This window comes from Streptococcus shenyangsis (genome assembly GCF_006385785.1).
GTDB lineage: Bacteria > Bacillota > Bacilli > Lactobacillales > Streptococcaceae > Streptococcus > Streptococcus shenyangsis.
The window spans coordinates 57,672-115,342 of record NZ_VFSH01000005.1; the positions used below are offsets into that span (position 1 = coordinate 57,672).

A 57,671-nucleotide genomic window follows, 5' to 3' on the forward strand; every position below is an offset into this window, starting at 1 on the left:
CCTGCGTAGAGAGTCTTGTCAGCTGGGAAGCCACCTTTAACAAGTTCAAGAGTTTTCTTACCTTCAACGAAGTCAAGACCAATCGCATCTACTGGCAAGTTTACAAGGTCAGAGTAAACGTCACGAACGTCACCAAAGTAAGTTTGAAGCAAGACTTCAAGACCTTTTTTGTCAGCCAAAAGTTTGTTGTAGAGGTTCAAGAAGAGAGCTTTTTCTTCGGCTGTCAAATCTTTTACAAGAGCAGCTTCGTCGAGTTGGATACGAGTCGCACCAAGTTCAGCTAATTTAGCAAAAACTTCTTGGTAAGCAGCAACTAAGCTGTTTACGAAGTCTTCTGCTTTCACGCCTTCTTCAAAATCTGACAATTGAAGGAAAGTGAATGGACCTACAAGAACTGGGCGAGTGTTCAATCCAAGTTCTTTGGCTTCTCGGAACTCATCGAAGATTTTGTGACCAGCCAATTTTACTTGAGTGTCTTTTTCAAACTTAGGAACGATGTAGTGGTAGTTGGTGTTGAACCATTTCTTCATTGGAAGGGCGCGAACGTCCCCTTTTTCTCCTTGGTAACCACGTCCCAAAGCGAAGTAACGCTCAAGATCAGACAAGTCCAAATTTTGAACTGAAGCAGGTACCACGTTGAAAAGGAAGGCTGCATCTAGGAAGTTGTCATAGTGAGAAAAGTCATTTGATGGGATTTCAGTGATGCCTTTTTCTTTTACAATGTTCCAGTGTTTAGCACGCAAGTCTTTTGCTGCTGCCAAGAGTTCTTCTTCTGAGATTTCTTTTCTAAAGTATTTTTCAGTTGTAAATTTTAATTCGCGGAATTCGCCCAAACGAGGGAAACCGATGATTGTAGTTGACATGATGTGTCCTCCAAAATTTGTTGTTGAAACTATCTTAACAGAAAAGAAATCATCTGTATAATTGTAAAAAATTAGGATTTGATATAGTTTGAAACTATATCTCCGTTTTAGACAAAAGAAAAAGACTTGAGACAAATGCCTCAAATCCTTTGTGTAGCTTGTTTTTTAACTATATTTCAGTTAGACTGGTCAAACACGTTATTAGTAATTCTTATAAGTGACTATGGCTTGTTATTAGAAAAGACTATATGTTGATTCCCTTCTCTCGGAGATTAGCTAAACACTCCTCATAGTAGGCAACGTCATGTTCGCTGTATATAGGACTAGTCAACTTTTCCTCTGCTAAGTCTTGATAAGAAGGGCAAGTCTTACCGCGGTAGTTCTTGTCCAGCCACTCTGAACTGACATTATAGCCACGGTCAGCCATTTCCTTCATGATCAAGCGATGATAGGCATAGAGACGATAGGGCGAGTGAGTAAAGACATAGTCCACCGTTGCATGCTTTCTGCCCCAGCCATTGCCACGCAGGGCACAACACTCTCGATGCTGTCCCAAAAGTTGAGGACGAGGAAGCTGTGAAATCAAAGCCTCATGCCAAAGTCTCATGGGAGTCTCCTTTCAATAATGTCGAATGTTGTAAGTAGGTATTGGGGTAGCGATCAAGCAACTCTCTCGTCTTAGCAATCACATCTTCCTTAGAAGCCTGACCAAATCGGTAGCGATCCAGCAAGATCATATAGTCCTCACGCTCAGCATCTGTCGCTTTCTTTTTAAAATAGCCCCAAATATGCTGAAAGGCATTGCAAACCTGACCCCTGTGTTCTGGGATTTGACAGGCACGGTCAATCATCTCTTGAACCATACTCACCTCCACCACTTCTTGCTTGAGATACTGGCGGATCTCATTGTAAATGTTGCTAGAATGACTCAAAACAAGGTATTTGTTTCTAGCCCAGAGTTGCTGGCAAAGGGCACGTTGGTTGTTATTTTCCATATTTCTCCTTACTTTCTACTAGTTCCCCGGAAATATGGAAACAAAGTTGTATCTTAAAAATGAGCGAATAAAGAGGGGGGGTTGTAGAGCCTGATTTTTCTAATAAATCTTAGTCAAGAATCCTTAGATACCTGAATAAGTCTCTACTAACAACTGAATCTTACGCAAAACTTCTTGCTTTTTCCGTTCACGTGCTCCCTGTCTACGAGAAGTGGGTGGAATAATAGAATCTAAATCAGTCCCACTGTTTTCAGCATAGCCTCGTTGAATTGATTTATCAATGAATAATTGGTAATCAGCTACAAGTTTCTCAGACTCAGCTAGATCATGGATTGCGATTTTCTTGCGCTCCTTGCCATATTCATAGAAAGCATTGATAATCCCATCATGGTCTTTCAATTTTTGCAAATCAGTGTCATTGATAAAGCCGATAACCAACTCTTCTTTAGCACGAATATCGATACTAGAACGAATCACACGACTAACTTCTGCTTTCATTGCTTCTTTGGACTCAGAATTCTTCGATTTTTCAACAATCAATGCAAGAATGTAGTCCAGATTAATCTCATCTGTTTTTAAGAGTTCAATTTCAAATTCAACATCTGAAAGATCAACATCCAAGTCCTTGGTCTTTTCATAATTTTTAAGGTTCAAAAATTCATCTCGAATTTCCACATAAGTGCTTCTTAAATCCTGAAGATAACCTTCTGAAATAGGTTTGTTGATTTCTTGAAATTCGTCATAATTTCGAAGAACATTATCAAGCTTCAACAACTCACCAAATAACTTAACAAACTCCTTCTTATCATGCTCTGTTTCAATTTCTTGCGGATTCGGGAATCTTTCCAGAATTTCCTGACAAACCGCAGTATAGCCTTTGACCTCTATACCCGTTACTTGATCCACGAAACCATCCATATATTCACTAAAACTTTTTTCTAAGATGATTTCAAGCTTATTGGTATCTCCAAAAGTCTTAATAGCTTCTTGCGTAGCCTTTTCTAAATCACGGAAACAAACAATATTCCCAAAAGGTTTAACCTTGTTAAAAATCCGATTGGTTCTCGAGAAGGCTTGAATCAAACCATGATAACGTAGATTTTTATCGACAAAGAGTGTATTCATAGTCGGCGCATCAAATCCCGTTAAGAACATACCGACCACAATCAGCAAATCCACTTCCTTAGATTTAACGCGTTTGGAAAGGTCACGATAGTAATTTTGAAACTCCTTCCCATCAGCTGAGAAGTTGGTCTTAAACATGTGATTATAATCATCAATCGCTCTAGAAAGAAACTCTTTAGAAGTTAGAGGCATGGCTGTATCTTGAGGTTCTAGCTCTTCATCTTGAATTTCTCCATAAGCTGACTGTTCTTCGTTAGGTGCAAAGCTAAAGATAGTCGCAACTTTCAAACGCTTAGCCTCTGGTAAAGCTGCTTGCTGTCGTTGGAGTTCTTCATAGTATAATTTTGCTGCTTCAATACTTTGTACAGCCAGCATAGCATTAAATCCAGACAATTGTTTTTGTTTATGAGTATAGTGTTGATTTCGGTGTGTTTTTGTATTATACACACGAAGTAAGTATTCTGTGATGGTTGCTATCCGTTCTGGATGTAAAAGTAGCTCCTTCTCCATCTTTTTGAATTTCTTCTCTTCAATCTCTCGGCCAACTGCTTTTTCAGCTTCTCTATACTTATTGATTTCAGGCTTGATATAGTTGTAATCAACCTTGAACTTCAAGACTTTTTTATCTCGAATAGCATCCGTGATAACGTAGTTATGAAGTTGCTCCCCAAAAACTTCTTGAGTTGTTTCTCCCGTTAAACTATTTTCTGGGAAAATTGGTGTCCCTGTAAATCCAAATAGGGCGTACTGTTTAAAAGCCTTCTTAATGCGCTTTTGAGCCTTTCCAAACTGAGAACGATGACACTCATCAAAAATCAAGACACATTTCTTAGCATAGACTTCATGATTAGGATTTGCAGTGATAAACTTATTTAACTTTTGAATAGTTGTGACAACGATTCGATCATCATTTTCTTCGATACTGCGTTGTAGTTCTTTTGTATTGTTACTACCATTGACTGAATTTGGTTGGAATTTTTGATATTCCTTCATAGTTTGATAGTCTAAGTCTTTTCTATCTACAACGAATATCACTTTGTCAATATAGTCCAACTCTGTCGCTAAGCGTGCAGTCTTAAAGCTGGTCAAGGTTTTCCCTGACCCTGTCGTATGCCAGATATAGCCACAAGCATTGATTGTTCCAAAATTCTTCATCTCATTAGAGGAATGAATTTTTCTCAAAATACTCTCGGTAGCTGCTATCTGATAAGGGCGCATGATGAGCAAGGTATTATCCACATCAAAAACACAATACTTGGTCAAAACTTCCAAGAGGACACGCTTGCTTAAGAAAGTAACAGTAAAATCTTCCAATTCGTGAATAGTCTTATTTTTACGGTCTGCCCACTCACAGGTAAACTCATAGTGATTTTTATTCTGAGCTGTTGTATTTGCAAAGTAGCGTGTATAAGTGCCATTCGAAATCACAAAAATCTGAACATACTTATACAAAGAATTTTCGCTGTTAAAGCTTTCCTTACTATAACGGTGAACCTGATTAAAGGCTTCTTGTAGACTAACTCCCCGCTTCTTCAATTCAATCTGAACTAGCGGAAGACCATTGACTAAAATGGTCACATCATAACGGTTGGTATGGCTCCCCACTTGTGTCACTTGGTTGATGACCTGCATGCTGTTGTTGTGAATATTTTTCTTGTCGAGTATGAAAATATTTTTAATCCGTCCGTCATCAAAGACAAAATCATAGATATGATTTTCTTGGATTTTTCGTGTCTTTTCAACCGAACCTTCATTGGAACAGTCTAAATACTCGACTACAAAACGTTGCCATTCAGCATCCGTAAACGTAACCTTATTAAGCTTTTCAATTTGGACCTTTGCATTCGCTAAAAGCTCCGCAGGTGTATGGATATCCAATCGTTCATAATTGAGACCATTGACTAAATCCATAAGCAATTGTCTTTCCAAATCTGCCTCAGACTTAAATTCTCTATCTGTGCGATACTCTGGTTGATACTCAGCCAAGAGAATCCCTTCATTTGTTTCCACAATTACTTCATGTACTTTTGAATAATCAACCATAGTATGCTTCCTTTTATTGTATTAATTGAGATTCTTTCTCAAAATGATTCAAAAATTTATCTAGTGAAGTTTAATAATTGTTCTCTCCAGTATTCATACTGTTTTTGTCTTAGTTCGATTTCTTTTGGAAGACCTTCAGAAAGAGAGTTGGTTAGGGTGTTAAAATTGTCAAGAATGGAGACGATTCTTTTTTGTTCTGTAATGGATGGCAATATAAACTTATATTGCATAATAGCTTTCTTATCTCCTCGGGGCATCTTAGAACCTTTTGAATATTGCACATTATAATAAAAGAATCGATCATCTGACAAAATATAATATAAATATTTATTTTCCATACAAGGGGTAATAGAATTTTGAATTGTCAAGACATCTCCACTTGTCCCACCAACTTGATTAGAAAACCAAATTTTTTTGAGATAAGGTCTGATATTACCAATCAATATATCACCCTGATTATAGGTTGTAACACTTCCTTGATCAGGTAAAAATGTAGCAACTGCTTTCCCTTTTCTATCTTGCAACAAATTATCAACTCCAACATAAGTTTCAGGAGTTAAATCTGTCACACTAATCCTCTTTTGACTATATTCTGCAACTGCTCCCACCTTCACTCGAATTGGTCCAAATACCCACTGTAAAAGTTTGATAATAGCGGAGTTGTCCCACTCCTCTACTCTACTCTACTCTACTCTACTCTACTCTCAGTGTACTCGCCTTCGGCGACGAATGTCAAGAGTTTTTCTCTAAAATATTCATACTGTTTTTGACGAAGTTCAATCTCCTTAGGTAGTCCGATGTTGAGGTCATTACAAACCGTATCAAAGTTGTCTAAAACTTGAACAATACGGGACTGTATTTCAAGAGATGGAACTGGGATTTTCAATGATTTAATCATACTCATATTTATATCCCCACGTGCACCTTGTTTCAAACTCAATATCTGCCTATTTTGATTAACCAACCAATAATACAAATACTTATAATTTACTATTCTTTCATCAACACTAATACTACAACAATGTTGATTAGTTGTTAAAGGAATACTATTCATCGCAACTCTACCAGCAGTTGCTCCTGAAATTGCAATAATTATGCTATTTGGCAGTATCCATTTTAAACCTGTTTCTTCAACAGCTTTCTCAGTAACATATTTTTCTGTAGTTGTTATTGTATTAAATTTTACTTCATTTGTTCTAAGCCAAGGAATAGTACCTTTAAGATAATAATCTTCGCATGATTTTTTAGGCGTTACTCCAGTAACAATCTTAACAGAAATATCTTGAATAGTCTTCCACTCAACCTGATAAACCTCATCCTCAAAAGATAAGAGTTTATCTCGATAATAAGAATATTGCTTTTTACGTGAGGTCAATTCTGTAACATAATCAGTAAATTTGTCAAGTGTTTGCACGATTTTCTCTTGAATTTTTAGAGGAGGGATGGGGATTTTAACTTTATCAAGAATAGCTTGAGTCAAACTAGGTCTTGTTGGATTAGTTGCCATTTCTTCCAATTTGACAGTTGTTAAATAATAATAAAAATACTTTGGAATAATCTGATTTTCATCAATCTCAGTATAGTAAATGGTATCAACATTCCAGAAAGCTTTTTCTATATAGAACAAGTTAGAAATAGAACCTTTCCTAGGAATTAAAACTGTTGGTTTGTCATAAGAATAATCTGAGACAAATTCTCCCATTTCTCCACCACTTCCATATACTGGTACTTCCCCACTTGGAAGAGTTTTCCAATCCTTTCCATTCTTCAATATAGCAACATCTTTAAGTACTTTCCACTCAACGGGACAGTTCTGGATTTCTTCTAGGATGTTCATCACTTACCTCCTTCCTTGGCTAGATTTTCAATACTTTTGATTTCTTTGAGGTAATCTTTTTCAACTTGACTAAGGGTCTTGGCTTGGTAGCTCTTATATTCCTTATCCACCTTATGCTTCATCTGTTCACGAGAGATAGAACCACTGTTAGCTAGCAAGTCTTCCCCAGTAGCCTGAAGGATACGATCTACGTGAGCCACCCAGTCAGCCATGGTCATGATTTCTTCTCGCTCTGCCTGTCTTTCAGCAAAGTCTAGATATCCTGATACAAGCTGATTAAGTCCACGGAGTTCTTTTTCTGTCAGGTAGTTCTTGGCAACTTTTGCTTCGGATAAAGTAGGAAGGTCTCCCTTAAAAGTAGTCAAGCCCATAAACTCCTTTTCACTATCAACACGATTGTAGATGAGTTCGCTCGCAGTATTGTGGTGAATAGCATAATGCATCTTGTTTTGAACTGTCGCAAAGAATTTCTTTGCCTCTGGTGAATTTGCATTGTAGTCGCTTGATGTAGCAAAGAGATCCAAGACCTGACGGTAAAAGACTTTTTCACTTGAGCGGATATCTCGGATTCTTTCAAGAAGTTCTTTAAAGTAAGAGCCTCCACCCAAGTTTTTCAAGAGCTCATCATCCATGGCAAAGCCCTTAATCAGATACTCTTTCAAGACTGTCGAAGCATAGAGTCTGAACTGAATGCCACGAGGAGATCGAACTCGATAACCAATCGCCAAAATCATATCGAGATTATAGTAGGCGACATTTCGCTGAACACTTCTATTCCCCTCATTTTGAACTGTCAACTTATAGTTGACAGTTGCCTCTTCCGATAATTCTCCATCTTCAAAAATAGCCTTGATATGTTTACTAATATTTTGCTTGGAAGTTTGAAAGAGCTCAGCTAGTTCTTGTTGGGTCAGCCAGACCGTTCCATTATTCAAGTGAAGTTCAATAGCGGACTCGCCGTCATCTGTCCTATAGAGAATCACATCATTTACCATAGCTCAATTCCTCTACAATCTTGTCTATCTCTGTACGCAAGTGGTCAATCTTGGCTACAGTTTCTGAAATTTCTTGATTGAGCACATCAATATCAATCTTCTCACGTGTATCTTCTTGTTCGACATAGGTTGAAACAGATAAGTTATAATCCTGCTCTGAACCAATCACATCATTATCAACGAGAGCCGCTTTATAGTCTACGCTTTGACAATTAGTAAACAATTCAATAATGTGCTCAATATTGTCATCCGTCAAGACATTGTTATTGGTCTCTTTTTTGAATTCTTTACTTGCATCAATAAAGAGTGTTTTATTTTCAACTTTATTCTTCGCTAGAACTAAAATCGTGGTCGCAATAGAAGTTCCAAAGAAGAGATTGTCTGGAAGGGAAATAACCGCTTCAACAAAGTTGTTATCTACTAGATACTGACGAATAGTCTTTTCAGCTCCTCCACGATAGAAAATTCCTGGAAAACATACAATAGCTGCTCGACCTTTATTGGACAAGTGATTGAGACTATGCATGATAAATGCAAAGTCAGCTTTTGACTTAGGAGCTAGCTTACCAGCTGGCGCAAAGCGGTCATCATTTATTAGAGTTGGATCTCCATCTCCCACCCATTTGACAGAATACGGAGGGTTAGAAACGATAGCATCAAATGGCTTTTCTTCTAAATGCTGAGGATTTAAAAGGGTATCTCCTCGCTTAATATCAAAGTTATTGTAGTTGATATTGTGCAAGAACATATTCATACGAGCCAAGTTGTAGTTGGTCATATTGATTTCCTGACCAAAGAAACCATCCTCTAAGATATGGTCTTCATATTGTTTTTTCATTTGAAGAAGGAGAGAGCCTGAACCACATGTTGGGTCATAGACCTTGTTAATCTTGTCCTTGCCGACCATCACTAGACGAGCTAATAGTTTAGAGACTGTCTGAGGTGTGAAAAATTCACCCCCACTTTTTCCTGCATTACTTGCATAGTTGGAAATCAAGAACTCATAAGCATCCCCAAAGGCATCGATGTCATTTTTCTCAAAGTTACCAAAGTTAATGCTATTGATACCATTTAGAATGTCAGAAAGTCGTTTATTTTTTTCTGGAACAGTTCCACCAAGGATATTGCTTCGTGTATCCAAGTTATCAAACAAACCTTTGATATCATCCTCTGATTTGAAGCCAATCGCTGATTTCTCAATAGCTTGGAAAATATTGGCCAAGTCTTCGTTTAAATTTTCATTTTTCGAGGCATTCTTGACTACATTTTCAAATAGTTGACTCGGAAGGATAAAGAATCCCTTATCCTCAACTGTCCCTGGTTTAAAATCTTGCTCAGCTTCTTGGTCACTCAATTCAGCATAACGGAATTCTAAATCCCCAGCCTCATGCTCAGCGCGGTCAAAATAATCAGCCATATGCTCTGAAATAAAGCGATAGAATAGGATTCCTAAAATGTATTGTTTAAAATCCCAACCATCTACAGCTCCACGAACATCGTCCGCAATCGCCCAAATCTTACGATGCAGTTCCTTGCGTTCTGCATTTTCTTTACTTGCCATTTTCACTTCCCTTATTAAATAAATGTATTATCTCTTTTATTTTATCATATTTTAAGAAAACCCACTCGAAGCGAGAAGAGCGAGTGGGATAGAAATGTTTTTAGATTAAGATTTTACAATTTTATTCTATAAATTCAACTATTTTTTGATTTTATTAAGATAGTAGAACATTTTTCATACCATCCTTATCATCACTCTTTATAAATACAAGATTTCGTTTTCCTGTTAACTCTACCAATTTTGCTTTACCAAGAATGATTGCAAGATTCTTAATAATCGAACGTTTAGCAGGCTCATCAAAATAAGTAAAAACAAATCGATAAATATATTTTCCATTCTCTGCTAATTCAAAACATTTTTGAAATATTTCCTTATCCAAAGGATCAACCGAGTGACCAAAAACAATAATATTCTTTGAATTTGGAAGTTGACCACCGAATGCATCACCTATATCATAGAAAGTTCGTTTAAAAAATTCTTCAAATTTATTTCCAGTTTCCTTAACAACTCTTTGGTAATATTTCTGATAAGGAATTAAATCACTGTTGACATCATTTTCTTTGTCCTCAATTCCAAAGACCATAGTATTGATTCGACTGAAGGGTCTATCTAAATCAATTCGGCCATGTATGAAATGAGTTCTCTCCTCATAAGTCCCAAATAAATATCCTGATGTATTAGTATAATTAAAGTTTAAAACAGAGGAATTTGACAAATCAGATATTGCATCTAGAGCTGTTGAACTTGCTTCAATCCTTCGAATATCAAAATCTAAATACGACAGATAAATTTCTAATAGTTCTGTTAATAAATTTAACTGTTCGATAAAAATGTAATTTAATTTATTCAATACCAAATCTCTATCCAAAAACTTCCATTCATAGTGACTGTAGAGTGGAGCGAATACCTCTGCAATAAAGTATTTTGCGCTGAAATTAGTTTCATTTTTCAAACTATCTCTACTTTTTCTAACTGGATGTATATCTGATAAATCATATAGTAATTTCATATTCTCTTTAAAATACATTATTGCATCCGCTAGTTGGGAGATCATGATTTCAAGATTAGACCAATTATCTCCAAGAGTATCTTTGTTTTCGTTGATAAATTTCAAATATAAATTATCTTTGTATTTCTCAATACTAATATTTTTAGCTTTTAGAAACTCCAGTAACTCATCATCTGGATTAGAAAATAATTGTTTTTCAAACTCAATAAAATCGGTATACCTTGTATCTCGGTTCATCGCACGATCAAACCCGTTGCCCAATATTAAAATTGTATCTGCCATAAAATTTCCTCTTATCTATTATAATTGGATTATCTTTTACACTTTTTTATCACTTCCACTATAACAGAAACATATATTTTTTCAGTCTTTTTCTCTAACATTATACCACGAAACCACAAAAATCCCCTTAGAATTCCGCTTCTAAGGGGTTGTCTTTATCCTGCTGCTTGGCCTGGTTCTTATGGTTTGGTCTTTTTATCTTTCTTGCTACTAGTGATGAGACGGCGCTTGCTATCTCTGATGCTATTGAGTTCCTTGAGGAGTTGAGTCAAGTGCTCCTTTTCAGGATAGGCTTCTGCACTGGCTACAGTATAGCACATAAAGAGGTCGTAGATGCTGGTTAGTTCGGTGCGGACTTGTCTAGTCTTGCCGACTTCCTTGGTAAACTTATGCGCACGCACCTGACTTTCCACTTGGTCATATTCCTCTTGAGCATTGACCACCACCGTCAGCAGTAGAATACTTTTAAATTCATGGAATGACGATTGTTCTAAACCTAGAATAAATTTAAACTTTAGGAAAGAGACATGTTCTAAGTCTCGAAGGTCTATTCACTATCCATTCCTCATCAAAAACAATCATTCCCCCTTTCTACTCCAAAATATGGTATAGTAGAGTTATACTATCTATGAGGAGTTTACATGTCACAGGATAAACAAATGAAAGCTGTTTCTCCCCTTCTGCAGCAAGTTATCAATATCTCATCGATTGTCGGTGGGGTTGGGAGTTTGATTTTCTGTATTTGGGCTTATCAGGCTGGGATTTTACAGTCCAAGGAAACCCTCTCTGCCTTTATCCAGCAGGCAGGTATCTGGGGGCCACCTCTCTTTATCTTTTTACAGATTTTACAGACAGTCGTCCCTATCATTCCTGGAGCCTTGACCTCAGTGGCAGGGGTCTTTATCTACGGCCACATCATCGGGACTATCTACAACTATATCGGCATCGTGATTGGCTGTGCCATTATCTTTTATCTGGTGCGACTCTATGGGGCCGCCTTTGTCCAGTCTGTCGTCAGCAAGCGCACCTATGACAAGTATATCGGCTGGCTTGATAAGGGTAATCGTTTTGACCGTTTCTTTATCTTTATGATGATTTGGCCGATTAGCCCCGCTGACTTTCTCTGTATGCTGGCTGCCTTAACCAAGATGAGTTTCAAGCGCTATATGACCATCATCATTCTGACCAAACCCTTTACCCTCGTGGTTTATACCTACGGTCTGACCTATATTATCGACTTCTTCTGGCAAATGCTTTGATACATAAAAAATCCGTTTGGTTGCCCAAGCGGATTTTGTACTTTATTTTGAAACTTCTTTTGCAAGGACAAAGTTCCCAAGAGTAGCAGAACCATTTCCTGCGACTGCTGGCGTTACGATGTAGTCACGCACATCTGGTACTGGTAGGTAGCCATTAAGGAGAGCTGTAAATTTCTCACGGACACGATCCAGCATGTGTTGTTGAGCCATGACCCCTCCACCAAAGACAATCACGTCTGGGCGGAAAGTCACTGTCGCATTAACCGCAGCTTGAGCGATATAGTAGGCTTGAACATCCCAAACAGGGTTATTGAGTTCAATATTTTCCCCACGTACACCTGTACGAGCTTCCAAACTTGGACCAGCTGCATAGCCTTCCAGACATCCCTTATGGAAAGGACAAACACCCTTAAACTCTTTTTCAATATCCATTGGGTGTCTAGCCACATAGTAGTGACCCATTTCAGGGTGACCAACACCACCGATAAACTCACCACGTTGGATGACACCTGCACCGATACCTGTACCGATTGTGTAGTAAACCAAGTTTTCGATACGACCACCAGCGTTGTTACGGGCAACCACTTCACCATAAGCAGAGCTGTTTACGTCTGTAGTGAAGTACATTGGCACGTTTAGGGCGCGACGAAGGGCACCAAGCAAGTCCACATTTGCCCAGTTTGGTTTTGGAGTTGTTGTGATAAAGCCATAAGTTTTTGAGTTTTTATCAATATCAATCGGACCAAATGAACCAACTGCAAGACCAGCAAGGTTATCGAATTTTGAGAAGAACTCAATGGTTTTATCGATTGTTTCGATTGGAGTTGTTGTTGGAAATTGTGTTTTTTCTACAACGTTAAAATTTTCATCACCGACAGCACAGACAAATTTTGTACCGCCTGCTTCCAAACTTCCGTATAGTTTTGTCATGATTAACCTCTTGTATTTATTTTCTTTATTATAGCATATTTCCAGACTGAAAATTGCTCAATATTTTAGATTTTCCTCTGTAAATTTTACCATTCAATCAAAAACGAACAAACATGACATTTGTTCGTTTTTATGAATCTATTAAGCTTTAACTTCAATGACTGCGTCACCCTTAGCAACTGATCCAGAAGCAACTGGATTTACTGAAGCAAAGTCTGCAGTGTTTGTCACGATAACCATAGTTGTGTTGTCAAGTCCTGCAGCGGCAATCTTAGCTGAGTCAAATGTTCCAAGAACATCTCCTGCTTTCACCTTGTCACCTTGGGCAACTTTTGCTTCAAAACCGTCACCGTTCATTGTTACAGTGTCGATACCAACGTGGATCAAAACTTCAGCACCATCGGTTGTTTTCAAACCGAAGGCATGTCCTGTTGGAAAGGCGATTGAAACTTCAGCATCAGCTGGTGCATAAACCACACCTTGGCTAGGTTTCACAGCAATACCTTGTCCCATAGCTCCACTTGAGAAGACTGGGTCATTGACATCAGCAAGAGCGACAACATCACCAACGATAGGAGTTTGGATTGTTTCGTCTGTTAGCTTAGATGCAGTTTCTACTACTTCTTCGCTAATTTCAGGCTTTTTTACAGTTGATTCTCCATCAGTTTCATCTTCATAACCAAACATATAAGTAAGGGCAAAACCAAGGGCAAATGATACAGCTACCATAAGAAGGTATAGTGGAAGTTGTCCATTACCAAGATAAAGCATTGTACCAGGGATGATGGTGATACCATTACCAGTACCAGCAAGACCAAGGATAGATGCCAATCCACCACCGATTGCACCAGCGATCAATGAAAGGAAGAATGGTTTACGGTAACGCAAGTTAACCCCGAAGATAGCAGGCTCAGTAATACCTAGGAAGGCAGAAAGGGCTGCTGGGAAAGCAAGAGTTTTAAGTTTTGGATTTTTAGTTTTCACACCAACTGCTACAGTTGCAGCACCTTGTGCAGTCATAGCAGCTGTGATGATAGCGTTGAATGGGTTAGCATGGTCAGCAGCAAGCAATTGAACTTCAAGCAAGTTGAAGATGTGGTGAACACCTGATACGACGATAACTTGGTGAACTCCACCAATCAAGAAACCACCAAGACCAAATGGCAAGTTAAGAATAGCTTTTGTTCCAAGAAGGATGTAGTTTTCAACAACATGGAAGACTGGTCCGATGACAAAGAGTCCAAGGATAGACATGACCAAAAGTGTCACGAATGGTGTTACCAAGAGGTCAATCACATCTGGAACAACCTTGCGGACAGCTTTTTCAAATTTAGCTCCGACAACCCCGATGATGAAGGCTGGAAGAACAGATCCTTGCAAACCAACAACTGGGATAAATCCGAAGAAGTTCATAGCAGTCACTTCACCACCAGAAGCAACGGCCCAAGCATTTGGAAGTGAACCGGAAACCAGCATCATACCAAGAACGATACCAACAGCTGGATTTCCACCGAATACACGGAAAGTTGACCACACAACCAAACCTGGCAAGATGATAAAGGCTGTATCTGTCAAGATTTGTGTGTAAGTTGCAAAGTCACCTGGAAGCGGCATTTCAAGAGCGTTGAAAAGACCACGCACACCCATGAAGAGACCTGTCGCTACGATAACAGGGATGATTGGAACGAAAACATCACCGAAAGTACGGATCGCACGTTGGAACCAATTTCCTTGTTTAGCAGCTTCTGCCTTCATTTCATCCTTAGATGATGTTGGCAAACCAAGAGCTACAACTTCGTCGTACATCTTGTTAACTGTACCAGTACCAAAGATGATTTGGTATTGACCTGAGTTAAAGAAAGCACCTTGAACTTTTTCCAAGCTCTCGATAGCATCCTTGTTGATCTTCGCTTCATCTTTTACCATAACACGGAGGCGAGTTGCACAGTGAGCTACACTGTTAACATTCTCACGTCCGCCCAAGGCATCGATGACTTTTTTTGCAATTTCCTGATTGTTCATTTGCAAAAATCTCCTTATAAAAAATTTATTCTTGTATGAAAGCGATTTTACTCGCCCTACGAGTATTATTTTATCATCTTTCAAAAATATGTCAAGCGTTTTGCAGAAAAAAATTGCTATTTTTTATTTTTTGATTGTTTTTGCTATTTTTTTCATCAACACAGCCATAACACCCTCTAAAATCAAGGTTTTTACTTTAAAGTTTTCAAAAGCTTTCATATTTTCATCATTTTTCATAAAATTACGTTCCTAGATTCTGTCAATCGTTTGACATTTTTTTCTTTAATTTAGTGTAAAAGACTTGCTTTTTTATAAGGAAACGTTTACTATTAAGATAGTAGAATTTATGGAGGAAATAGAAATGGAATGGACTACTGAACGTCGTTACAGACGTTATGAAGATTGGACACAAGAAGAAATTAAACAAATCAAAGAAAATATGGCTCAGTCTCCATGGCATACAAGCTATCACATCGAACCCAAGCAGGGTCTTTTAAATGATCCAAATGGTTTTTCATATTTCGATGGCAAGTGGGTTGTCTTTTACCAAAACTTTCCCTTTGGTGCAGCTCATGGTTTAAAATCTTGGGTACAACTTGAAAGTGATGATTTAGTTCATTTTTCAGAAACTGGAGTTAAGGTTCTACCTGATACTCCTTTAGATAGCCACGGTGCTTACTCAGGATCTGCTATGCAGTTTGGAGAACAATTATTCCTCTTTTATACTGGAAATGTTCGTGATGAAAATTGGATTCGCCATCCTTACCAGATTGGTGCCTTAGTGGACAAGGATGGAAAGATTAAAAAGATTGATAAAATCTTGATTGATCAGCCTGCTGATGCTACTGACCACTTCCGCGATCCACAGATTTTTAACTTTAAAGGACAATACTACGCTATCGTTGGTGGTCAAGATTTGGACAAAAAAGGATTTGTCCGTCTCTATAAGGCTATCGAAAATGATTATACAAACTGGCAAGAAGTTGGTGATTTGGACTTCAACAATGACCGTACTGCTTATATGATGGAGTGCCCAAATCTAGTCTTTGTCGGAGAACAACCTGTCCTTCTTTACTGCCCACAAGGTTTGGATAAAAAGGTTCTTGACTATGACAATATCTATCCAAACATGTATAAAATCGGCACTTCCTTTGATCCAGAAAATGCTCGTATGGTAGATGTGTCTGAACTACACAACCTCGATTATGGTTTTGAAGCCTATGCCACTCAAGCCTTCAATGCCCCTGATGGACGTGCCCTTGCTGTTAGTTGGCTTGGTTTACCGGATGTGTCTTATCCATCTGATCGTTTTGATCACCAAGGAACCTTCTCATTGGTAAAAGAACTTACCATTAAAGACGGCAAACTCTATCAATACCCTGTAGCAGCTATCAAGGATCTTCGTGCTTCAGAAGAGGAATTTTCAAATCGTTCTGAAACCAAAAATACCTACGAACTTGAGCTTAATATAGAAGCTAATAGCCAAAGTGAAATTGTCCTTCTTGCTGATAAAGACGGCAAGGGGCTATCTATCAATTTTGACCTTGTCAATGGCCAAGTAACCGTTGATCGTAGTCAAGCTGGAGAACAATATGCTCAAGAATTTGGAACTACTCGCTCTTGCTCAGTTACTAATCAAGCAACTACTGTCAATATCTTCATCGACAACTCAGTCTTTGAAATCTTTATCAATAAAGGAGAAAAAGTATTTTCTGGTCGTGTCTTCCCTCACGAAGATCAAAATGGAATCCTCATTAAATCTGGAAACCCAACTGGAACATACTACGAATTAGAATATGGTCGCAAAACTAACTGATGTCGCAGAACTAGCAGGCGTCAGCCCAACTACTGTCTCACGTGTTATTAATAAAAAAGGCTACCTGTCAGAAAAAACTATTCAAAAGGTTAAAGATGCTATGCGTGAGCTGGGCTATAAACCCAACAACCTAGCTCGCAGTCTTCAAGGTAAATCCGCCAAGTTAATCGGTTTGATTTTCCCAAAAATCAGCCATGTTTTCTATGCTGAATTGATTGATAAATTGGAACACGAACTCTTCAAAAAAGGTTACAAGACCATCATCTGTAATAGTGAGCATGATTCAGAAAAAGAACGCGAGTACATCGAAATGCTAGAAGCCAACCAGGTGGACGGCATCATTTCGGGAAGTCACAACCTTGGGATTGAGGATTACAATCGCGTGACGGCTCCAATCATTTCATTTGACCGTAACCTATCACCAGACATACCTGTCGTTTCTTCTGACAACTATGCTGGTGGAGTTCTAGCCGCTCAGACCTTGGCTAAAACTGGAGCCAAATCTATTATCATGATTACAGGAAATGACAATTCCAATTCACCAACTGGACTTCGTCATGCTGGTTTTGCTTCAATCTTGCCAAAGGCTCCTATTATCAATGTTTCCAGTGACTTTTCACCCCTACGCAAGGAAATGGAAATTAAAAATATCCTGACCAAACAAAAACCAGATGCGATTTTCGCCTCTGATGATTTGACTGCTATTTTGGTTATTAAAATTGCTCAGGAGCTTGGTATCTCTGTTCCTGAACAACTAAAAGTTATCGGATATGACGGGACTTATTTTATTGAGAATTTCTACCCTCACCTCACTACCATTAAACAACCCTTGGAAGAGATTGCTCGCCTAACAGTTGATTTGCTCTTACAAAAAATTGAAGGCAAAGAGGTTGCTACTACTGGTTATTTCTTACCAGTTACATTATTGCCAGGAAAAAGTATTTAAGTACAAGAAAACTCAGACCAATTCGTCTGAGTTTTTTATGATCTTAAGTTTTCGAGATAGCGCCGGGCTGTCTCTAGGTTAAAGGTTTTATCCGCGATGAGGCGCTCGACTAGAGGAGCTACCTCGGATTCACTGGCACCTGCGAGGAGTGCCAAGGATTTGGCCTGCAATTTCATGTGTCCTTGCTGGATTCCTGTGCTCACCAAGGCTTTGAGGGCCGCAAAATTTTGGGCAAGCCCGATAGACACGATAATCTGGGCTAATTCTTTGGCAGAAGGATTTCCCAGTAGCTCATGACTGAGGGCTACACGAGGGTTGAGGCCGATAGAACCACCCTTGGTCGCTACAGGCATGGGTAAAGTCATCTCACCGACCAATTCTTCTGTCTCCAAGTCTAGACGCCAAGAGCTGAGACCTTGATAGCGTCCGTCTTGACTGGCAAAAGCATGAGCCCCTGCCTCAATAGCACGCCAGTCATTACCAGTTGCAATCAAAACGGCATCAATACCATTAAAAATCCCTTTATTGTGGGTAGCTGCTCGATAAGGATCAGCTTGCGCAAATTGGCACGCCAAAGCAATTTTCTCTGCAATTTCTCGTCCTTGATCCTTTTGACGGCTCAAATAGCGAAAGGCGATGCGACAACTTGCAGTAACCAAAGAATCGGTCGCGTAGTTAGACAGAATACCCATGAGACTCTGTCCCTGACTGAGTTCTTCTACGACTGGCTTCAAGGCTTCCAGCATGGTATTGAGCATATTTGCTCCCATGGCTTCCTGCGTATCGACATGGAGATAAACAACGAGGAAGTCTGTTTCGCCTTTAATCTGCTCTACATGCAGATCACGCGCCCCACCTCCACGTTTAACGATAGAAGGATAGGCTTGATTGGCAAGTTCTAAGAGCTCCGCTTTCTTGTTAGTAATCTTCTCTTGCGCTTGTTCAGGATCAGCAACTTGATAAAGGGCTACCTGACCGATCATCTGGCGCTGATGTACTTGAGCGGTAAAGCCACCTGCTCGCTTGATGATTTTGCTGGCATAGCTGGCTGCAGCAACTACTGAGGGTTCTTCTGTCACATAGGGAACTGTATAGTCCTGCCCATTCACCAAAAGTTCTGGAATGATAGAATAAGGCAGAGAAAAAGTTCCTACCACATTCTCACTCAGCTGGTCTGCGACAGTCACACTAATTTGTTCATCCTGCTCCAGACTCGCTTGCTTCTCAGGACTAAGGAGCGCCTGAGCTTGCAACAGCTCGAGGCGCTCTTGGTATGATTTTTTAGAAAATCCATTCCAACTTATCTTCATTATTTTTCAACCTTGCTATAACGACGTTGGTGGTCGACAATTTCAACCAAGGCAAACTCTTGATTTTCATAGCCAGCAAACTGGGCTGAGTTTGTTTCATCTAAGTCTACTTCCTCAAAGAAGACTTTTTCATAGTCAGCAACAGACAGGGCAGTTCGTTGGTTGAGCTTGTTCAAGCGGTCTTTATCCAGATAAGCTTCATAACCTTCAACCAATTCACCACTGAAAAACTCAGCCACAGCCCCACTTCCGTAACTATAAAGGGCAATTTTGTCCCCAGCTTTCAAGCTATCTGTATTTTCCAAGAGAGACAAGAGTCCAAGGAAGAGGGATCCTGTGTAGATATTCCCTACCTTCTGACTGTAGAGAATAGACTGGTCAAAATGCTTTTGCAAGAGGTCTTTTTTCTCTTGAGGCAAGTTCTTATCCATGATTTTTTTCAAGCCTTTTAGCGCTAATTTAGGATAAGGCAAGTGGAAGCAAACAGCTGCAAAATCATCCAAAGTAAGCTGGTAGCGTTTTTGGTATTCAAGCCAAGTTGTTTTCAAACTATCCAAATATTGTTGAGTAGAATAGACACCATTTACATAAGGAGTTGTTGAGTAATTTGGACGCCAAAAATCCATGATGTCACGAGTCTGAGCTACATTGTCATTATTAAAGGCCATAATGCGTGGATTTTGTGTAATCAACATTGCCACACTTCCGGCACCCTGAGTTGGTTCTCCTGGAGTTTCAATACCATATTTGGCAATATCACTGGCAATAACCAAAACTTTGGACTCTGGAGAATTTTCCACATGCAATTTGGCATAATGAAGGGCAGCTGTCGCTCCATAGCAGGCTTCTTTAATCTCGAAACTACGAGCAAAGGGCTGGATGCCAAGCAAGCCATGCACAAAGACGGCCGCAGCCTTACTCTGGTCAATTCCTGACTCGGTAGCCACAATGACCATGTCAATTTCTGCTCTCTCTTGCTCAGTTAAAATAGAGTCACTTGCACTAGCCGCCAAGGTCACGATGTCCTCAGTTAGAGGCGCAATACTCAATTCCTTGAGCAAGAGTCCTTTGCTTAATTTTTCAGGGTCAATTCCCCTCGCTTCTGCTAAGTCTTGTAATTTCAAGACATATTGACTGGTTGCAAAACCAATCTTATCAATACCGATTGTCATATTTACCTCTGTTTTATCATTCATGTAAAAAATCGTTCTATACTATTTTATCACAAATGGCAGTAAAAGAGAGAAAAAAGACTTGATTCACCAAATCAAGTCTCTTGTTAGTCTAACGATTTTGCTGTTTTCGTAAGTAGGAATACAGTCTGAGAATCACTGTTCCGCTAGCCATTCCAATGGAAATTACCAGAGCCAACATGACAACTAAGGTTGCACTAGCAATGGCGTGACTGTAATCACCTGTCACAAAAAAGGCTGTTGTCCGATAAGAAAGGTATCCCGGAACCAGGGGTGCCAAAATGGCCAAGATAAAGACCACAGCAGGGGTCTTGTAAAGAATACTTAAAATCTGACTAACACAAGAACCGATAATGGCAGCAATGAAGGTAGCTACAATAACATTGGTTGGTTCCTTAAGCAAGAGATAAATTAGCCAGACAGCCATGCCCAAAATCCCTCCTGGTAAGAGCATAGACCGCTGAACATTGAGTACGATTAAAAAAGTGATGATAGCAAGAAGACTTGCTACTGCTTGTAATAAAAAGGTAGTTAGTGTCATATTAGTTCATCAATACCAAGGCGACAGAAGTTCCTGCCCCTAAAGCAAGGGTAATGAGTAGGGATTCAAACATTTTACTCATACCAGAGTTTATGTGGTTGGTCATAATATCCCGAACCGCATTGGTCAAGGCAATTCCAGGTACAAAAGGCATGACGGCACCAGCTATAATCAAATCTGCTGTTGAAGGAAAGCCCGTGTAGCGAGCCCAAAACTGGGCTATCATCCCAAAGACAAAGGCCCCAGCAAAGGCTGTTACAAAGGGAATTCGGATAAACTTTTCTACATAGAGGGAAAAGGCAAAACCAAATAAGGTAGCCACTCCTGCCCCGAGTGCGTCATAGATATTTCCACTAAACATAATTGAAAAGAAAGGGGCACTAAAGGTCGCAGCCAAAGTTACCTGCAACTTAGTATAGGGAAGGGGTTGGGCTTGCAAAGCCTTCAATTGCTTAAAGGCTGTTTCTAAATCAATCTGCCCCCCAACCAGCTGACGAGAAATCTGGTTCACATCGCAGACTTTTTCGATGTTATAAGAAGAGGAGGTCACGCGCTTCATGCGCGAAATATTGGTATTTTCAATCGAGAAAAAGATGGCAGCAGGCATGGCAAGAACATTGCAATCCACAATCCCCTGCGAATGCGCGATCCGAATCATGGTATCTTCTACACGATGGATTTCTGAACCACTTTTAAGGAGAATGGTCCCAGCTAACATAATCACGTCGATGACCGCATTTAATTCTCTTGATTCTTCCATGCTTTCCTCCTTTTATCAACTCCTTCTATTCTATCACAAATCTGGAGTCAAAAAAAATCTTTGCCATGAAATCATGACAAAGATTCGTCTAATCACGTGAATTTTCATTGTTGCCTTCACTACTTGATGGAGTAGTAGCAGGCGCATTCCCTCGTTGATTTCCTTGTGGGTTCCCCTGACTTGGTGTCGTAGTAGAACCTTGGTTTCCACGTTGGACTGGTGCTGATGATGACGTTGACGGCGGTGTTTTTGGTTTGTAGATTGAAATCTTGACACGCGTCTTAGTCAAATCAACCTTTTCACCCGCTTTTGGACTCTGTTCAACGACTGTACCTTCAGCAGTTCCATCAGGAGCTGTCGACACTTCTACAACTTCAATATTGGCTTCTTTAATACCGACAATTTGAACGAGATTATTTTTAGTAAATTCAAGACTAGATCCTGTATAACTTGGCATGGCAACTCTAGTTACTTTCTTAGCAACGGTTAAGGTAATCGTTGAGGCCTTGCTCAAATCATAGGTTGTTCCGGCAGCTGGACTCTGTCTAAGAACAGTTCCTGCTTCGCTCTCGCTTGATTCTTCTTCCTCAATCTTGATGAGATTTTCAGGAACCTTATTCTGCTTGAGTTCTGCGATAACATCTGTAGATTTACGGCCTATATAATTGCTCAATTGGAAAGATTGCTTGCCTGATGAGACAACCAAATTGATTTTCGTTCCTTCTTTTCGACCAGTTCCAGCGTCAGGATCTGTACGAATAATCCGCCCTTCTTCTACCTTTTCACTAGCCTCTGATTTCTCCTCGCCAATCTCAAAATTGGCTTTCTTGAGGGTTTCCTTGGCTTCCGCAACTGTCTGACCTGCCACATCTGGAATGGCAATGGTTGCAGGAGTTCTGGATAGTATCCAAATAAGAGAAGCTGCCACCAATACAATGCTGGCCAACAAAATCATATAGCGAACTCTAAATTTCCGTTTCTTAACAGGTTTGGTTGCGTAATTGTCTTCCAAAACCTGCTGACTAGGTTTCGCAGCCTGTGGCTTCGGACTTTGTGTTTGCACCTTAGGAATCGAGGTCAATGTACTCTGGGATACCTTTGGTAGTGTCTTGGTGTCCGCCTTAGTAGTATCATTAAATACCAGTTTAGGCTCATTGCGACGATTGTAAGACAAGCTACTGGACAAGTCCACATACATCTCTGCAACTGACTGATAACGATCTGTCAATTTCTTGGCAGTTGCCTTAATAACAACATTCTCCAAAGCCTGAGGCACAGATGGATTCTCATCAATAACTGATGGTAGTGGTTTTTGGAAATGCTGAAGGGCGATGGTCACCGCACTATCCCCGTCATAAGGGATATGGCCTGTCAGCATCTCATAGAAAATAATCCCCATGGCATAGATATCACTCTGTACAGTCGCCTTAGAACCACGCGCCTGCTCTGGTGACAAGTAATGAACCGAGCCCAGCATTGAGTTAGTCTGAGTCAGACTTGTCTCTGCAAAGGCTACTGCAATCCCAAAGTCTGTTACTTTGGCAGTCCCATCTGGTGTCAAGAGGATATTTTGAGGTTTCAAGTCCCGGTGAACAATTCCTCTGGTATGGGCCAAACGCATGGCTAGGAGGATTTGTCCCATGATACGGACGGCTTCTTCATTAGAAAGAGGATAGTGTTCCTTGATATAACGTTTAAGGTCTAGTCCAGCAACATACTCCATTGCAAGATACTGTTGACCGTCTTCCTCACCAATATCTGTAATCCGAACGATATGAGGATGGTCCAAATCCGCCATGGCTCTCGCTTCCCGCTGAAAACGCGCCACAGCAATCGGATCTGTCTGGTAATTGGTCCTCAGGACCTTCACTGCCACTTCTTCCCCGTCTAGAATCAAATCTTTGGCCAAGTAAACATCTGCCATGCCTCCTCGACCAATCTGTTTGATAATTCGATACCGCCCGGCAAAAATCTTGCCGATTTGGATCATTTTGCATCCTCCTCGTTCATAGAAACAAGGGCAACCGTAATGTTGTCTAAACCTCCTGCATTGTTAGCAAAACGCACAAGCGTCGCTGTTTTATCTGCCAAAGGAATATCACTAGTTACAATATCACAAATCTCACTGCCTGAAATCATGTTGGTCAAACCATCACTATTGAGCAAGAGATAGTCACCTGGCTCAAGGGTAATCATTCCAAAATCAGGCTGAATTTCATCTTTTTGACCGATTGACTGGGTAATAATATTTTTCTGTGGATGACTGGCTGCTTCTTCTGGCGTCAATTGACCTGCCTTGAGTAATTCATTGACCAAGGAATGGTCGCTCGTTAACTGGTGGTATTCTTCTCCACGAATCAAACCGATACGAGAATCTCCAATGTGGGCATAGATAGCCTGATTACCAATAATAGCAACAGCTTCTAAAGTTGTTCCCATTCCTTTATAGGCATCATCTTGTCCAAGTTGATGAATCTTTTGATTTTCAATTTCTAGGTAATTGGCGAACCATTCACGCACTTCATTGACTGTATCGATCTGGGTGTCAACCCAAGCTATACCTAGGTCTGTTACCGCCATTTCACTAGCGATATTCCCTGCGCGATGACCTCCCATCCCATCAGCTAAAATAATCATAGTACGTCCAGCTCTATTGACATAGTGGTTGACATAGTCTTGGTTATTTGTTCGTTTCTGACCAACATCTGTTAATAATGAAATTTCCATGTGTCAGTTCCTTCCTAATCCGATATCTTACGAAATTGACTGATGAAGAATCCATCACTTCCATACAATTCAGGTGTGATGAGGATACAGCCATCTTTCATGATATCCTTACATTCATGTTCTAGCTTTACCTGCTCGAACTCAGGATGACTTTCTAAAAACGCCTCAACGACTTGAAAATTCTCCTCTGAGACAATAGTACAGGTACTATAAGTTATTATACCACCTTTGCCTAGTGTTTGACAAACACTACCTAATATTTCTAGCTGAATTTCCTGCAAGGACGCGAAATCTGCCGTTTCTTTATTGTATTTGATGTCTGGTTTTCGGCGCAAAAGACCGATTCCTGAACAGGGAGCATCCACCAAAATCTTATCAAATGAATCCTGACCAAAAAACTCATGTACCTTTCTGGCATCCAATTTTTGCCTTTGAACCCGATCTGCAACTCCCAGACGTTGAGCATTTTCTTGAATCAAGTCCAACTTGTGATCGTAAAGGTCCAAAGCCGTAACCTGACCTGTCGTAAGATAAGAGGCTATATGGGCTGTTTTCCCACCCGGAGCCGCACAAGCATCAAGCACTCGCTCATCTCCCTGCAAATTCAAAGTTGGCGCAACCAGTTGACTAGACTCGTCTTGGATGGTTATAGCCCCTTCTTCAAACAAATCATGGCCTGCAAAGTGCCCCTGCTCCTTAACCAGACCAGAAGGAGACAAGGATGAATCACTGGCCTCCAACAAGGCTTGGATTTCCTCTTTTCGTCCTAGATCTGTTACACGAATGCTGGCCTTGTTACGCACCAAGAGACTTTCAAAAATAGCCTTCGCTCGCTCCTCTCCGTATTCTTCCTTGATTTTGGCAACTAGCCAAACTGGGAGAGAATAGGCAAGGGAATCACGCTTGTTTTTTCGCTTGATGCTGGCAATATCTGGCCAGCCTTCACGCAGAATACGACGAAGGACAGCGTTGACTAATTTTTCACTGCCTTTTTTACGGACTTTGGCCAATTCCACTGCTTCATTGACCACAGCATGGTCTGGAATCTTATCCAAATAGCGAAGTTGGTAGGCACTCATGAGGAGCAGGACATAAAGCCAACTGTCTAACTGGTCTCTGTCCTCAATAAAGTGGGATAGGTACCATTCCAGAGTCAGTTTACGGGCTACCGTTCCATAGACCAGCTCGGTCACCAAGCCCTTGTCTGCTGCTGAAAGTTGACTTCCTTTGAGATGCTTATTTAAGGCGATATTTGAGTATGCTTGATTGATAAAAACATCCTCTAATACCGCTAGGGCTAAACTTCTAGCCGTTTCTACTTTAGTCACCAAATCGTTCTCCTACAGTTAATGTACGGCCAACTCCGTTGAGGAAGGAAGCAATGTCCATCTTAGGCTTACCTGCTGGCTGCACTTGCTTGAGAGACAAAGCTCCTTCTGCCGTTGCGACAATCAATTCTTTCTTGCCGATAGAGAGAATTTCACCTGGATTTCCCTGACCTTCTACTGGTAGGGCTTCATAAATCTTAAAGCGGTCACCCTTAAGAAAAGTATGGGCAACAGGCCAGGGGTTCATCCCACGGATTTGGTTGAAAAGTTGACGATTGCTTTTATTCCAGTCCAATTTTTCTTCCTCTGGTTTGATATTTGGAGAGAAGGTAACTTGGCTTGGTTCCTGCGGTTCAGATTGAATTTCCCCAGCAATATAGGCAGGTAAAGTATCCAAAAGCAAATCACGACCAACTAGCGCCAATTTTTCAAACAAGGTGCCTACATTGTCCTCATCTGTGATAGGGATACTGCGACGGGAAATCATGTCTCCTGCATCCATTTCCCTAACCATTTCCATAATGGTTACACCAGCTTCCTCATCCCCTTGAATCAAGGCATAATGGATAGGCGCACCACCACGGTGTTTAGGAAGAAGAGAGGCATGAACGTTGACCGCAAAGTCCATGCTATCAAGGAATTTACTTGGGAGAAACTGCCCAAATGCAGCAGTCACAATTCCATCTGCTCCTAGCTTCATAAGATCTTCCATCTCTGGACTTCCAGATAGTTTTTCAGGTTGGTAGATAGGAAGACCAGCTTCTTTAGCAGCCTGCTTGACTGGGGTTTCTTGGATCACTTTTTTACGACCAACAGCACGGTCTGGCTGGGTCACAACGGCTAGAATTTCGTAACGATTATCTGTCAAAAGTCCTTTTAATACTGTTGCTGAAAAGTCGGGGGTCCCCATAAAGATTAATTTTGTCATATCTTCTCCTTCTTATAAAAATTGCTGTGGCTCATGGTCAATGCTGAGACGGAGCTCACTATTTTCCCGTTCTTGAGTCAAGGCCAAGACCTGGTTGAGGGTTGGCCCCAGCTCATCTTCTAAACGGTATTTAATCAAAATCTGGTAATGATAGAGGTTGTGGGTACGAGCAATCGGTTTTGGCGTCGGCCCAAGGATGTTACTGGTTTCAGACAAACCTGACCGCAAAATGTTCATGACTTCATAAGCGCGTTTGACCACCTCTTCTTCTTTCTTGTGAGAAAGGGTAATGCCAATCGTAAAATAGTAAGGTGGATAACCAAGTTGTCGTCTGATTCCCATTTCATAGGCATAAAAACCTTCGTAATCCTGATCCTTGGCAAATCGAATAGCATAGTGCTGCGGATTATAGGACTGAATCAAGACCTGACCAGCTTTTTCAGCACGGCCTGCCCGGCCTGCCACCTGAGTCAAGAGCTGGAAGGTTCTCTCAGAAGAACGGAAATCAGGCAAATTCAAGGCTGTATCCGCATTGAGAACTCCGACTAAGGTCACATTTGGAAAATCCAATCCCTTGGCAATCATCTGAGTACCTAGTAAAATATCCGCTTCCCCTCGCCCAAACTGGTCAAGCAAGGCTTGGTGACTGCCTTTCTTTCGAGTCGTATCCACATCCATCCGCAAAATGCGGGCCTGGGGAAAGAGTTCTGCTAGCTCATCATAAGCCTTCTGTGTCCCTGTCCCATAGTAACGAATGCTGTGGCTCTTACAGTTAGGACAGTTCTGAGGAATGTCCTTCGAAAAGCCACAATAATGGCAATTCATGGTCTTGGTATCCATGTGCAAGGTCAAGGAAATGTCACAGTTGGGACAAGTATCCACAGTCCCACACTCTCGACACATGACAAAGCTAGAGTAACCACGGCGATTGAGCATGAGCACCACCTGCTCTTTTTTAGCCAGACGGTCTTGAATGGCTTCTAGCAAAGGGGGCGTAAAGTTTGAGGTCTCATTCTGTCCGATATAATCCCGAAAGTCAATCACTTGGACCTCAGGAATGGTAGCTAAAGGATTGGCACGTTGGGTCAGACGTAAGTGTTGATAGACGCCTTTTCCAGCCCTCGCACGGCTCTCTAAGCTCGGTGTCGCAGACCCAAGCACCAGAGCCGCTTGATTGTACTGAGCCCGTAAAATAGCCACCTCTCTGGCATGGTAACGAGGATTGCTGTCCTGCTTATAAGTCACCTCATGCTCCTCATCGATTATCATGACACCCAGATTTTTCAGCGGAGCAAAGATGGCTGATCTGGCTCCAACCACAACTTGAGCGTCTCCACGCTCAACCTTGCGCCATTCATCATACTTTTCACCATTGGACAGGCCTGAGTGCAGAATGGCCACTTTCTCACCAAATCGAGCTATAAAACGCTCCGTCATCTGTGGAGTCAAGGAAATCTCAGGAACCAGCAAAATAGCTGTCTTACCCTTATCCAAGGCTCCTTGGATTATTTGTAAGTAAACCTCGGTCTTCCCACTTCCTGTAATCCCTTGAAGGAGGAAGGGAGGCTGATGACTGCCAATAGCACTCACAACCGCATCACGCGCCTGTCTTTGCTCTGGATTCAACTCCAAAGGCTGACTTGCCTCAATGCCTTCAAAATAAGCAGCCGAGCGTTGAACTTCCTTTTGGACTATGGTAACAGCACCTTGTTCTACAAAGAAGTTGACTTGCTCTCGCGAGTAGGACTCTAACAAACTAGCCAAGGAAGCACTCTCAGGATGAGACAGCAAGTAATCTCTCAATTCCAACTTTTTCTTGGCGCGTGTAGAAATCTCTACACTTTCTAATTGAGCAAGGTCTACCTCATACCAAGACTGAGTCTTGACCTTCTTCTGATCGACAGCCTGATATTCTAGACCAAGCAAGCCTTTTCTAGTCAAACGCATCATTTCTGCTTGCTTACCTAAATCCAGAGAAGAAAAGGCAAGTGAATCTTCTGAACCAAACAGACGCTCTCGATCTTCCTGATTCAAACCTTCGAGAGGATAGAGAATCTTGTCATACCTGGAGTTCAGAAATCCCGGTAGCATAGCCTTAAGGATAGAGATTTTATAAGAAAAGACGGACTTGCGGAGCTCTTCAGCCAGCCAGAGTTGTTCTTGCGTGAGTACAGGAGAAAAATCCAGTACCTCGACAATATCTTTTAAATCTTGCGCCATCTCTTCTTCATCTGATTGGGACTCCAAATCAAGAACAATTCCTTGAATCAAGCGATTGCCCTTACCAAAGGGCACATGAACCCGCATCCCAACTTCTAGCATTCCCTCAAATTCCTTAGGAATCCTGTAACTATAGGGCTGGTCCGTCTGCATCAAGGGCACATCTACAATAATCTTGGCTATGGCCATCTTCTCACCTCCTCCTTGTCAGTAGATTCTTGCAATAGAAAAAATAAGATTGAGTCCCCCCAACCTTAAATTTTTTCACCATCTTCTTTTTCTTTAGCGATTTGCTCTTTGATTTTCTTTTCTTCTTCTTCTTTGCGGCGTTTTTCTTCTTCGATACGGCGACGCACTGCTTCACGTTTTCCTTCTGGATCTGGGTGAATTGTTACGTTTCCTGATTCGATTTCTTCTAAAGCGCGAAGAGTTGATTTTTCAGATTTGAAACCTTGAGTTGCTGGCGCACCTGCTTCTAATTCGTGGGCACGTTTTGCTTCCAAGATTACGAGTGAATATTTTGATGGAACCTTGTCGAGCAAGGTATCAATAGAGGGTTTTAACATCATTTGCTTGTACCTATTTTCTAAATTTTATCTGGTAGTTGGAGATTTTGGTAACATCTCCTGATAGTGACCAATGACACGATCCACACGGAAGTGTTCTGCTTCAATAACACGTTTGACACGCTCAGCAGCTAGGGGCACCTGATCGTTGACAATCGCATAATCATACTCACGCATAAGGGCAATTTCTTCCTTGGCCTTTTCGATTCGTTGGGCAATCACTTCTGCACTATCTGTTCCACGACCTACCAAACGATCTTGCAATTCATCCAAATCTGGTGGTGTCAGGAAGATAAAGACAGCATCCGGAACCTTTTTCTTGACCTGAAGAGCGCCCTGAACTTCAATTTCAAGGAAAACATCGATTCCCTTGTCCAAGGTTTCATTGACGTAGGTCAGAGGAGTTCCATAGTAGTTGCCGACATATTCTGCGTATTCCAACATCTGTCCTTGACGAATCAGTTCCTCAAACTCTTCACGAGTACGGAAGAAATAATCAACACCGTCCACTTCTCCAGGACGTTGTGCGCGTGTCGTCATCGATACAGAGTATTGAAATTGGTTTTCAGAACTCTCAAAAATCTCTCTTCTAACCGTTCCTTTTCCAACCCCTGAAGGACCAGAAAAAACGATTAGTAAGCCTCGGTCTGCCATTGTGTCTCCTTTTAGTCAGTCTGTGAAAATAAAATAAAATTTTCCTTCAGATAGTAGCATTTTACACAAACTATCCTTCTACAGTCTTTCTATCTAGTGTAACAAAAAAGCAGTAATTTTTCAACTGCTCTTTCTTATTTATTTAGCATAATCTACTGCACGAAGCTCGCGAATCACGGTTACCTTGATATTTCCTGGGTAATCGAGATTATTTTCAATTTTCTCACGAACTTTGTGAGCCAAGATTGTGACTTTGTCGTCCTTGATTTGTCCTGGATTGACCATGATGCGGATTTCACGTCCTGCTTGAAGGGCAAAGCTAGTTTGTACTCCTTCAAAGCCGTTCGCAATTTCTTCCAAATCATGGAGACGCTTGATATAGCTCTCAAGAGACTCACTACGAGCACCTGGACGGGCTGCACTCAAGGCATCTGCCGCAGCGACGATCACTGCAATCACGCTTTCAGCTTCAACATCTCCGTGGTGACTAGCAATCGTATTGACCACAACTGGGTGTTCCTTGTACTTACGAGCCAATTCCATACCGATTTCAACGTGGCTACCTTCAACCTCGCGGTCAATGGCTTTCCCGATATCGTGAAGGAATCCAGCACGACGGGCCAGAGCCGCATTTTCACCAAGCTCGCTGGCCATAATACCAGCCAGCTTAGCAACTTCAATCGAATGGCGCAAGACATTTTGTCCATAAGAGGTACGGAACTGCAAGCGTCCCATAATCTTCATCAAGTCTGGATGAAGGTTTGGCGCACCAATTTCATAGGCAGCAGCTTCACCATATTCACGGATCTTATTGTCAATCTCTTGACGGTTTTTCTCAACCAACTCTTCGATACGAGCTGGGTGGATACGACCATCCTTGAGCAACATTTCCATAGTCATACGGGCAATTTCACGACGAATCGGATCAAATCCTGACAAGGTCACTACTTCTGGTGTATCGTCGATAATCACATCGACCCCTGTCAAACTTTCAAAAGTACGAATGTTACGACCTTCACGACCAATAATGCGTCCCTTCATAGTATCGTCTGGCAGATGAACCGTTGAGTTTGTTGACTCCGCTACATATTCACCAGCGATACGTTGCATAGCTTGAACCAGGATGTCCTTGGCCATTTTGTCAGACCGTTCCTTGACCTCTTGCTCAGCTTCACGAATGCGACTGGCAATCTCCTTGGTCAAGTTTTCCTCTGTCTGTGCCAAGATAATATCTCGTGCTTCTGCCTGAGACAGGGCACCAATACGCTCTAGTTCTGCTTCTTTTTGTCTTTCGACTTCCTCTAATTGCTCTTCACGCGCATCAAGGTTTTTCGCTCTATCAGAAATACTTTGTTCTTTTTGTTCAAGTGTTTGTTCTTTACTCGTCAAATTGTCGTCCTTACGGTCGAGGCTAGTAGCTCTCTCTGTCAAACGACTTTCGATTTGTTTGAGTTCTTGACGTTCTGATTTGAATTCAGCATCCACTTCTTCACGGTATTTTCTGGCTTCTTCTTTGGCCTCCAATAGTGCTTCTTTTTTAAGAGACTTGCTTTCACGTTTAGCTTCATTAACAAGTAAATCCGCTTCACGCTCAGCTTGTCCACGTAAATTAGTTGCTTCTTGTTCAGCATTTAAAAGCATCAACTCCGCAGCTTCCTGAGATGATTTCATCTTAGCTGAGATGCTGACATATCCAATGACTAAACCAATGATGACGGCAAAAACAGCAATCGCAATCGACATGATTTCCATGTTTTTACCTCATTTTATTGTTATTCCGAATGACATACATTCTTTTACATTCTACCATAAAAAAGTGATTTTCACAAACCTAAAATAGAATATGTTTTGGGGAATTTGGAACACATTCACCAAAATAAACTTGTTGTTTAGAAAAGCCTACTTCGCAGTAGACTTAGTTTGTTTCTATTCTAATCGGCACTCTTCCAAAATTCTGCTCTGCTATACTTGACTTTCCAAGTTGGTAAATCTGGTCTGCCTTTTGGGTCATAGTATCCCAAGGCTCTTTGCCAATTCGACTGACTAGATTGACCTGTCCTTTCAGAGATTTAAGATGCTGCCTGCCTTTTTCGGTAAATCCAAGGACATGAATGGCTTCTGGCAAGTCACTTTCTCTAGCTTGCACCAAAATATAGGCCAAGAGGCGTCTGACACGCGCCTTGGTATAGCGTTTGGTAGCAACCACTTCAACCAATTCGTCAACAGACTGAGCCGTCTTGATAGCTTCCTTAATGCGCACAGCCATTTCTTGATTGACCTGATAGATGGTGGTTAGGTCTGGATTTGACAAGATTTGATATCGGAGCAAGGAAAAATAGTCTTCCCAGCTCACCTTACCGGCCTGCTCAAAGAGGGCAACAGAAGGCATAAAGCGTTCTAAGAAATCTTGGTCTGACTGATGCTGGCGCAGAGCTGTCGCCGAGGCAAAGTCCACATCCTTATCCACAGAATGGTAACCAGCGCCCTGACGCTGAATCGGCTGGAGTTTGATGTTGCGTCCCGCAACCGCCTTGGCATAGGCCAAAGCTAGAACATGATTGGGTGTATTGCCAGAAAAATCAAGACCTGCAAATTCCTCCCACATAGCTTGGGTTTTCTGGGGATAAGATAGTGAACCAGGCAGATTTTCCACAAATTTCTCCATCTCAGTACCTTGCTCTGTGTATAAGTCAGATATCTTTTGATAATCCAGAACTTCCTCTGTCCCGAAAGCTAGAGTATCAATGCCCAAGCGAGCCAAGATATCCACAGCTCCTTGACCGAAGAAATCCGCAGCCTGAACACTGACTAAAAAGGGCAATTCCACTACCAGATCCGCTCCATTTTCCAGCGCCATCTGGGCCCGTGTCCACTTGTCAATGATAGCAGGCTCTCCTCGCTGCATAAAATTACCAGACATGGCAACGATTTTCAGTCCCTCAGCCTGATCCAGCAGGTATTTATGCCCATTATGAAAAGGATTAAACTCCGCGATAATACCTGTGATGGTCATAGTGATCTCCTACTTCTGCGCGACAAAAAACCAACGGGTACTTGTCTCTGTCGGCTCCTTGTCCTCAAAGTCTGCATAGAGTTTGAAAGACTTAAATCCAGCCTGTTCCAGCAAAATATCATAGGTCAAGACTTCATAGGTCCGCTCCTCATGCACCTCATCGTGACGACTAAAGGAGCCGTCCGCTTCCTTGACAAAGAAAGTCAGCTCATGCACGATGGAGTGAGGCGCCGCATCCTCATAGGTATCCCAAAGCATGGCAAAATCTTCCGCATTTTCATGGTAGGAATAGCCTGGAAAAACTTCATCTGTCTGGTAGGTCGAATGCACATCAAAGATGAAAACTCCATCTTCATTAAGGGCATTATACACTTCCTTAAAAACATCCCCTACTTCCACCTCATCCTGCATGTAACAGATTGAGTCCGAATAACAAGTAACAAAGTCATATTTACCTGACTTGGACAAATCCAGCATATTGCCTTCCATAAAATCAATCTTTTGCTTGGCTGAAGCAGCTCTCTTCCCAGCAATCTTCAACATATCCCCACTCAAGTCAAGTCCAGTCACATCAAAACCAGCCTGAGAAAAGCGCACCGATTGAATTCCTGTCCCACAAGCCAATTCCAAGAGTTTCTTTCTCTCCTTGGTCTTAGGCAAGTGACGCAGAGAAAAATCCGTCCATTTGTCGTATAAACTATCGTCCATGACTGCATCATAGACCGCCGCAAAGGTTTCATAAGTTGCCATAATCATGATACCAAGAGCCTCCATGGTAAACACCACTCGCTCTTTACCTTTCTATCAATTTTTTCTAAAATAAGCAAAGAAACCCAGTTGACTACAACTGAGTTCATCTTCTAAGCAAGAGCTTCTGAAATATCTACTGAATTCGCCTCATGCCATAGTTTTTCTAGGTTATAGTGGGCACGCATTTCTTCTGAAAAGATATGTACCACCACAGCACCGAGGTCCAGCAAGACCCAGCCTCCAGCTGCATCGCCTTCGACATGACTGCCTTTAAAGCCTGCTTGAGCTACCTTTTCACGGATATTGTCAGCGATAGCGTCCAACTGACGGCTATTCATTGAGCTAGTGATCACAAAGTAGTCCGTCACACTAGTCAAATCTTGTACATCAAGTGCGAGGATATCCTCCGCACGTTTCTCATCAGCCGCTTTCACGACTAGTTCTAGTAATTCTTTTTCGTTCATTTAGTCCTCTTTCAAATAGTGCACAAAGGCGTTATAGGTTTCAAGGGTTTGGGGATAGATGGGAAATCCCTGATGAGCTAGATACTCCACGGTACGAGCTGTTTCGTAGGCCACCGCCTTATTGAGCGATAGCTCAGCAATCTCACGTGCCACATCCACTCCAGGAAATGCCCGATTGTGCTCGATATAGTCTGCGACATAGATAACCTTATCTAAATCGGTCATCTGACCAGCTCCGACTGTATGGATTTCAATGGCTCTCAGGATTTCTGTATCATGCAAATTCAAATCTTCCTGAATCTTGTAGATGCCAACCATACCATGCCAGACATTATTACCCCAGTTTTTGAGGTCAGGGTCTAACTGAAAACGATCAATCAAGTCTAAAAATTCCTGATCTGACAGCTTTTTAGCATAGTCATGAAGGAGCCCTGCTAAGCCTGCTTTCTCGGCATCGACTCCAAAGCGCTGAGCCAGTTCTATGGCTGCACGCTCCACACCCAAGCAATGGGTTAAGCGTTTCTCGGGTAGAAGCTCTGCCATTTTTTCCAACAAAGCCTCGCGAGAGCAATTGATATAGTTTTGGTATGCCATCAGTAAAGCCCCTCCTTCTCGATGTAGTCTAGCACAGGCTGAGGCAGGAGAAAGTTGGGTTTCCGTCCTTGGGCAATGAAGTCACGCACCATGCTGGATGAGATATCCATGAGAGGCACATCCACCCAGATAACTGGGTAAGAAGTTCCAGCCTTGTAGCGTGGGCGCTGAACCCCCACAAACTGAACTATGTCAACCAGTTCATCAATTCGGTACCACTTAGGCAGATAGTCCACCATATCGGCACCGATGATAAAGTAATAATCCGTATCCGGATTCTTCTCTGTCAAAATCTTCATGGTGTCGTAGGTGTAGGAAATACCCTTACGCTCCAACTCGATGGTTTCAATGGCTAGACCTTCGATCCCATCAATCGCCAATTCAAGCATTTTGAGACGATGGTGTTCAGGAATGGTTTCCTTTTTATCAACATGAGGAGGTTGGTATTCAGGCATGAGCAAGACCTGGTCCAGTCCCAACTGTTGCCGCACTTGGTCCGCAACGATCAGATGGGCATTGTGAACAGGGTTAAAATTTCCCCCTAAAATCCCGACTTGTTTGCGTTTTTTCTCCTTGATTTCTGGCTCCAACTCTACCTTAGTAAAAGGGGTCAATAATTCGATTGCCATAGGCTAGTCTCCTTTATTTCTCTGTAAAAACAGTTATTTGGAGTATAGTTTTTAGATTTCTTTGACTTTTTTAGAAATCTTGCGATTTTCTTTCTTGCTGGATTGTTTAAACAAAATCAAGATTCGTCCGATTTTTTGGACTGTATCCACACCGATTTCTTCTTCCAAGATTTCAGCTACTTCGTGGATATTTTCATCTGTGTTTTGCAAAAGAGTAACCTTGACCAATTCGCGTGCATCAAGTGCTTGACGAACACTGGTTTTGATTTGGTCGTTCAGTCCATTTTTCCCAATTTGGATGATGGGTTTAAGAGTGTGTGCCTGACTGTTAAGGAAGGCACGTTGTTTTGATGTTAATGACATAATATTCTTCCTTGTTTTTTGATAGTTATTTTAGGTGGTGAGGGACGGTCGGAACTAATTTTCCAAAGATCTCATCTTTGAAAAATGGATTTCCTGACCTCACAATTGAGCCTTGGTCTCAATTGTGCCCCTTGCCAATCTATCGATTGGCAAGACACCACGGCAATAACTATCTTTTTATGAGCTCACTTTGTTCGCTCAGTGATTTTATTTTAAATAATTGCTTTTCGTGTGACGACGGCGACGCCTTCTGGTGCCCAGACGGCGACTTTGGCAGTGCCTGTTACACGGATCCACCCTAGGCCTGAGATGACTAGATCTGTCTTGTCCTTGATGGTAAATACATGCTCAACCAGTTTAGGAAAATCTTCTTTTTCCTTGCTATTTGGTGGGGTTAAAAGGGTTCCGAGATGCTTGTCGTAAAAGGCACTAGCGCCTTCAAGTTTGGTACGATGGAGTTTCAATTCGTTGTCAAAGAAGGCAGTAAAACCTTGCTTTTCTCCTGCAATAAAGTCAAAGCGTCCGAGACCTCCTAAAAACAGGGTTTGTTCAGGATTGAGCTGATAGGTTTTAGGCTTGATTTCCTTTTTAGGGCTGACATACTTGAGATTTTTGGCCGTCAAGTAGTGGGCCATTTGGTGACGGTGGATGATTCCTGGCGTATCGTAAATATAAGATCCGTCGTCAAGCGGAATCTCAATCTTGTCCAAGGTTGTCCCTGGGAAGCGCGAAGTAGTGATGACATTTTGGTCACCTGTGATTTCTTGGATAATGGCATTAATTAGAGTTGATTTTCCAACGTTGGTCACACCGACCACATAGACATCGCGTCCCTTACGGTAATGTTCAATCTTGTCAATGACTTCCTTAATGGCATGTTTGTTTTGAGCTGAAGTTAGGACGACATCAACAGGACGAAGCCCTTCTTCATGGGCACGTTCCATCAGCCACTGGCCAATCTTTCCTGGTTTAACTGACTTAGGCAGGATATCTTTTTTATTTCCCACCAAAAGGACATCATTGCCCGATACAAAACGTGGCAAACCTGGGATAACAGAGCCATTAAAATCAAAGATATCAATGACATTGACCACTAAAGCATCACTGTCTCCCACCTCATGCAAGAGCTTGAGGAAATCATCGTCTGTCAACTGGACATCCGTGATTTCATTGTAGTGGCGGAGACGGAAACAGCGTTGGCAATAGACTTCGCCAGTCTCCAAGCCTTTTTCGAGTGCCGACTGGGGGGTAAAACCAAGACCAGCCTTGTCTGTCGTCTGAATGGTTGCTCCACAACCAATACAGAGAATTTCTTCCATAGTTAAATTCCTTTTTTATATGTAATCGGTCCGTACTTTTCAGTGATTTTTCTCATCACACGGCGCTCACGAGCTCGGTTAATCTGCGTTTTGATCGAGTCATGTTGGACTAAGGGCTTAACCAAGATTGAGCGGATGCCTGCACGGTGGGCTGCTCGTATATCTGTCATGAGCTGGTCGCCTACCATGACCACTTCGTTTTTCTCATAGTGGAATTCCTTCATGGCACGGTCAATCCCAAACGTGAAGGGCTTTAAGGCCCAATAAACGTAGTCAATCCCAAATTTCTCAACTGCTCGTTGGACGCGTTTTTTAGTGTTATTTGATACCACAATGATGCGAATGCCCGCGTCCCGAAGATCATGTAGCCATTGCTTCATCTCTGGCGTCCCGTCAGGGTTGTTCCAAGCAATGAGGGTATTGTCCAAATCGACCAAAACAGCCTTGATTCCATGCGCCTGCAGGCTTGGGACTGTCAGATCATAGACTGCTTCCACAGCAAAGTCTGGCATGTAGTTTTCAATCACCATTTTGGCTCCTTTTCTTTTATTTTCTAGTAATTTTCTTCAGCCATTGAGATAAGGCCACCCATAAAATCAAGCTAGTCATTAAGATATAAATCCAAGCATTTGGCTCTTCTGTAAATGGTAGAGGAACATTCATTCCGAAGAAACCTGTAATAACCGCAAGTACTGCTAGTAAGACGGAGATAATAGTCAAAATTGACAAACTATCATTCAAGTTATTGTTTAGGATGTTGTTGTAAGAAGCTGAGAGTTGTTGCAAGACTTGAGAAATCAAGTCTGTCATAGACACCAACTGATGGGCTTCAATCATGGCATCATCAAACTGCTCTCGTTCGACATCATTAAATCTCCGATAAAGAGCATGGCCCTGGATATGTTCCAAGAGGAGTCGATTTTGTTTTGCTGCTGCTGTCAAGTAAACCATACCAGTCTCCAAGTCAGAGAGGGCGAAGAGATTTTTCTTTGTTGTAGTTTGACGTAGCAAGGCACTAATTTCGTCCTTACTTTTATCCATCTCTTCAATGACAGGATAATAAGCGTTACTGATAATCTCTAAACCAGCAAAGAGAAACTTGTAAATAGAAAGCGACTCATGGCTATCCAGATAAGCTGACATCTGATCAATGACATAAGCATTCTTATGGTTGCTGATGGTAATCATTCGTTGTCTTTCGACGATAAAGGTCATGGGAATCGCTTCATAATATTCTTTGTCTTTTTCTAAATCAAGAACATTATAAATAAAGGTTACCGTCTCCGTTTCACGGTTATAATCCATATGAGCTCGTTCATTTCTATCCAGAGCATACTCAATGGTTTCCTTGTCCAATCCATAGATGTCAGAAAGATCTTCCATATTTTTAATCTTATCCACATCAAGGTCTATCCAGGTACAACCATTGCCCAACTGCTTTTCTAAAAACATCTTCTCTCCTTTACCAAACTCTTTCTATTGTACCATAAATCTGCTAAAATTTCAGGCCTAGTCTGTCCGAGAGAAATTGCTGACAACGGTGATATTACGATTGGGAACGAAATGCAGAACCTGATCTTCTCCTCTGAGTTGCGTTGTTCGAATACCTACACTGACAACCTTACCCGATACAGTAATAGGACCATTTGTCAGAACGACCTCATCTCCCACATCTAGTTGACGTTCAAAAAGGATGAAAAAGCCATTGATGACATCAGACAGAAAACCTTGGGCTCCCATACCAATAGCCACCCCAGCAATCCCAGCACCTGCCAGCAAACTAGAAACTGGCAAACCTAAAATAGACAAGATACAGTAAAGTAAAAAGAAATAAAGGGTATAATTAAACACATTCTCTAATAAACGTGAAATAGTTTTCTGACGCCCGACATCATGACGAGACATTTTTAGAGAAGGTTTGACAATTCTCTGCACCATGGTATGGAGCAATTTTTTAGCTATATAAAAGATCAAAAATAAGAATAAAAGAGAAAGTAGCTTGGTTAAGATATTCTCGATAATCGCTGTAATATCAAGCTTATTGAGATAGGTTTGAATAAATTCTTGCATAGAAAACTCCTTTCATTTATTATACCATACTTTCATAAAGTGTCAGTCTCCATAAATTTTCAAAAATAATAACAAAAATAGACAGAAAATTCTTGATTTTACCTAATATTTATACTATAATCATAAACATTACACAACAAAGGAGATTGTTATGAAAAAATTCATTCATGCTTGGAATAAGGCAAGCCTGATCAAACGTATTTTGATTGGCATGCTTGTCGGAGGAATCCTTGGACTGACATTTCCTACTGTTTCAGGAATTGGTCTACTCGGAGATCTCTTTGTTGGTGGCCTCAAAGCCATCGCACCTATTCTAGTCTTTGCCCTCGTTGCCAATGCCCTTTCCCAACATCACAAGGGACAAGATAGCAATATGAAAACTGTTATCTTCCTTTATTTAGTGGGAACCTTTGCAGCAGCACTTGTTGCTGTCCTAGCAAGTTTCATTGTCCCTGTTGAGATTACCTTGAATAGTACCAATACAGAAATCGCACCACCAGATGGGATTGGACAGGTCCTCAGCAACCTCTTGCTCAAACTGGTTGACAATCCAGTCAATGCCCTCGTTACTGCTAACTACATCGGTATCCTATCTTGGGCAGTTGTTTTCGGGATTGCTATGAGAGAGGCAAGTAAAAACAGTAAAGAATTACTGAAAACCATGGCTGATGTGACTTCTAAGATTGTCGAATGGACCATTAACCTAGCTCCATTTGGAATCCTTGGCCTTGTCTTTAAAACTATCTCTGATAAGGGAATCGGAAGTCTAGCTAACTATGGAATCTTGCTTGCCCTCTTGGTGACAACCATGTTCTTTGTAGCCCTAGTAGTCAATCCATTGATTGCCTTTCTCTTTATGAAGAGAAATCCTTATCCCCTCGTTTGGAAATGTTTGCGTGTCAGCGGTGTAACAGCCTTCTTCACTCGTAGTTCTGCGGCTAATATCCCTGTCAACATGAAACTCTGCCATGACCTTGGACTCAACCCAGATACCTATTCCGTTTCTATCCCACTTGGATCTACTATCAACATGGCAGGAGCAGCGATTACTATTAACGTTTTGACCCTTGCTGCAGTAAATACTTTGGGAATCCCTGTTGACTTTGCGACAGCCTTTGTCCTTAGTGTAGTAGCAGCTATCTCAGCCTGTGGAGCTTCTGGTATTGCCGGTGGTTCCCTCCTTCTTATCCCAGTTGCTTGTAGCCTTTTCGGTATTTCTAACGATATTGCCATGCAAGTTGTTGGGGTTGGGTTTGTGATTGGTGTCATCCAAGACTCATGTGAAACAGCCCTCAACTCTTCTACAGACGTCCTCTTTACTGCCGTTGCCGAATACGCAACAGCCCGTAAAAAATAACTCATAAAGGCAAGCCTGCTCAGGTCTTGTCTTTTACGCTTTTATTCTAACTTACTAGGAAATCCATATGTCTATTAGCCAACGTACGACCAAGCTCATCTTAGCTACCTGTCTTGCCTGCCTTCTTGCTTATTTTCTCAATCTTTCTTCAGCAGTTTCAGCTGGAATTATCGCTCTATTGAGCCTATCTGATACGCGTAGAAGTACTTTAAAACTGGCTCGCAATCGACTTTTTTCTATGCTTCTAGCTCTGTCTATTGGGGTTTTGGCCTTTCACTTGAGAGGATTTCATATCTGGAGCCTTGGCCTCTATCTTGCTCTATACGTTCCTCTAGCCTACAAGATGGGCTGGGAAATTGGTATCACACCAAGTAGTGTTTTGGTGAGCCATCTCTTGGTACAAGAGTCAACCTCTCCAGACCTTCTAGTCAATGAATTCCTTCTCTTTGCTATCGGTACAGGATTTGCCCTACTGGTCAATCTCTACATGCCTTCACGAGAAGAGGAAATCCAGTACTACCACACGCTGGTGGAAGAAAAGTTAAAAAATATTCTCCTACGCTTCAAATATTATTTATCCAGAGGGGATGGACGCAACCGAGCACAGCTGGTGGAAGAATTAGACACTCTTTTGGAAAAAGCCCTCAGACTGGTCTATTTGGATCACTCAGACCACCTCTTTCACCAGACTGATTACCATATTCACTACTTTGAGATGAGACAGCGGCAAAGTCGCATCCTGCGAAACATGGCCCAGCAAATCAACACCTGTCACCTAGCTGCCAGTGAGAGCCTGATTTTGGCCCAACTCTTTTCAAAAATTGCCGGTCAACTGAGCCAGACCAATCCTGCTTCTGATTTGCTAGATGAAATTGAACGCTATCTAGAAGTCTTTCGCAACCGCAGTCTCCCCAAAACAAGAGAAGAATTTGAAACCCGCGCCACCCTTCTTCAACTCCTACGCGAAGCCAAAACCTTTATCCAAGTAAAAGTCGACTTTTACCAAAAATATGGACAGTAATACTCTTCGAAAATCTCTTCAAACTACGTCAGCTTCCATCTGCAACCTCAAAACAGTATTTTGAGCTGACTTCGTCAGTCTTATCTACAACCTCAAAACTGTGTTTTGAGCAGCCTGCGGCTAGCTTCCTAGTTTGCTCTTTGAGTTTCATTGAGTATAAAAAAGAAAACTTCAGACCAATCACAAAAGGTGAATATCTGAAGTTTTCTTTTATTTATAAGTTATCACCATAAAGGTTAATAGTAAAACGAATAAGGCCAAACTCACTAATAAGGTGAGCACCTTTACCAAGGTGTTGCTCTGCCAGTAGCTTGGTTTACCAATATTACTAGTGGCATCCATGGAAAATAGTTGATTTTGACGGGGTTGTATGGTTACCAGTACAATCAAAGCAAGAGAGAGGACAATAGCTAAAACAATCAGTATGTCAATCATAGCCCTACCTCAAAATTCCCAGCAAAGTAAAGAGTAAACCAATCAGAATCATTAAACCCAAGATGAGTGAAAAAGTTTTACTAATCTTTTCCCCTCGAGTTTCTTTTTCCTTCTTGATCGGTTTTTGTTTCAACTCTTCCATGCGACCTTCAACGTCTTTGTAAAATAAATCTTCATCTGACATGTTAGCCTCCTAAAACGGTTTGCATGATTTCCTGATATCGCACCAAATCAACATAATTTGCATGTTGACCTTGTTTTCCAAGTGCCTGACGCATTTGATCAACATCTGAAAGAGCTAGTTTAATGGTCTCAACCAAAGCAGAAACTTCACTACTTTCAAATAGATAATCTGGAGCGATATAAAGTCTATTGTGCACTGTCTGATTAAATCCAAGGATCAAGAGATTGTGCTCAAATGCCTGACGCACTGCCTGTAGCAACTCATTACTGTGGTTTATATCCAAGTAAATATCCGACAATTGATAGAGCTCCTGAATCTTCTGTGGACTAGCGTTCTGGTAAAGGACCACATTAGGATAACGAAGCATGTCTAATAACTTAGAAGACATCTCTGTCACCGCTGCGATACGGAAAGTGACATCAGGCAGGGCTTCTACGATTGCTTCTACTTGCTCAATCTGATCTGAATTAGTCAAGATTAAGGCATCTCTTCGAAGGAAATTATCTCGTTTGAACTGATAATGGTAACCCAAATGCACAAACTGAGCATGGTATTTCTCGTCAGTCAACTCTAAAGCACGTTCATAAGTCGCCTTGTTTGGAATGATGATTTTCTTAGTACGCACATCATCACTCTCTAAAATCAACTGCATATTGCCTGGAATAGAATCATAGAGAGGTTCCTGCCAAACCAAAACATCTGAACCAGATTTATCTGGATGATGGAAGGAAACCAAGAAAGGAGTCGCTAGAGTATTAAAGATAAGCTGACTGGTATCTATTTCCAAATCTTGCAAAAAGAAGGTGATAAATTCAACCTTATTGGCAAAGTAACGCATGGACTGACCTGGTAAGGTCAATAAGATATCACCCGTCACATGGTTTTCCAGCAAGACTTCCTGACCATTGACATCTTGGTAAACCGTCATAATCGGCTCACTATCAGCGCTATAGGTCGTTGTAGCAAAGCAAGCTCCAAAGCGGTTATAATGATCAACCTGGCGTACTCGGCCTTCTAGGTCTTTCCAGTCTACCTGTTTAACCAAGCGAGCCTGCATTCCATCAGCATAATGAATGACAGCCCTCTCCTGTGTCATATCTTCAATACGAGCAGACTGATTATTTCCTGAAATTTCCCAAAAAGCTGGAACAGGAACTTGGTTAAAATAAAGAGGTTTTCCCTTTTCATATCCTAGATAATAAGTAAAAGGAGAGACCAGACCATCAGGCAGAAAACCATCTGCATCGATGACTACTCCAAGTTGAGAAAGACCAGTAGCTACTAGGCTTTCATGTAAATCTCGACTTTCCTGACTATAACGATCATAAAGTTCAATCATGGAGCACCTCCTCTACTGTTTTTTTCCACTTTTCTAAAATTTCTTTGGTTAAGAAACCTTCTGCAATTTGATAAGAATGGGCACGCATACCCTCTAGACGATTTTCTTGATACAATTGACAAATCTTAGCTGCGTAAGCTTGCTTGATTTGGTCTTCTACATGGTCAGATGAACTTGGAATCAAATAACCATTTTGCCCATCTTCTATAAAGGTCTGATTCCCATAAGGCACATCAAAACCGATTAGGGGTAGACCTGAACCAATAGCTTCCATCAAGGTCAAACCAAAGCCCTCGCTGGTTGAAGCAGTCAAGTAGACTTCATACTGACTATAAATATGCGAAAGTTCCGCATGTCCCTTGAGTTGGATATAATCCTCAGCCTGATGAGTTGCAATAATGTCTCGAAGCAGAGAATCCTCTCCACCGCTACCATAAATATCGAAGGTTAATTCAGGAATTTCCTTACGAGCTTCAATGACCGCCTTGACCAACCAGTCAATGTGTTTTTCTTTGGCAAGACGTGAAGCTGTAATCAATGAAAATGGCTTACGTCCTTGACTTGACTCCGTCAGAGAGTCAATACTGCCTACAGGAATGGTAACAATCTTTGGTTGATGCTGGGTGTACTTGGCAAATTGCTCTTGCAACACTTCATTCTGTCTATCAGTTGACACGATAAAGAAATCAACCTTATCTGCATTTGTAAACTGATAGTCATAATAGTTGTTCCAAAGGATATAATCCTCATTTGTAGCATTTTCACTATAATGCTCAGCATGAACAACTACCGCTAGATGCGCTGCTTGCGCTTCCTCAAACACAACCTGTCCAATACCTGTCTCCCTATCGAGAATGACCAAATCAGACTTGTTCAAATTCAAAGATTTCATAAAAGCACGCATGAAAGCTTGCTTTCCATAGAAAATCTTATCCTTAAAACGGTAAACTTCTTCCTTCCCTTGATTCATCAAGATATCATAGGCTGTAGTCCCGTCTTCATTGTAAAAAGTTCGTTGGTATAGGACTGCAACATTGTCCTTGGGAGCAAAATACTCGCTACAATAACGCGTATAAGAAAAGTAATCCTTCCGAATCAAGTTCCCCTTAAATACATACTCCACATGTTGGACCAAGTCCTTGTTCTCATCAACCAAATAACAGGTGACAAACTTATCTTGGTCAGAAAAGAAGACACGCAAAACCTTGCCATTCTTTTCTCTACGACTTTCAACACCGTCAACAGTAGCCAAGACATCAGCCACTGTTACACTAGTTGGTGCAATCTTGATATCTGTAAAGTGATTATAAAGCCAGATCACTTGATCATCATCAAAACCAATATTGGCTGTTAAGTGCTGAATATTATCGGCTAAAATCATATCTGTAAAGATAAACTTAGAGGACAGATTTAATTTCCGAAAAACACCAGCACGATAGGCTTGGGCGTATTCAACACCGCTACTAGCCCAGCCAATTCCTAAATTTATATTGTAAATTGTCATATTTTCCTCTTTTTATGGGAAATGAGTCATAATCTCACCCTTAGGAGTGACTTCAACCAAGCCCATCAGGAGATTACGCACCATATCCGCACGGATTTGTTCTTTCATAGCTTCAAAGCCCGCGTAGGCTTCTTGATAATACTCTACGATTGGATTTTTCTGACTAGCAGACTGGTCACCGATAGCCATCGATAACTGTTGGAGATAGTCTACCTGCTCTACCCAGTTGTCATCAATAGCCTTGAGCATAGAAAGTCGTAAATACTGTTCATACAGACCATGTTGATCAAGCAATTCTTTCTTTTCAGAAAGTTCTTTATCAATCACCTGTTTCATAAAGTTACGAACTGCAGTTTTGTCAGTCACATTTACATAGTCTGGAACTTCTTTAATATGAAAACTAATATTGGTCACAATGAAGTGGAAGAGTAGCTCTCGGCTTTCATAGTCTGAAGAAGTCACTTGATCTATGTAGCTAGCAATGATTTCATCAACAACATCTTCTAAGTCACGAGAACCATCTATTAGACGATTACGCTCCTTATAAATCATATCCCGTTGAATATTCATACTCTCCGCATATTCTAGAGTCTGACGACGTGCCGAACGTCCAGCACTATCACTGGCATGCTGAGCTCTTTCAACTAATTTCCGATATTTGCGTCCCTTAAGAACCTCTGGTTGTGTCATATCTTTGACTTGGTAGTCTTTATACTTTTTATGCACCCAAGATGGGCCAAATTTCTTGATAACATCGTCCTCTAAAGATACAAAGAACTTACTCATCCCAGGATCTCCCTGACGACCAGAACGTCCACGAATTTGCAGGTCGATCCGCTGACTTTCCATCCGCTCCGTTCCAATGACAACCAAACCCCCAAGTTCTGCGACCCCTTTACCAAGCTTGATATCCGTCCCACGTCCTGCCATAGAGGTAGCCACTGTCACAGCCCCCATCTGACCTGACTCGGAGATGATTTGAGCCTCACGCGCCGCATTGTTAGCATTTAAAACATTATGGGCAATTCCCTCTCGAAGCAAGAGTGACGAATAAAGCTGAGACATTTCAACTGAGCCTACAAAAACGAGTAAGGGATTCCCCTTAGCATGGTATTCCTTGATGTACTCCAAAGAAGCATACACTTTTTCAGGTAAAGTGACGTATAGATTATCTGGATAGTCAATCCGTTGTCTAGGACGATTGGTTGGAATGCGCACTACAGACATATTGTAGGTTTCAATAAACTCTTTTTCTGCAACCTTACCTGTCCCTGTCATTCCAGATATCTTATTGAACATCTTAAAAAGACTCTGATAGGTGATAGAAGCCATAGCCCTTGTTTCTGGAGATAATTTGACATGTTCCTTTGCCTCAATGGCCTGATGAAGACCTCCTTGAAGTTTAGTTTGTTCCAACAAACGACCTGTTCCCTTATCTACCAGTACCATTTCGTTCCCACGAATGACATAGTCCTTGTCTTTGGTAAAGAGTTTATGGGCTCGAATCGCATACACTAAATGACGAGCAAAGACCGCATGTTCTTCCTTATAAAAATGATCTATTCCTAAGAAACTTTCAGCAGCCTTAGCCCCCTTGGTAGTGAGCCAGATTTCATCCTTCTCCTCTTTAAAGATATAGTCCTCCCCTTCTACCAAAGTCGTTACCAGCGTGTCAATAATACCGTAGTGATTAGACTGAACACGCGGGGCTCCGGCAATGATCAGAGGTGTCTGAGAACTGTCCAATAGAATATCATCAATCTCGTCAATAATGACGTAATCAAATGGTCGTAAAAATTTTCCTTCCTCATTTGAGGCTAGATTATCATTTAAATAATCAAAACCTAAATTACTATTAGTTGTATAAATGATATCTGATGCATAAATTCTTTTTTTCTCTTCTGACGTCAATTCCTCTTTAGGATCATCTGTAAAAGGTACCCCAATTGTCAATCCTAAGAAACGGTAAACTTGTCCCATCTCTTCAGCATCGCGTTTAGCTAGATAGTCATTGGTGGTAATCAGCATGGTTCCTTTTCCTGTCAGGGCATTGAGATAAACAGGCATAGTAGCTGTCAAGGTTTTTCCCTCACCTGTATTCATCTCAGCGACATTTCCCTGATGGATAACAATTCCTCCCATGACTTGGACATCATAGGGAAACATGCACAATACACGTTTATCCGCTTCACGAACAACTGCAAACGCTTCTACCAATAGGTCGTCAAGAGTTTCACCCTCAGCAAGACGTTGACGAAACTCCACTGTTTTTGCCGCTAGTTCTTGGTCTGATAAAGACTTCATCGTTCCTTTAAGGGCATTAATCTTCTTTAAAATTCTTTTGACTTTACGAAGTTGGAAATCTTGATATAAACCTTTAAACACGATTCATCTCCTTAATAGAAAAAGAATAGAAATCCAAGGACTCAAAACCAGCACTTAGAAGGGAAACTTGGTAGGTATAGGTATCATCAGGATAAGTAAAATCAAAGACTTTCATTTTTTCAATTTTCTCTTCAATCACATCTCCGTATCTATCAAAAAAGGCAATCTTTGTATAAACTCCATTTGTAGGTTGGCATTCAAAATTCATGCATAATTGATAATCGTGATTTCTTTTTAACAAAGGGAGGCTAGGCTGAGTACGAGCAGCCTGGTAATTGACATTAGAAAACCATGTTTTTAAGATTTCTCCTGATGTCACTAAGGGATTATATAGACTAATATGTTTGTCTTCATAATAGGTTACCTTACTACCATACATAAATGTCCCCCCTACTTCGCCCCACTTAATGTCTGTTCTCTGATTGATAATCATTTGTCCAACCTTCCAAAATCTGATTTCAAAATCATACGGTAAAAATGTAGAAACCAAGCAACATTGGTATCTGTATCATCATTATGTCGTCCATCTGTACCTTTAGACAAAATCTTAGCCCCTGTATGGCAAAGATGTTCTACTAACTGATCGTAGGCTTTGCTGTCCATATCTTCATCCTTCATATAGGACAAACCAAAAATTGTCTGGGTGAAATCAGCCTTTTTAAAAGCATTCCAAAAAGTTTGATCCAGATCTTCCATATGCTGGGGACTAACTCCGCCCGTCTGATGTCTCAGTACATCAAATCCTGTATTAAATACTCCTGGTGCCTCTAAACGCCCTCGTCTTGCAATAGTCCCAATGTTAGCTAGTGGCTTCCCGACAATAACTGCACGCGGTTCAAAAGTGGCTCCATAGTAGAGCGATGGAAAAGTTCCCATTGATAAGCCTGATAAAATTAAATCTTTAGATGTCAAACCAAGATAATCCAAATAATATTGAATGGTTTCCTTAATCTTATTCTCTAATCCTTCACTACCTAAGTAAAAGGCTCCACCCACAAGACGAGGATCCGAAAATAGAAGAAATGGACATCCTAAATTTTTCATCATAAAATATCCTTCAAATCCCTCAGCTGGACGAAAACCTGAAAAGTAAACAGCTAAAGGTGGCTTAAAATCACCTGGATGGAAAAAGTAATTAATTTCATCTCGATTTTCGTCATGTAATATGTTACCACCAAGGACAAATTTCCCAAACTGTTTTCGGCTCCAACGTTGGTGAAGATTCCCTAACTGGAGTTTGCCTTCACCACGTCCTTCAATCGATATATATATCAAATAATTAGCCTCTTTACTATCCATAATTATAGCTTTTTCTAAATCAGCTTCTAAATAAACTTCCTCTTCAAAAAATTCATCCACTGAACCATTCCATATCTTGCGAATCACCAACCTAAACTCAAAATTTCCTTGTTTTTTGTACTCTAACCATAGTTCTATGGGTAAGTTTTTATCGACCATAAAATTATAGGACCAGTAAGCTAGTTGTTGGAAATCCTCTCCAAAATTCCCTTCTAGAGTCACGTGTTCAAATCCTTGATAAGAAATAGAACCTTTAAAGGAGGGATGAATTTGGATACCAGATGGAAATAGTTTATCACCGTAACCTCCACCAAAGAGAGAAGTGGACAAATCATTGACTAATTGCTGAGGATCTGAGAAGTCTATAGCCTGAGCACACCTCTGCTTTAACAAATCAAAAATAACCGAATCGGACGTCTTAAACTCTTGATCATAAAAAAGAGTGTAAGGCTCAATATGATGAATAAAAGGCAGTAAATCAGATAAATACTGTCCATCCTCTATTAAGATAGCATGAAAACTGGTTATCCCTTCCATTTCCATCATTTTACGAAGGGCTAGCGGTGAGTTGGGACAGAAGTAATACCAATCCATGTTTTCAGGAATTTCATAATGATGAGCCCAATTATCAATCCCTATCTGTAGGATCTTATAATCCTTTGACATCTGTAACCTCCTCAATCCAGTGATGCAACTTATCTAAGAATCGTTGTCCAGTATGCTCCTTGATTTTATCAATAGAGTATACTAATGCTTGGTTCCATTCTTTCAGTTTATCTGTATAGTAATGTGCCGCCTTGGAAAATTCGGTCACATCTGAAATCAAATAACCATTTTTCAAATGTTCCACATAGACGGTTTCGACCTGATTAATCTGAGGAATCCCTGCACTAATACCCGCTATTTGGGTATAGAGGTGGGGTTGTTTATTGAGATCCACAATCAAACGAACAAACTCTAGTGTCTTAATCAAATCCAACTCGTCATTCATATTGACAAATTGAAAACGTAATTCCTGCTCTTGATTTTCTTCTAAAGGATTTTCTGCCTCACCGTAATCTATTCCTTTTTTTAAACTATCAGTATGGATTTGTTCCTGAATGATTTCATTGACAAGTGATTCTACCTCTTCCATTTGTTGCTGACTAGCAGAAAAGGCACCAAAAATAACTTCTGTATTTTTTGTTTCAGCAATGAATGATAAGACCTGAAATAAGGCTTGTCTATCAATTCCTTCAGAAAAATCTAATTGATAATAAATAATCGATTCTTTTCTAGTCTGACTTCTTCCCAGTCGTAAACGCGTATCAAAAGGAGAAAGATGATAAAATTTATCCGATAGAGTAGGATATAGTTCCTGCAAGAGTTGTAAACTATCTTCTCTATCTACTAAGACTATATCTGCCTGATCAAATGATAGAGCTAAGTCTTTAAAACTAGCTTGAGCATTCCTATTAATGAAAAGACTCAATATTTTAGCAGTTTCACTTGGTAGGCAACTGAAGATAAATTGGTCATGATAGGGATGAGAAGGGATAATGAAAATATCCTGTTTTTTTTGTTTCTTTTGAATATATTTATCAAAAAACTCTGCAACCAATTGACTCATATCAGCGTAGTGAAGATGTTTAAATTGATAGCCAAATATTGGATTTACCTCTACTCGGCCTCCCTCGTTTAAATACTCTCTAAATCTCCAAATCCCCTTAGGATTCAAATAGTCCTGATAGGTAGGCTGTCCATCTTCGAAATAAATAACACTTGATACAAAACCACGGTCATCCATAATATAGTGCTGACTTATCTGGCCATTCTTATCAAAGTATTGGATATCACTGATAAATCCTTCTACTCCATGCTCCACCTTTGCATACTTTTTACCATTTTTTTGAACCACTATCGCAAAAGGACTATAAAGAAATTGACAATCACTATCCCACTCTATATCTCTTATATTGAGAACCTGAGTGTGGGGGTCTTGCAAGTCTTGCATGTCATCAAAGATAGAATAGACTTCTGTCTCTAATACACCATGTCTATGTAAAAAGTAACGCAAATGTGGCTGATAGGCTAATACTAGTAGTCGAGACGGTATCCCTTGTCTTTGAAAAAGCCTAATTTGATTGAATGTATCATCAAATTCAAGCTTAAAGTGAGAATAATACCATGGAGTCAAATCAGCGTGCCATTGGCGGTTTGAACCATACCAAGCTGGTATAAAATAATACATAAAAACCTCCTAAATCAAGGGTTTATAAGTTTCATTTAATCTCAGAGCTTTCATTTCATCTTTAATTGTAAAAATCATACCTCCGAACATCATAAATAAACCTGGAATCATAGCAATCCTCAATAAATTTTCATCAGATAAAACAAATAACATTGGAGTACCTGCCATCAAAACATTAAAGATTCCTCCTATGATCGAAAAGCGCAACACTAATCGATTAATAAAATGACTTGTTTCCTCTCCTGGGTAAACTCCATAGATATACTCTCCAGATTTCTTCATCCGATCTGAGATTTGGTCTCCACTCATATTGACAAAAGCAAAGGCAATACTAAATAAAAAAATCATGGCAATATATGAATAAATCCATAATGGTTTTCCGACTCCATATTGAGCCGATAGTTCAGAGAAAACTGATGACTTCGGAAAAAGAGTCTGTAACAATAAAAAGATATAGGTAGGTAAACTTAAAAAACTCATTACATACATAAAAGGCATACCACCAGCTGGATTTAACATTATTTCCAAATAAGAATAGCGCTTAAATCGACTACGTAAACCAATCTTATGAACTGGTATACGATAACGCGCTCTATACATAAGTACCATCATATAAATTAATACAATACTACTCAATACAATAAGTAACATTACACCCATAGAAATTCGAACAAGCTGAAATGTATTTATAATATCTTGTGGAATATTTAAAATAATACTAGCTAGTAAAATAACTACAGAACCACCTACTCCAAGTTGAGCATTTAAATCTGATAACCATATGAGAAAGAAGGAGCCAGCTATTAATAACAGAGTATTCATTATGATCACTAATAAGGAGGAATAAAGATGTTGTATCGGTAAATTCAATGAGAGCGCTAAAGATTGAATCAAAGCAATGACTAGTGTTAAATACATCTTTCTTCTATCTTGAACTTCTACTGCCCCTGAAGAAATATTCAATTTCTTAGAAAAAGAGAGTAGTTGCCATAGAATCATTGACGACATCCATGGTGATAATCCTATAGAAAACAGAGACAAACTTCTCAGATTCCCTCCTAGTAGTGCTGTTGAAAACGCCAAATATGCCGTTGAACCACCTAGAAAGTCTCTACTGTTCAAATCAACAAAAGGAAGAGTAAGTCGGCTTCCCAATACATAGATAAACAGCAAAAATAAAGTTATCAATCCCTTTTTTACTGCTATTGATGAATAAATTTTTTTCACGAAATACTCCTTATTAAATCTTAGTTTGAATTTCACTATAGTTAAAATTTGTACTTGACTTAAGACTAGTTTTCCAAACTCTTTATAGCTTTAACCATTTCGTCAGGTCTATCTACAGAGAAAATACCACTGTAAATACTATCATCTAAGAATTTCCTAGTATTATCAAAAGTAAATATTTTTATCTCTTTATCCCTGGTCCTAGACAAGACATCCAAAACCTCTGCTCCATGATTAATATCTAAATAGACCGTCGCATCATCTAAAAGCCAATCAATCCTATTATGAATGATACTCTGATAAAGTTTCACATTTTCATAAACTGAAAGATGAGTTAAAGCAGGAGCACAATATACTGGAGCTCCGATATTAAAATGCCAATCTGGTAAAGACTTTATTAAATATTCTAAATGCTCTACTTCTAAAACCCATGTTGCAATAAAAGCATTCTTCTTAGATTGGTTACTACGTTCAAAATAATTAAGATTTGCTTTTTCTGATATCATTTCAGACCAATCTAAATCTCTATATACCCACCACAGTTCTCGAAGACGCGATATACTATAAGTCTTCCAAGGTTTATCAGGATCTGCAAAATGCGTAATTACCGGCCACTTTTTATTTAAATTTTCTATTTTCCCTGACATATGTAGAAAATCCAAACCAGTTAATTGATTAAACTTGTAATCTAAATGTAACCATCTAGTCTCAAAATAAATATTTAAGATACTTTGGTCTGCCATTTGAACTTGATCTTGCTTTTCTTCTGTCAATACCAATAACTCATGCGTAATATTTTGATCTCTCCACATATCATTATTGATTAATAATACTCCAGCATGAAACCATTAATAGAAAGTTCCTATCCATATTTGTCCTGTACTGCTGCTATAGAATAGCCATTAAAATCTAATTCAAATAAGGGACTTAAATCACCACTCACAATCAAGATATAAAGCTCTACCTTCTTCAATAATGTTAGGGATTAAAAATCTATAAAATGTAGCATAGTTTATAGAATTTGCCGTTTTAAAATCTTTAAAGTCACTAGAATCCAAACGAATATTTTTAATACTGGAATCAAAATATTTTAATTTAGGAACTAATAACTTAAACCATTCTGGTGCTATATCACTATTTAAAATATAAAAATCAACTTCTGTATTATGACAAAGAATCGACTTAATTGTTGTCTCTAACTAAACTAAATAAGCATTATCCGCTGCTAAGACAATTAATTTTCTTATGACTTTCCTTCCATAAAATTCTTAATCATTTCTACCATATCATCAGGTCTATCATGATGGCAAATCCCAACATATCTTTCCTCAGGTATACCAGAGAAATATGTGTTATCAAATGTTAACATTGGTTTTTGATGTTTTTTTACATACTCATAAACTATGTCCATTTTTCCGTCATGATTAATATCTAAATATAAGTCTGATTTCTCAACTATTTTCTCTACTAAAAGAGGCAATATATTTGGATATAAAGTCACATTATGAAAACGAGAAAGAGAAAGCAGCTCACCTGACATATTTGTAAATGCCGCAAGATGAAAATGGACATTGGGCAATTTCTGAATAAGATAGTCAATTTTTTCAACATTCCAAGAATTAGTTAAATTGACACAGTGAAATTTTGGTAGATATTCTTCAACAGTGTAACAAAGACCTTGTTCACTCCAATGTTTAACAACTTCAGACCACTCGAGTAAGTTATAATGCCACCAAACTTCCCTTAATCTACCTACAGAAAATTGATTCCAAGGTTTATCCTGAGATAAGAAATGTAAAATTGTCGGTAATGGATTTAATGAAATCTGAAAAATAAATTCATGATTATGTGCTGCAGCACCATAGTCAAATCCTATTTGAAAATTGTAATTCCAATCTAAATCTTTGTAACAATCATGAAAGAGCATATTTAAAATGGACTGATCTCCTTCTGCCACATTTTCATGTTCTTTTTCTGTTAATTCAATCAATTTTTGTCGAACATTTTCAGATTTCCATTTTTTATTATTGATTAAAAGAACACCAGCGTTAAAGCCAATTCCTACTCCAAAACAAGAACGTGCTGCTGCCAGATAATTTTCACCTAAATCTAGTTCAAACAAATCGGTCAAATCACCAGTTACAATCAAATCACTATCTAGATAGAGAGCTTTATCTTCTGTTACAAAATCTGGTATAAAATAGCGTGCAAAGGTCATATGATTGATATGAGGCAATTTATTTGACCAGTTCATTTGAAATTGGGGACCAATTAACTTACAATCAATCAAGTCGCTTCCTATTTCTTGTAATTTTGGTCGTAAGAAACGAAACCACTCTTGAGGAATGTCTTGATTGAAAATATAAACTTTCAAACCACTATTGTGATAACACAAAGATTTTAAGGCAGTCTCAATCTGTCTAATATATCCATAGTCTCCTGCAAAAACTACAGCTTTTTTATCTTCTAACATTTTATCTCCTTTAAGTTTAAGGTAATTCATTACGATAAGACAGTGAGCACTTGACTATTATATGCCTCATCTTCTATAAATTCAATATCTTGATCAAAATTATGTTCCGCAGTATGCTTGTGATGCAATTTAACCTTTGTATCAGCTCCCATTTTCATCCATTCATACTCTGAATCAATATGACCAATATCTAGAACCCGATACCCCTTCTTAAAAAGATTATAGGATAAAATTTTAGCTGTAGGACCAAGCATACATAAAATAAGGCGATTTTCAGCATACTGTAATACAGCTTCTTGAATCTCTTCTATACGCGCATAAGCATTATGGGAGGGACAGATAATCCGCTTAATTGAATTTGCTCCATCAAATAAATCATTACCTACACCTGAACGAGAAGTTACTCCTTCTACAATCAGAATGTCCTTATCCTTCCAAATTTGTTTTAATTTTTCAAATTGACTAAATGATTGAGATTTATCCACATAATCAATGTAGGGTCTAGATACAAATGTAGTCCCATACCAATCTGCTCTAGCTAATTCTACATAATCTTTTAAATGATGTTCTAAATGTCCCTTCCAGAAGGCTTCCGCTGCTGGTGTAAAATTAGAACGATCAGCAAATACATTTGGTAAGCCGATAACTAATTTTTCATCACTTTGAAGAGAAATAATCTCTTTCAACTGACTTGCAAGATTCTCATCATATACTTGATAAGGAATAGATTTCCCTAACATTAAATCCATCTCTCCATCTCCAAAACGGATAATAGAAGATTGGTTTTCTATTATATAATCTAGAGTTTGATCAATACCCTTAACTATAATCGCTGGTGTTCTTGCTTGAAATGTTCCAGAAATAAGATTTTCAATGTCTTCCACCATACGTTCAGGTGATTTTGAAGAATATATCTGTTGTCCAAAGAAGCCATGTTGGGTACTATCAAAAGAGAAAATGATTTTATTCATTTCATGAGCTGACTTCACAATATCATGTGTTGAATGACCACAGCTAATATCTAAATACAATCCCATTCTTACTTTTAATTGTTCTAATTTTTCTATAGTTATAGCTGGATGTAAACGAATATTTCGATAGTTATTTTGTAGTTCATATAACTTAGGCCCCATATCTGTCCAGGCTGCGACATCAAAAATAACATGTGGAAGATATTGAGCTAAATAGTCTAATTGTTCAATGTCTTGTGTATCTGTAAATATTAAGCAATGAAATGTCCCCTGATTATAATCTTTTAAAAACCGAGAATGGCTAGCATAGTCTTTGATAGCTTCTATTATTAAATTGATATCTTCTTTGTCAAATACCATTTGGTTATACATTCCATGCTGTGTATTGGAAAAGCTTAGGATAGGAATCCCAAGTTTATCAACATCTTTCAAGATACTTTCAACTTCCAATCCCTGATGGATATCCAAATATAGATTTGTTGATTGTTTCAGCTTATCTAGTACAGGTGGAACAATCTGTGGATGCAATCTCACATTATCATATACAGCTAATTTTGTTAGCTTATCACCCATATCCGTCCAAGCCGCAATATGAAATACCACATCTGGTAGAGCTGTAACCAGCTCCTCTATTCCTTCTAAATCTTGGGAATTAGTTAAAGTTAAACACGAAAATTCTCTATCTAGACGAGGTAGAAGTTCAAACTCTCCTATATGGTGTTGTAAAATCTGACTCCATTCCAAATCATGGAATTCCCACCATAAATCACGATAACGATTGGCTATCAAGGTAGTCCAAGGCTTTCTGTAGGTCGTAAAATGAATCACCACTGGTTTGTCATTAAAAGCTAGATGTTCCTGCCAATTATTATACAAAGCAACACCATCATATCCTACTTGTAAATTATAAGCTCGACCTAGCTCCAACCAATCATCTTGCAAGACTTGATTGAAAATCGTTTGATCTCCATTAAAATGTTCAAAACGACCTTCTTCAACTTCCTTTGTTGTTAGGATAGACTGTTCAATTAGTCGTTCTTTTAGTTTCTCTTGACGCCATTTTTCATTATTGATTAGTAGAACACCAGTATTAAAAACTTGACCATTTGCATCTCTAATCGCTGCGAGATAACGTTCTTCTATATTCTGCTCAAATAGATTGTCTAATTTATCATTGATAATTAAATCACAATCCAAATACAAAACCGTATCTTCTTGTATATAATCTGGGATAAAATATCTAGCATAAGCAATCGAACTAATGTGAGCTTGTTTTTTCCAATTCTGAAATACAGTCTGTTCAGGTAGTTTAACATCGATAATCTCACTACCTAACATGCGAGCTATTTTGCGTGGCTTGCGAAACCAATCTGGCATAATATCTTGATTTAAAATATAAATCTTAACATCTGAATTGTGGTATAGAATAGATTTTATAGTTGTTTCTAACTGCGTGGTGTAATTACGATCACCAGCTAATACAATTGTTTTAATCATCTTGTTCTCTTAATCAATTCCTAAGTGATAGATTGCATCTACCAATAACTTTTTAGTGAAATAACCTTCTTTTAGCAGATAGCTAAATGTCTTGATACGATTCGTCATTTCTTGATATTCTTGTAGATTCATTTTATCAACTATCTCATGAACTTCTTCTAGGCTATCTGCCACAAAGCCCAAGCCTTGGTCTACTATAAATTTAGCAGTTGATAAGCTACTCGGTACAATGACTGGGATACCAGCGGTTAGATAAGTACTAACCTTATGAGATATATTCAGAGTATAATATTGGTTACTTTCTCCATCATTTTGGTGAGTTCCCCAGACAAGACCAAAGCCACCCTTTGATAATTCTAGCAATAGTTCCTCGTCTTTTTTCCATCCTTCAATGCTGAGATTTCTGGCATTGGAACTAGCTTCTCCTTTATTTGAAAATACTCTCAAAGGCGTATCTTGAGACCAATTTTGTAAGTCTGGAAAACGTTCTAAACTTCCAGCAAAAAAGAGTTCTTTTTTAAAAGATGGGGTGTATAAGGATAAATCATGAGGATGATCCCACATACCTTGAACGAGAATCTTCTTAGTTGTCAATCCTTCTTCAATCAGACGTTCTTTCATCCTCTCTGATGGGACG

General features: G+C 39.9%; 49 protein-coding genes and 4 pseudogenes (2 of these 53 cut by a window edge). 5 read left to right on the forward strand and 48 right to left on the reverse strand.

Features of this window, described 5'->3' with window-relative positions; genetic code table 11:
• From metE to FJR77_RS05105, 10 genes and pseudogenes are all read right to left on the reverse strand, one after another.
• Positions 1 to 863 carry the beginning of a 5-methyltetrahydropteroyltriglutamate--homocysteine S-methyltransferase gene (gene metE / locus FJR77_RS05060; protein ID WP_140833521.1) on the reverse strand. It extends 1,387 nt beyond the left edge of the window, so the window shows 863 of its 2,250 coding nt (coding positions 1-863); it begins with the start codon at positions 861 to 863; its stop codon lies off the left edge, out of view.
• Positions 864 to 1,107: 244 nt separating this feature from the next.
• The gene (locus FJR77_RS05065; RefSeq protein WP_140833523.1) at positions 1,108 to 1,470 is read right to left on the reverse strand and encodes a TIGR02328 family protein; all 363 of its coding nucleotides are present in this window, start codon (positions 1,468 to 1,470) and stop codon (positions 1,108 to 1,110) included.
• A complete protein-coding gene (locus FJR77_RS05070; protein ID WP_140833524.1) occupies positions 1,454 to 1,858 on the reverse strand; it encodes a YbgA family protein in 405 nt (134 codons plus the stop codon). Before FJR77_RS05070 ends, FJR77_RS05065 begins: the two co-directional genes overlap by 17 nt.
• A 123-nt stretch (positions 1,859 to 1,981) precedes the next feature.
• Entirely contained in the window at positions 1,982 to 5,026 is a 3,045-nt protein-coding gene (locus FJR77_RS05075) for a type I restriction endonuclease subunit R (RefSeq protein WP_140833527.1), read from the reverse strand.
• Positions 5,027 to 5,082: 56 nt separating this feature from the next.
• Positions 5,083 to 5,595: a restriction endonuclease subunit S gene (locus FJR77_RS05080; RefSeq protein WP_231840204.1), complete on the reverse strand. Its 513-nt coding sequence runs from the start codon at positions 5,593 to 5,595 to the stop codon at positions 5,083 to 5,085.
• A 119-nt stretch (positions 5,596 to 5,714) separates the two neighbouring features.
• Positions 5,715 to 6,863, reverse strand: a complete 1,149-nt coding sequence (locus FJR77_RS05085) for a restriction endonuclease subunit S (protein ID WP_140860063.1) — start codon at positions 6,861 to 6,863, stop codon at positions 5,715 to 5,717.
• Positions 6,863 to 7,858: a virulence RhuM family protein gene (locus tag FJR77_RS05090; protein WP_140833529.1), complete on the reverse strand. Its 996-nt coding sequence runs from the start codon at positions 7,856 to 7,858 to the stop codon at positions 6,863 to 6,865. The genes FJR77_RS05085 and FJR77_RS05090 overlap by 1 nt, the downstream gene beginning before the upstream one ends.
• Complete coding sequence (locus tag FJR77_RS05095; RefSeq protein ID WP_140833531.1) at positions 7,848 to 9,419, reverse strand: type I restriction-modification system subunit M; 1,572 nt, start codon at positions 9,417 to 9,419, stop codon at positions 7,848 to 7,850. Before FJR77_RS05095 ends, FJR77_RS05090 begins: the two co-directional genes overlap by 11 nt.
• A 154-nt stretch (positions 9,420 to 9,573) precedes the next feature.
• Positions 9,574 to 10,710, reverse strand: a complete 1,137-nt coding sequence (locus FJR77_RS05100) for an AbiH family protein (protein ID WP_140833533.1) — start codon at positions 10,708 to 10,710, stop codon at positions 9,574 to 9,576.
• 179 nt (positions 10,711 to 10,889) lie between these two features.
• Positions 10,890 to 11,165: pseudogene (locus FJR77_RS05105) on the reverse strand (DUF6261 family protein); the annotation flags it as partial.
• Between the two features lie 186 nt (positions 11,166 to 11,351).
• Here FJR77_RS05105 and FJR77_RS05110 point away from each other — a divergent pair.
• Positions 11,352 to 11,969, forward strand: a complete 618-nt coding sequence (locus FJR77_RS05110; RefSeq protein ID WP_000076168.1) for a TVP38/TMEM64 family protein — start codon at positions 11,352 to 11,354, stop codon at positions 11,967 to 11,969.
• Between the two features lie 42 nt (positions 11,970 to 12,011).
• On the opposite strand, the gene scrK is transcribed toward FJR77_RS05110, so the two are convergent.
• From scrK to FJR77_RS05120, 3 genes and pseudogenes are all read right to left on the reverse strand, one after another.
• The gene (scrK, locus tag FJR77_RS05115; protein ID WP_000164309.1) at positions 12,012 to 12,899 is read right to left on the reverse strand and encodes a fructokinase ScrK; all 888 of its coding nucleotides are present in this window, start codon (positions 12,897 to 12,899) and stop codon (positions 12,012 to 12,014) included.
• A 141-nt stretch (positions 12,900 to 13,040) separates the two neighbouring features.
• A pseudogene (locus tag FJR77_RS10510) lies at positions 13,041 to 13,499 on the reverse strand (PTS sugar transporter subunit IIA); the annotation flags it as partial.
• 62 nt (positions 13,500 to 13,561) lie between these two features.
• Positions 13,562 to 14,921 (reverse strand): annotated as a pseudogene (locus FJR77_RS05120) (sucrose-specific PTS transporter subunit IIBC); the annotation flags it as partial.
• Positions 14,922 to 15,282: 361 nt separating this feature from the next.
• Here FJR77_RS05120 and FJR77_RS05125 point away from each other — a divergent pair.
• Positions 15,283 to 16,737 carry a sucrose-6-phosphate hydrolase gene (locus tag FJR77_RS05125; protein WP_140833536.1) on the forward strand — a complete coding sequence of 485 codons (1,455 nt, stop codon included), beginning with the start codon at positions 15,283 to 15,285 and terminating at the stop codon, positions 16,735 to 16,737.
• A complete protein-coding gene (locus tag FJR77_RS05130) occupies positions 16,718 to 17,683 on the forward strand; it encodes a LacI family DNA-binding transcriptional regulator (protein ID WP_140833538.1) in 966 nt (321 codons plus the stop codon). The genes FJR77_RS05125 and FJR77_RS05130 overlap by 20 nt, the downstream gene beginning before the upstream one ends.
• 35 nt (positions 17,684 to 17,718) lie before the next feature.
• Here the strand turns inward: FJR77_RS05130 and FJR77_RS05135 are convergent, their stop codons facing one another.
• The 22 genes from FJR77_RS05135 to FJR77_RS05240 form a co-directional block, all read right to left on the reverse strand.
• A complete protein-coding gene (locus tag FJR77_RS05135) occupies positions 17,719 to 18,993 on the reverse strand; it encodes a hydroxymethylglutaryl-CoA reductase, degradative (RefSeq protein WP_140833540.1) in 1,275 nt (424 codons plus the stop codon).
• Positions 18,993 to 20,165, reverse strand: coding sequence for a hydroxymethylglutaryl-CoA synthase (locus FJR77_RS05140; RefSeq protein ID WP_181146604.1), 1,173 nt, complete (start codon positions 20,163 to 20,165; stop codon positions 18,993 to 18,995). Before FJR77_RS05140 ends, FJR77_RS05135 begins: the two co-directional genes overlap by 1 nt.
• A 112-nt stretch (positions 20,166 to 20,277) precedes the next feature.
• Positions 20,278 to 20,727, reverse strand: a complete 450-nt coding sequence (locus FJR77_RS05145; protein WP_025171133.1) for a threonine/serine exporter family protein — start codon at positions 20,725 to 20,727, stop codon at positions 20,278 to 20,280.
• Between the two features lies 1 nt (position 20,728).
• A complete protein-coding gene (locus FJR77_RS05150; protein ID WP_020903004.1) occupies positions 20,729 to 21,487 on the reverse strand; it encodes a threonine/serine exporter family protein in 759 nt (252 codons plus the stop codon).
• Between the two features lie 88 nt (positions 21,488 to 21,575).
• Positions 21,576 to 23,477, reverse strand: coding sequence for a Stk1 family PASTA domain-containing Ser/Thr kinase (pknB, locus tag FJR77_RS05155; RefSeq protein ID WP_140833543.1), 1,902 nt, complete (start codon positions 23,475 to 23,477; stop codon positions 21,576 to 21,578).
• Positions 23,474 to 24,214: a Stp1/IreP family PP2C-type Ser/Thr phosphatase gene (locus FJR77_RS05160; RefSeq protein ID WP_033680614.1), complete on the reverse strand. Its 741-nt coding sequence runs from the start codon at positions 24,212 to 24,214 to the stop codon at positions 23,474 to 23,476. Before FJR77_RS05160 ends, pknB begins: the two co-directional genes overlap by 4 nt.
• A gap of 14 nt (positions 24,215 to 24,228) precedes the next feature.
• Positions 24,229 to 25,542, reverse strand: a complete 1,314-nt coding sequence (gene rsmB, locus FJR77_RS05165; RefSeq protein WP_181146602.1) for a 16S rRNA (cytosine(967)-C(5))-methyltransferase RsmB — start codon at positions 25,540 to 25,542, stop codon at positions 24,229 to 24,231.
• Positions 25,535 to 26,470, reverse strand: a complete 936-nt coding sequence (fmt, locus tag FJR77_RS05170; RefSeq protein WP_140833547.1) for a methionyl-tRNA formyltransferase — start codon at positions 26,468 to 26,470, stop codon at positions 25,535 to 25,537. The genes rsmB and fmt overlap by 8 nt, the downstream gene beginning before the upstream one ends.
• A gap of 12 nt (positions 26,471 to 26,482) precedes the next feature.
• Positions 26,483 to 28,879, reverse strand: coding sequence for a primosomal protein N' (locus tag FJR77_RS05175; protein WP_140833548.1), 2,397 nt, complete (start codon positions 28,877 to 28,879; stop codon positions 26,483 to 26,485).
• A 65-nt stretch (positions 28,880 to 28,944) separates the two neighbouring features.
• A complete protein-coding gene (gene rpoZ, locus FJR77_RS05180; protein WP_000979235.1) occupies positions 28,945 to 29,259 on the reverse strand; it encodes a DNA-directed RNA polymerase subunit omega in 315 nt (104 codons plus the stop codon).
• A 24-nt stretch (positions 29,260 to 29,283) separates the two neighbouring features.
• Positions 29,284 to 29,910 (reverse strand): guanylate kinase, encoded by a 627-nt coding sequence (gmk, locus tag FJR77_RS05185; RefSeq protein WP_000775041.1) that lies wholly within the window; start codon positions 29,908 to 29,910, stop codon positions 29,284 to 29,286.
• A gap of 138 nt (positions 29,911 to 30,048) precedes the next feature.
• Positions 30,049 to 31,662, reverse strand: a complete 1,614-nt coding sequence (locus FJR77_RS05190) for a ribonuclease Y (protein WP_033678004.1) — start codon at positions 31,660 to 31,662, stop codon at positions 30,049 to 30,051.
• A 163-nt stretch (positions 31,663 to 31,825) separates the two neighbouring features.
• Entirely contained in the window at positions 31,826 to 32,923 is a 1,098-nt protein-coding gene (locus FJR77_RS05195) for a nucleotidyltransferase (RefSeq protein ID WP_140833550.1), read from the reverse strand.
• A 9-nt stretch (positions 32,924 to 32,932) separates the two neighbouring features.
• On the reverse strand, positions 32,933 to 33,673 hold the full coding sequence (locus FJR77_RS05200; RefSeq protein ID WP_308851418.1) for a class I SAM-dependent DNA methyltransferase: 741 nt from the start codon (positions 33,671 to 33,673) through the stop codon (positions 32,933 to 32,935).
• A 110-nt stretch (positions 33,674 to 33,783) separates the two neighbouring features.
• Positions 33,784 to 34,137 carry a ribosome silencing factor gene (gene rsfS, locus FJR77_RS05205; RefSeq protein WP_119920127.1) on the reverse strand — a complete coding sequence of 118 codons (354 nt, stop codon included), beginning with the start codon at positions 34,135 to 34,137 and terminating at the stop codon, positions 33,784 to 33,786.
• Positions 34,138 to 34,731 carry a bis(5'-nucleosyl)-tetraphosphatase (symmetrical) YqeK gene (yqeK, locus tag FJR77_RS05210; protein ID WP_140833551.1) on the reverse strand — a complete coding sequence of 198 codons (594 nt, stop codon included), beginning with the start codon at positions 34,729 to 34,731 and terminating at the stop codon, positions 34,138 to 34,140.
• A complete protein-coding gene (locus tag FJR77_RS05215; protein ID WP_140833552.1) occupies positions 34,731 to 35,360 on the reverse strand; it encodes a nicotinate-nucleotide adenylyltransferase in 630 nt (209 codons plus the stop codon). The genes yqeK and FJR77_RS05215 overlap by 1 nt, the downstream gene beginning before the upstream one ends.
• Before the next feature lie 51 nt (positions 35,361 to 35,411).
• Complete coding sequence (yhbY, locus tag FJR77_RS05220) at positions 35,412 to 35,723, reverse strand: ribosome assembly RNA-binding protein YhbY (RefSeq protein WP_140833554.1); 312 nt, start codon at positions 35,721 to 35,723, stop codon at positions 35,412 to 35,414.
• 212 nt (positions 35,724 to 35,935) lie between these two features.
• Positions 35,936 to 37,042, reverse strand: coding sequence for a ribosome biogenesis GTPase YqeH (yqeH, locus tag FJR77_RS05225; protein ID WP_140833555.1), 1,107 nt, complete (start codon positions 37,040 to 37,042; stop codon positions 35,936 to 35,938).
• 2 nt (positions 37,043 to 37,044) lie between these two features.
• Entirely contained in the window at positions 37,045 to 37,572 is a 528-nt protein-coding gene (locus FJR77_RS05230; RefSeq protein WP_140833557.1) for a YqeG family HAD IIIA-type phosphatase, read from the reverse strand.
• A gap of 16 nt (positions 37,573 to 37,588) precedes the next feature.
• Positions 37,589 to 38,494, reverse strand: a complete 906-nt coding sequence (locus FJR77_RS05235) for a magnesium transporter CorA family protein (protein WP_000478239.1) — start codon at positions 38,492 to 38,494, stop codon at positions 37,589 to 37,591.
• 57 nt (positions 38,495 to 38,551) lie between these two features.
• Positions 38,552 to 39,112: a mechanosensitive ion channel family protein gene (locus FJR77_RS05240; protein ID WP_033689236.1), complete on the reverse strand. Its 561-nt coding sequence runs from the start codon at positions 39,110 to 39,112 to the stop codon at positions 38,552 to 38,554.
• 151 nt (positions 39,113 to 39,263) lie between these two features.
• On the opposite strand from FJR77_RS05240, the gene sstT reads away from it, so the two are divergent.
• The gene (gene sstT, locus FJR77_RS05245; RefSeq protein WP_140860065.1) at positions 39,264 to 40,469 is read left to right on the forward strand and encodes a serine/threonine transporter SstT; all 1,206 of its coding nucleotides are present in this window, start codon (positions 39,264 to 39,266) and stop codon (positions 40,467 to 40,469) included.
• Between the two features lie 67 nt (positions 40,470 to 40,536).
• Complete coding sequence (locus tag FJR77_RS05250) at positions 40,537 to 41,490, forward strand: aromatic acid exporter family protein (RefSeq protein ID WP_140833561.1); 954 nt, start codon at positions 40,537 to 40,539, stop codon at positions 41,488 to 41,490.
• Positions 41,491 to 41,700: 210 nt separating this feature from the next.
• On the opposite strand, the gene asp5 is transcribed toward FJR77_RS05250, so the two are convergent.
• The 13 genes and pseudogenes from asp5 to FJR77_RS05320 form a co-directional block, all read right to left on the reverse strand.
• Positions 41,701 to 41,925 (reverse strand): accessory Sec system protein Asp5, encoded by a 225-nt coding sequence (gene asp5 / locus FJR77_RS05260; protein ID WP_000565445.1) that lies wholly within the window; start codon positions 41,923 to 41,925, stop codon positions 41,701 to 41,703.
• 4 nt (positions 41,926 to 41,929) lie between these two features.
• Positions 41,930 to 42,109: an accessory Sec system protein Asp4 gene (asp4, locus tag FJR77_RS05265; RefSeq protein WP_001278707.1), complete on the reverse strand. Its 180-nt coding sequence runs from the start codon at positions 42,107 to 42,109 to the stop codon at positions 41,930 to 41,932.
• Between the two features lies 1 nt (position 42,110).
• Positions 42,111 to 43,448 (reverse strand): accessory Sec system glycosylation chaperone GtfB, encoded by a 1,338-nt coding sequence (gtfB, locus tag FJR77_RS05270; protein WP_140833563.1) that lies wholly within the window; start codon positions 43,446 to 43,448, stop codon positions 42,111 to 42,113.
• A complete protein-coding gene (gene gtfA / locus FJR77_RS05275) occupies positions 43,441 to 44,952 on the reverse strand; it encodes an accessory Sec system glycosyltransferase GtfA (RefSeq protein ID WP_140860067.1) in 1,512 nt (503 codons plus the stop codon). Before gtfA ends, gtfB begins: the two co-directional genes overlap by 8 nt.
• A gap of 12 nt (positions 44,953 to 44,964) precedes the next feature.
• Entirely contained in the window at positions 44,965 to 47,337 is a 2,373-nt protein-coding gene (secA2, locus tag FJR77_RS05280) for an accessory Sec system translocase SecA2 (protein ID WP_140833566.1), read from the reverse strand.
• Entirely contained in the window at positions 47,330 to 47,770 is a 441-nt protein-coding gene (gene asp3 / locus FJR77_RS05285) for an accessory Sec system protein Asp3 (protein WP_140833568.1), read from the reverse strand. Before asp3 ends, secA2 begins: the two co-directional genes overlap by 8 nt.
• Positions 47,767 to 49,302 carry an accessory Sec system protein Asp2 gene (asp2, locus tag FJR77_RS05290; RefSeq protein ID WP_140833570.1) on the reverse strand — a complete coding sequence of 512 codons (1,536 nt, stop codon included), beginning with the start codon at positions 49,300 to 49,302 and terminating at the stop codon, positions 47,767 to 47,769. Before asp2 ends, asp3 begins: the two co-directional genes overlap by 4 nt.
• Complete coding sequence (gene asp1, locus FJR77_RS05295; protein WP_140833572.1) at positions 49,286 to 50,866, reverse strand: accessory Sec system protein Asp1; 1,581 nt, start codon at positions 50,864 to 50,866, stop codon at positions 49,286 to 49,288. The genes asp2 and asp1 overlap by 17 nt, the downstream gene beginning before the upstream one ends.
• Positions 50,867 to 50,875: 9 nt before the next feature.
• Positions 50,876 to 52,093 (reverse strand): accessory Sec system protein translocase subunit SecY2, encoded by a 1,218-nt coding sequence (secY2, locus tag FJR77_RS05300; protein ID WP_020900722.1) that lies wholly within the window; start codon positions 52,091 to 52,093, stop codon positions 50,876 to 50,878.
• 65 nt (positions 52,094 to 52,158) lie between these two features.
• Positions 52,159 to 53,280, reverse strand: a pseudogene (locus FJR77_RS05305) (glycosyltransferase).
• Between the two features lie 56 nt (positions 53,281 to 53,336).
• A complete protein-coding gene (locus FJR77_RS05310) occupies positions 53,337 to 54,566 on the reverse strand; it encodes a glycosyltransferase (protein ID WP_140833574.1) in 1,230 nt (409 codons plus the stop codon).
• 29 nt (positions 54,567 to 54,595) lie between these two features.
• Positions 54,596 to 57,034, reverse strand: coding sequence for an SP_1767 family glycosyltransferase (locus FJR77_RS05315; protein ID WP_140833576.1), 2,439 nt, complete (start codon positions 57,032 to 57,034; stop codon positions 54,596 to 54,598).
• Between the two features lie 9 nt (positions 57,035 to 57,043).
• Positions 57,044 to 57,671: the 3' portion of a sugar transferase gene (locus tag FJR77_RS05320; RefSeq protein ID WP_140833577.1), read on the reverse strand. It continues 383 nt past the right edge of the window; 628 of the gene's 1,011 nt are visible here — the last part of the coding sequence; its start codon lies off the right edge, out of view; it ends in the stop codon at positions 57,044 to 57,046.

What these genes read in the sequence shown, in the direction of transcription:
- FJR77_RS05140 (WP_181146604.1), bottom strand. Translation starts at nt 20,165, where the DNA reads ATGACAATCGGTATTGATAAGATTGGTTTTGCAACCAGTCAATATGTC.
- fmt (WP_140833547.1), bottom strand. Translation starts at nt 26,470, where the DNA reads ATGACAAAATTAATCTTTATGGGGACCCCCGACTTTTCAGCAACAGTA.
- FJR77_RS05085 (WP_140860063.1), bottom strand. Translation starts at nt 6,863, where the DNA reads ATGAACATCCTAGAAGAAATCCAGAACTGTCCCGTTGAGTGGAAAGTA.
- FJR77_RS05150 (WP_020903004.1), bottom strand. Translation starts at nt 21,487, where the DNA reads ATGGAAGAATCAAGAGAATTAAATGCGGTCATCGACGTGATTATGTTA.
- scrK (WP_000164309.1), bottom strand. Translation starts at nt 12,899, where the DNA reads ATGACAAAACTATACGGAAGTTTGGAAGCAGGCGGTACAAAATTTGTC.
- FJR77_RS05250 (WP_140833561.1), top strand. Translation starts at nt 40,537, where the DNA reads ATGTCTATTAGCCAACGTACGACCAAGCTCATCTTAGCTACCTGTCTT.
- FJR77_RS05195 (WP_140833550.1), bottom strand. Translation starts at nt 32,923, where the DNA reads ATGACCATCACAGGTATTATCGCGGAGTTTAATCCTTTTCATAATGGG.
- gmk (WP_000775041.1), bottom strand. Translation starts at nt 29,910, where the DNA reads ATGGCAGACCGAGGCTTACTAATCGTTTTTTCTGGTCCTTCAGGGGTT.
- rpoZ (WP_000979235.1), bottom strand. Translation starts at nt 29,259, where the DNA reads ATGATGTTAAAACCCTCTATTGATACCTTGCTCGACAAGGTTCCATCA.
- yqeK (WP_140833551.1), bottom strand. Translation starts at nt 34,731, where the DNA reads ATGGCATACCAAAACTATATCAATTGCTCTCGCGAGGCTTTGTTGGAA.
- FJR77_RS05100 (WP_140833533.1), bottom strand. Translation starts at nt 10,710, where the DNA reads ATGGCAGATACAATTTTAATATTGGGCAACGGGTTTGATCGTGCGATG.
- rsfS (WP_119920127.1), bottom strand. Translation starts at nt 34,137, where the DNA reads ATGAACGAAAAAGAATTACTAGAACTAGTCGTGAAAGCGGCTGATGAG.
- pknB (WP_140833543.1), bottom strand. Translation starts at nt 23,477, where the DNA reads ATGATCCAAATCGGCAAGATTTTTGCCGGGCGGTATCGAATTATCAAA.
- FJR77_RS05215 (WP_140833552.1), bottom strand. Translation starts at nt 35,360, where the DNA reads ATGGCAATCGAATTATTGACCCCTTTTACTAAGGTAGAGTTGGAGCCA.
- FJR77_RS05315 (WP_140833576.1), bottom strand. Translation starts at nt 57,034, where the DNA reads ATGATTAAAACAATTGTATTAGCTGGTGATCGTAATTACACCACGCAG.
- FJR77_RS05175 (WP_140833548.1), bottom strand. Translation starts at nt 28,879, where the DNA reads ATGGCCATAGCCAAGATTATTGTAGATGTGCCCTTGATGCAGACGGAC.
- FJR77_RS05135 (WP_140833540.1), bottom strand. Translation starts at nt 18,993, where the DNA reads ATGAAGATAAGTTGGAATGGATTTTCTAAAAAATCATACCAAGAGCGC.
- FJR77_RS05065 (WP_140833523.1), bottom strand. Translation starts at nt 1,470, where the DNA reads ATGAGACTTTGGCATGAGGCTTTGATTTCACAGCTTCCTCGTCCTCAA.
- FJR77_RS05145 (WP_025171133.1), bottom strand. Translation starts at nt 20,727, where the DNA reads ATGACACTAACTACCTTTTTATTACAAGCAGTAGCAAGTCTTCTTGCT.
- asp1 (WP_140833572.1), bottom strand. Translation starts at nt 50,866, where the DNA reads ATGTATTATTTTATACCAGCTTGGTATGGTTCAAACCGCCAATGGCAC.
- FJR77_RS05125 (WP_140833536.1), top strand. Translation starts at nt 15,283, where the DNA reads ATGGAATGGACTACTGAACGTCGTTACAGACGTTATGAAGATTGGACA.
- asp2 (WP_140833570.1), bottom strand. Translation starts at nt 49,302, where the DNA reads ATGTCAAAGGATTATAAGATCCTACAGATAGGGATTGATAATTGGGCT.
- FJR77_RS05110 (WP_000076168.1), top strand. Translation starts at nt 11,352, where the DNA reads ATGTCACAGGATAAACAAATGAAAGCTGTTTCTCCCCTTCTGCAGCAA.
- FJR77_RS05075 (WP_140833527.1), bottom strand. Translation starts at nt 5,026, where the DNA reads ATGGTTGATTATTCAAAAGTACATGAAGTAATTGTGGAAACAAATGAA.
- gtfB (WP_140833563.1), bottom strand. Translation starts at nt 43,448, where the DNA reads ATGATTGAACTTTATGATCGTTATAGTCAGGAAAGTCGAGATTTACAT.
- FJR77_RS05200 (WP_308851418.1), bottom strand. Translation starts at nt 33,673, where the DNA reads ATGGCAACTTATGAAACCTTTGCGGCGGTCTATGATGCAGTCATGGAC.
- asp5 (WP_000565445.1), bottom strand. Translation starts at nt 41,925, where the DNA reads ATGATTGACATACTGATTGTTTTAGCTATTGTCCTCTCTCTTGCTTTG.
- FJR77_RS05230 (WP_140833557.1), bottom strand. Translation starts at nt 37,572, where the DNA reads ATGGTGATTGAAAACTACATGCCAGACTTTGCTGTGGAAGCAGTCTAT.
- sstT (WP_140860065.1), top strand. Translation starts at nt 39,264, where the DNA reads ATGAAAAAATTCATTCATGCTTGGAATAAGGCAAGCCTGATCAAACGT.
- FJR77_RS05235 (WP_000478239.1), bottom strand. Translation starts at nt 38,494, where the DNA reads ATGTTTTTAGAAAAGCAGTTGGGCAATGGTTGTACCTGGATAGACCTT.
- FJR77_RS05090 (WP_140833529.1), bottom strand. Translation starts at nt 7,858, where the DNA reads ATGGTAAATGATGTGATTCTCTATAGGACAGATGACGGCGAGTCCGCT.
- FJR77_RS05240 (WP_033689236.1), bottom strand. Translation starts at nt 39,112, where the DNA reads ATGCAAGAATTTATTCAAACCTATCTCAATAAGCTTGATATTACAGCG.
- FJR77_RS05310 (WP_140833574.1), bottom strand. Translation starts at nt 54,566, where the DNA reads ATGTTAGAAGATAAAAAAGCTGTAGTTTTTGCAGGAGACTATGGATAT.
- asp4 (WP_001278707.1), bottom strand. Translation starts at nt 42,109, where the DNA reads ATGTCAGATGAAGATTTATTTTACAAAGACGTTGAAGGTCGCATGGAA.
- FJR77_RS05070 (WP_140833524.1), bottom strand. Translation starts at nt 1,858, where the DNA reads ATGGAAAATAACAACCAACGTGCCCTTTGCCAGCAACTCTGGGCTAGA.
- FJR77_RS05095 (WP_140833531.1), bottom strand. Translation starts at nt 9,419, where the DNA reads ATGGCAAGTAAAGAAAATGCAGAACGCAAGGAACTGCATCGTAAGATT.
- asp3 (WP_140833568.1), bottom strand. Translation starts at nt 47,770, where the DNA reads ATGATTATCAATCAGAGAACAGACATTAAGTGGGGCGAAGTAGGGGGG.
- gtfA (WP_140860067.1), bottom strand. Translation starts at nt 44,952, where the DNA reads ATGACAATTTACAATATAAATTTAGGAATTGGCTGGGCTAGTAGCGGT.
- FJR77_RS05190 (WP_033678004.1), bottom strand. Translation starts at nt 31,662, where the DNA reads ATGGAAATCATGTCGATTGCGATTGCTGTTTTTGCCGTCATCATTGGT.
- yqeH (WP_140833555.1), bottom strand. Translation starts at nt 37,042, where the DNA reads ATGGAAGAAATTCTCTGTATTGGTTGTGGAGCAACCATTCAGACGACA.
- FJR77_RS05160 (WP_033680614.1), bottom strand. Translation starts at nt 24,214, where the DNA reads ATGGAAATTTCATTATTAACAGATGTTGGTCAGAAACGAACAAATAAC.
- FJR77_RS05130 (WP_140833538.1), top strand. Translation starts at nt 16,718, where the DNA reads ATGGTCGCAAAACTAACTGATGTCGCAGAACTAGCAGGCGTCAGCCCA.
- yhbY (WP_140833554.1), bottom strand. Translation starts at nt 35,723, where the DNA reads ATGTCATTAACATCAAAACAACGTGCCTTCCTTAACAGTCAGGCACAC.